General features: G+C 63.6%; 50 protein-coding genes and 1 tRNA gene (1 of these 51 running past the window's edge). 19 read left to right on the top strand and 32 right to left on the bottom strand.

The window, feature by feature from the left end; genetic code table 11:
• Window positions 1–3,830 (bottom strand): two-partner secretion domain-containing protein (locus tag FFS21_RS15055; RefSeq protein WP_137925653.1); only part of this gene is annotated, 3,830 nt, incomplete at its 3' end.
• 130 nt (window positions 3,831–3,960) lie between these two features.
• On the bottom strand, window positions 3,961–4,398 hold the full coding sequence (locus tag FFS21_RS15060; protein WP_137925597.1) for an Lrp/AsnC family transcriptional regulator: 438 nt from the start codon (window positions 4,396–4,398) through the stop codon (window positions 3,961–3,963).
• 130 nt (window positions 4,399–4,528) lie between these two features.
• On the opposite strand from FFS21_RS15060, the gene FFS21_RS15065 reads away from it, so the two are divergent.
• The 5 genes from FFS21_RS15065 to FFS21_RS15085 all read left to right on the top strand — a co-directional run bounded on the left by FFS21_RS15065 (window position 4,529) and on the right by FFS21_RS15085 (window position 9,742).
• The gene (locus FFS21_RS15065; protein ID WP_137925598.1) at window positions 4,529–5,428 is read left to right on the top strand and encodes a DMT family transporter; all 900 of its coding nucleotides are present in this window, start codon (window positions 4,529–4,531) and stop codon (window positions 5,426–5,428) included.
• A 51-nt stretch (window positions 5,429–5,479) separates the two neighbouring features.
• On the top strand, window positions 5,480–6,730 hold the full coding sequence (locus FFS21_RS15070; protein WP_137925599.1) for a serine hydrolase domain-containing protein: 1,251 nt from the start codon (window positions 5,480–5,482) through the stop codon (window positions 6,728–6,730).
• A gap of 77 nt (window positions 6,731–6,807) precedes the next feature.
• On the top strand, window positions 6,808–7,092 hold the full coding sequence (locus FFS21_RS15075) for a hypothetical protein (protein WP_137925600.1): 285 nt from the start codon (window positions 6,808–6,810) through the stop codon (window positions 7,090–7,092).
• A gap of 53 nt (window positions 7,093–7,145) precedes the next feature.
• Window positions 7,146–7,325 (top strand): hypothetical protein, encoded by a 180-nt coding sequence (locus FFS21_RS15080; RefSeq protein ID WP_137925601.1) that lies wholly within the window; start codon window positions 7,146–7,148, stop codon window positions 7,323–7,325.
• A 266-nt stretch (window positions 7,326–7,591) separates the two neighbouring features.
• Window positions 7,592–9,742 carry a PQQ-dependent dehydrogenase, methanol/ethanol family gene (locus FFS21_RS15085; protein WP_137925602.1) on the top strand — a complete coding sequence of 717 codons (2,151 nt, stop codon included), beginning with the start codon at window positions 7,592–7,594 and terminating at the stop codon, window positions 9,740–9,742.
• Window positions 9,743–9,756: 14 nt separating this feature from the next.
• On the opposite strand, the gene FFS21_RS15090 is transcribed toward FFS21_RS15085, so the two are convergent.
• The 5 genes from FFS21_RS15090 to FFS21_RS15110 form a co-directional block, all read right to left on the bottom strand.
• Window positions 9,757–10,677 (bottom strand): LysR substrate-binding domain-containing protein, encoded by a 921-nt coding sequence (locus tag FFS21_RS15090; RefSeq protein ID WP_137925603.1) that lies wholly within the window; start codon window positions 10,675–10,677, stop codon window positions 9,757–9,759.
• Between the two features lie 77 nt (window positions 10,678–10,754).
• Window positions 10,755–12,155, bottom strand: a complete 1,401-nt coding sequence (locus tag FFS21_RS15095; protein WP_137925604.1) for a M20 family metallopeptidase — start codon at window positions 12,153–12,155, stop codon at window positions 10,755–10,757.
• A gap of 13 nt (window positions 12,156–12,168) precedes the next feature.
• Window positions 12,169–13,143 carry a Bug family tripartite tricarboxylate transporter substrate binding protein gene (locus tag FFS21_RS15100; RefSeq protein WP_137925605.1) on the bottom strand — a complete coding sequence of 325 codons (975 nt, stop codon included), beginning with the start codon at window positions 13,141–13,143 and terminating at the stop codon, window positions 12,169–12,171.
• Between the two features lie 177 nt (window positions 13,144–13,320).
• Complete coding sequence (locus FFS21_RS15105; protein ID WP_137925606.1) at window positions 13,321–14,214, bottom strand: NAD(P)-dependent oxidoreductase; 894 nt, start codon at window positions 14,212–14,214, stop codon at window positions 13,321–13,323.
• Between the two features lie 42 nt (window positions 14,215–14,256).
• A complete protein-coding gene (locus tag FFS21_RS15110) occupies window positions 14,257–15,750 on the bottom strand; it encodes an aldehyde dehydrogenase family protein (protein ID WP_502705179.1) in 1,494 nt (497 codons plus the stop codon).
• A gap of 261 nt (window positions 15,751–16,011) precedes the next feature.
• Here FFS21_RS15110 and FFS21_RS15115 point away from each other — a divergent pair, with 261 nt between their 5' ends.
• The 5 genes from FFS21_RS15115 (at window position 16,012) to FFS21_RS15135 (ending at window position 21,450) form a co-directional block, all read left to right on the top strand.
• Window positions 16,012–16,392 carry a carboxymuconolactone decarboxylase family protein gene (locus FFS21_RS15115; RefSeq protein WP_137925608.1) on the top strand — a complete coding sequence of 127 codons (381 nt, stop codon included), beginning with the start codon at window positions 16,012–16,014 and terminating at the stop codon, window positions 16,390–16,392.
• 249 nt (window positions 16,393–16,641) lie between these two features.
• The gene (locus FFS21_RS15120) at window positions 16,642–17,349 is read left to right on the top strand and encodes a gluconate 2-dehydrogenase subunit 3 family protein (RefSeq protein ID WP_137925609.1); all 708 of its coding nucleotides are present in this window, start codon (window positions 16,642–16,644) and stop codon (window positions 17,347–17,349) included.
• 93 nt (window positions 17,350–17,442) lie between these two features.
• Window positions 17,443–19,212 carry a GMC family oxidoreductase gene (locus FFS21_RS15125; RefSeq protein ID WP_137925610.1) on the top strand — a complete coding sequence of 590 codons (1,770 nt, stop codon included), beginning with the start codon at window positions 17,443–17,445 and terminating at the stop codon, window positions 19,210–19,212.
• An 11-nt stretch (window positions 19,213–19,223) separates the two neighbouring features.
• A complete protein-coding gene (locus FFS21_RS15130) occupies window positions 19,224–20,495 on the top strand; it encodes a c-type cytochrome (protein WP_137925611.1) in 1,272 nt (423 codons plus the stop codon).
• A gap of 142 nt (window positions 20,496–20,637) precedes the next feature.
• A complete protein-coding gene (locus FFS21_RS15135) occupies window positions 20,638–21,450 on the top strand; it encodes a MipA/OmpV family protein (protein ID WP_249359412.1) in 813 nt (270 codons plus the stop codon).
• Window positions 21,451–21,466: 16 nt separating this feature from the next.
• Here the strand turns inward: FFS21_RS15135 and FFS21_RS15140 are convergent, their stop codons facing one another.
• Window positions 21,467–22,654 carry an FAD binding domain-containing protein gene (locus tag FFS21_RS15140; RefSeq protein WP_137925612.1) on the bottom strand — a complete coding sequence of 396 codons (1,188 nt, stop codon included), beginning with the start codon at window positions 22,652–22,654 and terminating at the stop codon, window positions 21,467–21,469.
• Between the two features lie 362 nt (window positions 22,655–23,016).
• Here FFS21_RS15140 and FFS21_RS15145 point away from each other — a divergent pair, with 362 nt between their 5' ends.
• From FFS21_RS15145 to FFS21_RS15155, 3 genes are all read left to right on the top strand, one after another.
• A complete protein-coding gene (locus tag FFS21_RS15145; protein WP_137925613.1) occupies window positions 23,017–23,724 on the top strand; it encodes a hydrolase in 708 nt (235 codons plus the stop codon).
• Between the two features lie 153 nt (window positions 23,725–23,877).
• Window positions 23,878–23,954 (top strand) — tRNA-Val (locus FFS21_RS15150).
• A 76-nt stretch (window positions 23,955–24,030) separates the two neighbouring features.
• Window positions 24,031–24,363, top strand: a complete 333-nt coding sequence (locus tag FFS21_RS15155) for a DUF2322 family protein (RefSeq protein WP_137925614.1) — start codon at window positions 24,031–24,033, stop codon at window positions 24,361–24,363.
• Between the two features lie 33 nt (window positions 24,364–24,396).
• On the opposite strand, the gene FFS21_RS15160 is transcribed toward FFS21_RS15155, so the two are convergent.
• The 9 genes from FFS21_RS15160 to FFS21_RS15195 all read right to left on the bottom strand — a co-directional run bounded on the left by FFS21_RS15160 (window position 24,397) and on the right by FFS21_RS15195 (window position 34,311).
• Window positions 24,397–24,690: a GYD domain-containing protein gene (locus FFS21_RS15160; protein WP_137925615.1), complete on the bottom strand. Its 294-nt coding sequence runs from the start codon at window positions 24,688–24,690 to the stop codon at window positions 24,397–24,399.
• A 310-nt stretch (window positions 24,691–25,000) separates the two neighbouring features.
• On the bottom strand, window positions 25,001–25,765 hold the full coding sequence (locus FFS21_RS15165) for a bestrophin-like domain (protein ID WP_137925616.1): 765 nt from the start codon (window positions 25,763–25,765) through the stop codon (window positions 25,001–25,003).
• Between the two features lie 23 nt (window positions 25,766–25,788).
• Complete coding sequence (gene aspT, locus FFS21_RS15170; protein WP_137925617.1) at window positions 25,789–27,486, bottom strand: aspartate-alanine antiporter; 1,698 nt, start codon at window positions 27,484–27,486, stop codon at window positions 25,789–25,791.
• Window positions 27,487–27,721: 235 nt separating this feature from the next.
• On the bottom strand, window positions 27,722–27,859 hold the full coding sequence (locus FFS21_RS32025; RefSeq protein WP_160473424.1) for a hypothetical protein: 138 nt from the start codon (window positions 27,857–27,859) through the stop codon (window positions 27,722–27,724).
• 66 nt (window positions 27,860–27,925) lie between these two features.
• Window positions 27,926–29,071: a hybrid sensor histidine kinase/response regulator gene (locus FFS21_RS15175; protein ID WP_237380434.1), complete on the bottom strand. Its 1,146-nt coding sequence runs from the start codon at window positions 29,069–29,071 to the stop codon at window positions 27,926–27,928.
• Window positions 29,068–29,667, bottom strand: coding sequence for a chemotaxis protein CheB (locus tag FFS21_RS15180; RefSeq protein ID WP_137925618.1), 600 nt, complete (start codon window positions 29,665–29,667; stop codon window positions 29,068–29,070). The genes FFS21_RS15175 and FFS21_RS15180 overlap by 4 nt, the downstream gene beginning before the upstream one ends.
• Window positions 29,668–29,675: 8 nt before the next feature.
• Window positions 29,676–30,521 (bottom strand): CheR family methyltransferase, encoded by an 846-nt coding sequence (locus FFS21_RS15185; RefSeq protein ID WP_137925656.1) that lies wholly within the window; start codon window positions 30,519–30,521, stop codon window positions 29,676–29,678.
• 38 nt (window positions 30,522–30,559) lie between these two features.
• Window positions 30,560–33,691, bottom strand: coding sequence for a hybrid sensor histidine kinase/response regulator (locus FFS21_RS15190; protein WP_137925619.1), 3,132 nt, complete (start codon window positions 33,689–33,691; stop codon window positions 30,560–30,562).
• Window positions 33,692–33,864: 173 nt separating this feature from the next.
• On the bottom strand, window positions 33,865–34,311 hold the full coding sequence (locus tag FFS21_RS15195) for an aminoacyl-tRNA deacylase (protein ID WP_137925620.1): 447 nt from the start codon (window positions 34,309–34,311) through the stop codon (window positions 33,865–33,867).
• A 268-nt stretch (window positions 34,312–34,579) separates the two neighbouring features.
• Here FFS21_RS15195 and katG point away from each other — a divergent pair, with 268 nt between their 5' ends.
• The gene (katG, locus tag FFS21_RS15200; RefSeq protein WP_137925621.1) at window positions 34,580–36,826 is read left to right on the top strand and encodes a catalase/peroxidase HPI; all 2,247 of its coding nucleotides are present in this window, start codon (window positions 34,580–34,582) and stop codon (window positions 36,824–36,826) included.
• Window positions 36,827–37,008: 182 nt separating this feature from the next.
• Here the strand turns inward: katG and FFS21_RS15205 are convergent, their stop codons facing one another.
• Window positions 37,009–38,397 carry an NHL repeat-containing protein gene (locus FFS21_RS15205; protein WP_137925622.1) on the bottom strand — a complete coding sequence of 463 codons (1,389 nt, stop codon included), beginning with the start codon at window positions 38,395–38,397 and terminating at the stop codon, window positions 37,009–37,011.
• 758 nt (window positions 38,398–39,155) lie between these two features.
• Here FFS21_RS15205 and FFS21_RS15210 point away from each other — a divergent pair.
• Entirely contained in the window at window positions 39,156–39,755 is a 600-nt protein-coding gene (locus FFS21_RS15210; protein WP_249359414.1) for a DUF4142 domain-containing protein, read from the top strand.
• A 177-nt stretch (window positions 39,756–39,932) separates the two neighbouring features.
• Here the strand turns inward: FFS21_RS15210 and FFS21_RS15215 are convergent, their stop codons facing one another.
• The 3 genes from FFS21_RS15215 to FFS21_RS15225 all read right to left on the bottom strand — a co-directional run bounded on the left by FFS21_RS15215 (window position 39,933) and on the right by FFS21_RS15225 (window position 42,622).
• A complete protein-coding gene (locus FFS21_RS15215; protein ID WP_137925623.1) occupies window positions 39,933–40,316 on the bottom strand; it encodes a DUF6697 family protein in 384 nt (127 codons plus the stop codon).
• A 182-nt stretch (window positions 40,317–40,498) separates the two neighbouring features.
• Window positions 40,499–41,443, bottom strand: a complete 945-nt coding sequence (locus FFS21_RS15220; protein ID WP_137925624.1) for a YihY/virulence factor BrkB family protein — start codon at window positions 41,441–41,443, stop codon at window positions 40,499–40,501.
• A gap of 90 nt (window positions 41,444–41,533) precedes the next feature.
• Window positions 41,534–42,622 (bottom strand): LysR family transcriptional regulator, encoded by a 1,089-nt coding sequence (locus FFS21_RS15225; protein WP_137925658.1) that lies wholly within the window; start codon window positions 42,620–42,622, stop codon window positions 41,534–41,536.
• A gap of 361 nt (window positions 42,623–42,983) precedes the next feature.
• Between FFS21_RS15225 and FFS21_RS15230 the strand changes: the two genes are divergently transcribed.
• Window positions 42,984–43,385: a response regulator transcription factor gene (locus FFS21_RS15230; RefSeq protein ID WP_283205143.1), complete on the top strand. Its 402-nt coding sequence runs from the start codon at window positions 42,984–42,986 to the stop codon at window positions 43,383–43,385.
• A gap of 50 nt (window positions 43,386–43,435) precedes the next feature.
• Here the strand turns inward: FFS21_RS15230 and FFS21_RS15235 are convergent, their stop codons facing one another.
• The 9 genes from FFS21_RS15235 to FFS21_RS15275 form a co-directional block, all read right to left on the bottom strand.
• On the bottom strand, window positions 43,436–44,128 hold the full coding sequence (locus FFS21_RS15235) for a response regulator transcription factor (protein WP_137925626.1): 693 nt from the start codon (window positions 44,126–44,128) through the stop codon (window positions 43,436–43,438).
• Window positions 44,129–44,276: 148 nt separating this feature from the next.
• Entirely contained in the window at window positions 44,277–44,681 is a 405-nt protein-coding gene (locus tag FFS21_RS15240) for a Na+/H+ antiporter subunit G (RefSeq protein ID WP_249359416.1), read from the bottom strand.
• A 4-nt stretch (window positions 44,682–44,685) separates the two neighbouring features.
• Window positions 44,686–44,961 carry a K+/H+ antiporter subunit F gene (locus tag FFS21_RS15245; RefSeq protein ID WP_137925627.1) on the bottom strand — a complete coding sequence of 92 codons (276 nt, stop codon included), beginning with the start codon at window positions 44,959–44,961 and terminating at the stop codon, window positions 44,686–44,688.
• On the bottom strand, window positions 44,946–45,449 hold the full coding sequence (locus FFS21_RS15250; RefSeq protein WP_137925628.1) for a Na+/H+ antiporter subunit E: 504 nt from the start codon (window positions 45,447–45,449) through the stop codon (window positions 44,946–44,948). Before FFS21_RS15250 ends, FFS21_RS15245 begins: the two co-directional genes overlap by 16 nt.
• Window positions 45,446–47,011: a monovalent cation/H+ antiporter subunit D gene (locus tag FFS21_RS15255; protein WP_137925629.1), complete on the bottom strand. Its 1,566-nt coding sequence runs from the start codon at window positions 47,009–47,011 to the stop codon at window positions 45,446–45,448. The genes FFS21_RS15250 and FFS21_RS15255 overlap by 4 nt, the downstream gene beginning before the upstream one ends.
• Window positions 47,008–47,334 carry a Na+/H+ antiporter subunit C gene (locus FFS21_RS15260; RefSeq protein ID WP_137925660.1) on the bottom strand — a complete coding sequence of 109 codons (327 nt, stop codon included), beginning with the start codon at window positions 47,332–47,334 and terminating at the stop codon, window positions 47,008–47,010. Before FFS21_RS15260 ends, FFS21_RS15255 begins: the two co-directional genes overlap by 4 nt.
• Window positions 47,334–50,201 carry a monovalent cation/H+ antiporter subunit A gene (locus FFS21_RS15265; RefSeq protein ID WP_137925630.1) on the bottom strand — a complete coding sequence of 956 codons (2,868 nt, stop codon included), beginning with the start codon at window positions 50,199–50,201 and terminating at the stop codon, window positions 47,334–47,336. Before FFS21_RS15265 ends, FFS21_RS15260 begins: the two co-directional genes overlap by 1 nt.
• A 370-nt stretch (window positions 50,202–50,571) precedes the next feature.
• Window positions 50,572–50,901 carry a hypothetical protein gene (locus FFS21_RS15270; protein ID WP_137925631.1) on the bottom strand — a complete coding sequence of 110 codons (330 nt, stop codon included), beginning with the start codon at window positions 50,899–50,901 and terminating at the stop codon, window positions 50,572–50,574.
• A gap of 185 nt (window positions 50,902–51,086) precedes the next feature.
• Window positions 51,087–51,473, bottom strand: coding sequence for a hypothetical protein (locus FFS21_RS15275; protein WP_137925632.1), 387 nt, complete (start codon window positions 51,471–51,473; stop codon window positions 51,087–51,089).
• A gap of 312 nt (window positions 51,474–51,785) precedes the next feature.
• Between FFS21_RS15275 and FFS21_RS15280 the strand changes: the two genes are divergently transcribed.
• Complete coding sequence (locus FFS21_RS15280; protein ID WP_137925633.1) at window positions 51,786–53,141, top strand: tetratricopeptide repeat protein; 1,356 nt, start codon at window positions 51,786–51,788, stop codon at window positions 53,139–53,141.
• Here the strand turns inward: FFS21_RS15280 and FFS21_RS15285 are convergent.
• Together FFS21_RS15285 and FFS21_RS32500 are read right to left on the bottom strand one after the other, a co-directional pair.
• Window positions 53,128–53,955, bottom strand: coding sequence for a class I SAM-dependent methyltransferase (locus FFS21_RS15285; protein WP_137925634.1), 828 nt, complete (start codon window positions 53,953–53,955; stop codon window positions 53,128–53,130). The genes FFS21_RS15280 and FFS21_RS15285 overlap by 14 nt on opposite strands.
• A 220-nt stretch (window positions 53,956–54,175) precedes the next feature.
• Entirely contained in the window at window positions 54,176–55,702 is a 1,527-nt protein-coding gene (locus FFS21_RS32500) for a BON domain-containing protein (protein WP_249359418.1), read from the bottom strand.
• Window positions 55,703–56,012: 310 nt separating this feature from the next.
• Here FFS21_RS32500 and FFS21_RS15295 point away from each other — a divergent pair, with 310 nt between their 5' ends.
• Window positions 56,013–56,579, top strand: coding sequence for a lipocalin family protein (locus FFS21_RS15295; protein ID WP_137925635.1), 567 nt, complete (start codon window positions 56,013–56,015; stop codon window positions 56,577–56,579).
• Between the two features lie 220 nt (window positions 56,580–56,799).
• Window positions 56,800–57,671: the start of a dihydroxy-acid dehydratase gene (gene ilvD / locus FFS21_RS15300; protein WP_137925636.1), read on the top strand. The gene runs 988 nt beyond the window's last position; 872 of the gene's 1,860 nt are visible here — the first part of the coding sequence; its start codon is at window positions 56,800–56,802; the stop codon falls past the right edge of the window.

Below are 57,671 nucleotides of genomic sequence, written 5' to 3' on the forward strand. Positions count from 1 at the left end.
GCCACCACCGTCGTACCCGTGCCACCGATCCGGCCACGATTGACGACGTTGTTGCCGATCACCTTCGTGGACTTATCGCCAACGATGGCGCCGCTGTTCGCGACATTGTCCGTTGCCTGAATCTCCACGCTGTTGCCGGCGACCAGTGCGCCCGTGGCGTTCAGGTTCACGCCATTGCCGTGCGCGAGATAGACCTTTGGCACCAGCACCGATTGCGTGGACCCATCGGGCAGGGTGACGTCCTGCGACACCATCCACACGATATCTGTCGTGAGTTGGCGCATCTGCTCGGCGGTCAGTCCGATACCGGGCATCAGGCCGAAGGCGCTGGCGACGGCTACGCCCTGGCTCATCAGCGTCTGGTATTCCTCCATCTGACTGGTGTGGCCAGCGAGGAACGTCCTGCCCGTCAGTTGGGTGATCTGGTCGCGGACCAGCTTCTGCTCGTAGAAGCCGTCACCGAGACGCTTCTGCGTCATCTGCGGATCGATGCCCAAGGCTCCAAGCATGTAGTCGCTGGAGATAAATCGCGAGTATTGCGTGAAGCGCGGGTCCGTGGCGACGAGGTAGGTGTCGCCCGGCGCCGAACGAATCGTGTACAGCCCGTTGGTCGGGAGGGTCAGGTTTGGAATGCCACCGGCGAGGGGCTGTCCGGGCAAGGTATCGGCGGCCAATCCCGTGCCGCCTTTGCCGCCGCGCGACATCCCGCTTCCTGTCAGCGTTGCCCCCACGGTATCCACCGACTTTACGGAGACCTTCCGCGCGTTGGTCTTGACTGCCTGATTCGCCGTGGCGATGGCGGCCAGCGCGGCGACGGTAGTCGGGGCTTGCGGTGCGCTGGGGTAGGCAACGACCTGTTGCTTCGTGCCAGGCCCGGTACGTCGGTGCCAGACAAACGTCGAGGTGTCCTGCGTGGTCACTCTCTGCTGCAACACCGTGCCGACATCCTCGACCTTCCCGGCAACACGCACGAGGTTCGCGCCCCCTGCCATGGTCGATGACTGGTTGAAGATGCTGCCGCCCTCGCTGTTGATGCGGATGTTGCCGCCAGCCTGGATCTTCGCGGCTTCGGTGGCGCTGATGAGCCGATCTGTCGCAGTCGTCGTGACGGTGGCGCGTGAGGTCTCGGTGTGGTCGGTGCCGAAGTTGGCGAGGCGGACATCGTCCGGTCGAATATGGATGTTCGGGTCCCAGTCGGGCCAGAAAGTGATGCGGTAGGTGTCGCCATTGTCCTGGATGGCTTCGTAGTATTGGGTGGCACGCGTGGCGATCGGGCGCGAACAGATGCCGGTTTCGGCATCGCAGTTGGTCCCGAAGCCTACGGAGAAAAATTCCTCGATTGGCGAATCCGTGAAGGACAGCGTCTTCTTGTCCGTGTCGAGTTTGGTGACCGTGGACTTGTTCACCGTCACCGTGATCGGCGCACGCAACGCATTGGCCTGGTCCGTGCTGATTGACGCATTCTCCGTGCCCCATTTCCAGCCAGGAAACGTGATGCTGGCGTGATAGTTCAACGCCCTGCCTGACAGACCCGCCTGCCAGAGCTTGAGCGTCTGCACGGCTGTCTGCACTGGCGTACCCGCTTCGGTCACGATGCGCGTGCGTGTATTGCGGACGTCCTTCGCTGCGATGTCGATGTCACCCTCGGCCTCGATTGCCGCGGAGCGGTTGATGAGCACATTCGTCTGCTCGGTGAGCAATCCCGTGGTGGCGTCGCGCGTGCCATCGCGGGCGATCTGCAGGTTTCCTGCGCTGTAGAGCGTGGCGCCATCGAGATTGCGCACAGAGCTGGTGGCGTACAGCTTCAAGTCCCGAACTGCTGCCATCAATGCCGATGTGCCATCGTTGGTGATGTCAGTGCCTTGCACCGTGACGTCCTCGCCAATCACGGTGCCTGTGTTGTCGATGGTCGGGGCGTTGACCTTGACTGTGGTGCCTTCGATGCGCCCCGCGTTCGAAACACTGGTGTCGGCAGTGACCGAGGTGCTCGATGCATTGATCTTTCCCACCGCTGCATTGACCACGTGCTTGCCGGCGACCGTCAGCGCACCCTTGGCGGCCAGGGCGCCGGTGTTGCTTAGTGTGCCGCTGGCCGATATTCGCATGTCGCCGTTGGCACCGAGCCGGTTCTTCGCGTCGTTGGTGTAGTCGCCGTCGACCGTCAGTCTCAGGTTGCGGCCCGCGATCATCGATCCGCTGCCCGATACGGCACCCGATACCGTAACGTCCCGATTCGCCTCGACGTCACCGCCCAGGTTCCACATCGACGCCACCTTGATGTCGATGTCCTGGCCACCCAGTATCCGGCCGCCCGAGTTGTCGAGCGTTGCCCCTACCTGATCGATGGTGACGCGCTGGCCGTAAAGCGTTCCGCCGCGATTGTCGAGCGCGCCGGCTGCCGAAACCGTCAGCGCAGCGCCTGCGGTGGTCGACGCGCCCCGCAGGTCCATATCTCCAGTCTTGGCGGAAATATCCAGATTGCCGCGTGCGGTGGTCTGGCTCCCCGCCAGGTTCACGCTGGCGCCGTGGAGCGTGGCATTGCCGCTCGCAATGTTCCGGCCTGTCGCGGCGAGGGCACCGCTTGCCTTGATCGTCAGGTCTGCTGCCTTGCCCGTCGCACCGTCTGCGTCGATGCCGGCCGCGAGCGTACCGGTCGACGCGATATCGCCGGCTTTGATGCCCAGCGATTGCTGCGCCGCCAGCATCCCGCTGTGCTTGAGCGTGTCATCGGTGCGTAGGTCGACGGCGCCCCGCGCATAGGTCGTGCCCCGATGAGAGATGCCGCCCCGGGCAGAGATGCCAAGGTTACCGCTCGCACTGCTCTGCCCGGACATGACGAGCTTGCCGTCCGACCTCAGCGTCATATTGCCCATCTGCGCGGCCATCACACCCGCCAGCGACACCCCCACACCGCGTTCGGTGGAGGCCAGCATGATCTTGTTGGCGTACATGCCGCCAAGCTGTGCCACGTCGATGCCGAAAGCCGGGGCCGGGCTGGCGCTGGCGATTGGCGTAGCGGCCAGCGTGTCATGGTTGACCTCGTTGGCCCCGGCGATCACATTGAGTCGATTGGCATACAGCGTGGCATTGGCTTTCACCGCACGCGCAATCAGATCGATCTGATCGACGTTTGCGGCATTCAGTCCCTTACCTTGAATCGTGATCTGACCACCGTTCACCCGGAAGGCATCCAGGCTGCCACTACCGCCGTACATCGGTGTGCCCGTGGTGAGCGTGGCGCGGCTGGTGTTGATGAAGCCGGCGCCATCGACGAAGATGCCGTTCGGATTGGCCACAATCACTTCGGCACGCGGCCCGGCCACTTCGAGATAGCCCTTCAACTGGCTCGGCTGGGCGCTGGTGACCTGATTGACGATGATCCGCGCAGAGCCGCCAGGCAGCAGATTGGGGTTGCCGTTGATGTACCCGGCTTGCTGCGTTGCGATCGCTGTCGGCGAGTTATTGAGGATGACACCCGCGTGGGGCACGTCGAAGCGCGTGTAGGCATTCGTCGAAACTCCCGCACGCGAAGGCCGCGTGATATCCACCTGCGACAGCCTATTCGCGGTCTGGCCGATGGTGGGACGATGCGCGCCCGCGTTCGGGTCCGCCACCACCTGGGCCCAGCCGTTGACCGGCAAACCCACCGCTATCCACGCCGCAAGCACCAGCGTCGGCAGGGCGAAGCGCACGGTGTCTGTCCTGGCATTTCCGGTTGTCGCCTTCCGACCTCCATTCGGACCTTTCCCCCGGCTCGCAGCAGACTCCTCGACGGCCATGAGCATGCCGCGATGCGGGTTGAAGACGAGACGGTAACAACTGCGGTTCATCAGTTCGGCCATGCGCGTAGTGCGGGATGGCGCGGACTGTAACCGTGGGGTTCACCTTCAGATCTTAAGGAGGATCAAGCCTTGGTGAATCGATCCATGGATTCAAATTTTCTGCGGCTTAACGACGCCCCTACAGCGGCGGCAATCGCCGCTTCACTGGCTGCGACTTGACGATGGACGAGCTGGTTTCGGCCAGCTCCGTGACCTGATCGAGGATGTGGTCCAGGTGTTCGATGGATCGCAGGTAGAGTCTGCCGAAAAAGCAGTCGTCGCCGGTCACCTTGTCGCACTCCGCAAACTCGGGAATACCTTCGATCAACTTCTGCACAGCCTGCAACTTGCCTGGCAATGGGCGGATGCGGACAATGGCCTGCATCGAGAAACCGAGCGTGCGCGGCTCCACGTCCACGGTGAAGCCACGGATCACGCCGCGATCCTCCAGCCGTTTCAACCGTTCCGAGGTGCCGGGCGCCGACAGTCCGATCTGTTCGGCCAGTGCCTTGATCGGCATGCGGCCGTCATGCTGCAGCAGCGCCAGGATGCGACGGTCGAGATCGTCGAGTGACATCGGTATTTTTCCGGTTTTGCCTGTTAAAGAACGGCGGAAACCGCCATTCACCTGCTTTTTCGCCTGTGCATTGTAGGCGGCCAGTCTTAAACTGCAACCCTCGTTTCAGGAACATTGCTGGAGACAGGTCATGGAAGACCGCACGCGGGGCATGCTGGAAATGGCGGCGGCCATGGTGATATCGGGCACCATCGGCTGGCTCGTGGTGATCTCTGGTCGCCCGGTCACGCAGGTGGTGTTCTGGCGCTGCGCGTTTGGCGCGCTGGTGCTGGTGCCGGTCTGCTTCGCGCGTGGATATCTAAAGCCCGGCAGCATCTCCCTGCGTCAGGTGCTGCTGGCCGTTGCGGGCGGCGTGGCGATTGTCGCCAACTGGCTGCTGCTGTTCTCGGCCTATGAAGGCGCATCGATTTCGATTGCCACCGCGGTCTATAACACGCAACCGTTCATGCTGGTGGCGCTCGGCGCGCTGTTCCTGGGAGAGCGCATCACCGTGACCAAGGTGGTGTGGCTGCTGCTGGCATTCGCTGGCATGCTGCTGATCGTGCAAGGCAAGCCGCACAGTGGACCTTCGCACGGCAACTACCTGACGGGCATTGCCTTGGCGCTTGGCGCGGCATTCTGCTACGCGCTGGCCGCGCTGATCGCCAAGCAGTTGAAGGGCGTGGCGCCGCACCTGATCGCCATGATCCATGTGCTGGTGGGCACCGTGATGCTGCTGCCGATGGCACTGCAGGCCGAACTGCCTGTCGGAACGTTGCCGTGGGCCACGCTGGCGACGATGGGGTTCATCCATACGGGCCTGATGTACATCCTGCTCTATGGCGCGATTCAGAAACTTCCGACCCACCTGACAGGCGCCCTGTCCTTCATTTATCCTGTCGTGGCTATTCTGGTGGATCGGCTTGCATTCGGACATCAGTTGCTGGCGTCGCAGATTGGCGGCGCGGTGCTGATCCTGCTGGCCGCCGCCGGCATGACACTCGGATGGTCAGGGCTGCTGGCATGGCGGGAACGCAAACCCTCCTCATGAATGCTGCTCCGGCCGCGCAGGCAAAAGCAGGCAACGCGGAGACGCACGACGATGCATGACACGCAGGGAATGTCCCGGGAACGGCTAGGCCGGATCGAAAAGTTTCTCGACGAGCAGTATGTTGCGCCCGGCAAGCTGCCCGGCGCACTGGTGCAGGTCTGGCGGCGCGGAGAACTCGCACTGAACACCGTGCTCGGCATGGCCGACCGCGAGCGGCAAGTGCCACTGGCCGAGGACTCCATCTTCCGCATCTACTCGATGACCAAGCCGATTACGTCGGTGGCCATCATGATGCTGGTGGAGGAATGCCGGATCGCACTCGATGACCCCGTCAGCAAGTACATCCCTGAATGGGCCAACCTCGGCGTGTTCGCGGGCGGCTTCATGGAGAGTTTCCAGACGCGTCCGCCTGCTCGACCGATGCTGGTCATCGATCTGCTGCGCCACACCTCGGGCCTGACCTACGGATTCCAGCAGAACAGCAATGTCGATGCCGCGTATCGCAAGCTCAAGCTGGGCGAACTGGCCACGGCCGGCACGCTCGACGACATGATCGAGAAGCTGGCCACCGTGCCGCTGGAGTTCTCGCCCGGCGAAGCGTGGAACTACTCGGTGGCCACCGATGTGCTCGGCTATCTCGTGGGCAAGATCAGCGGCATGCCCTTCGATGTCTTCCTGAAGCAGCGCATCTTCGATCCGCTCGGCATGGTCGATACGGGCTTTCATGTGCCCGAACACAAGGCCGACCGTTTCTGCGCGTGCTATGCGATCGGCGCGCTGGGGTCGAAGGTGATCTCGCCGCGCGGCCCGATGTTGCAGGACGATCCGCAGGCCAGCCCCTATCTGCAACCGCCCGGCTTCCTGTCCGGTGGCGGCGGACTGGTATCCACCGCTGCAGACTACATGCGTTTTGCACGGATGCTGCTGAACGGCGGCGAACTCGATGGCGTGCGGTTGCTGGGACCGAAGACGCTTGCGTTGATGACATCGAACCATCTGCCCGGCGGCGTGGACCTGCCGCGCCTGTCGCGCTCGATGTTCAGCGAGGCCACTTATGAAGGCGTGGGCTTCGGCCTCGGGTTCGCGACAACGATCAACCCGGTCAGCACGATGATTCCTGGCAGCGCTGGCGATTTCTTCTGGGGCGGTGCGGCCAGCACGTTCTTCTGGGTCGATCCGAAAGAAGACCTGATCGGATTGTTCCTGACACAGTTGCTGCCCTCATCGGCCTATCCGGTGCGGCGGCAGTTGCGAACGCTGGTCTACAGTGCGATCACGGAAAGCGGTGCGTTATCGCGCTGATCGCGCGAATCGTGGAAAGAGGCCGGCGCGCAGGCGCAGTAGAATGGTCGCCGGCCCCACCACATCGATCCCTTGTCATGACCTTCCGCATCACTTTCCGCACGGCCATCGTCGTCATGTCGATAGCGCTGGCGACGCCGCTGGCGCACGCCACCGTGGGCGAGGATGCCCGCGAATTCAAGAACAACTTCAAGGCAGACGTGAAGGAAGCGGGCCGCAAGACCGGGCACGCGTTTGCCGAGGCGGCGCGGGCGGTGGGGCATGGCGCAAAGGCTGCCGGCCATGCCGTGAAGGACACCACCAAGCGCGGCTATTACGCCACAAAGCAGGCAATCAAGGGCGACTCACGGGAAGGCAACTGATTGCCCGACCGATCCGCGTACAATCCCGCCCTTAACTCAATGGAACGACGTCCGTGAAGAAAACCGACCTCGAGAAGAACAAGGGCCTCAAGATCAACAACAGCCTCAAGCAGGCCGGGGCCAACCGGGCCGGATCGGCACCGAAAAACCAGCGCCAGCAAGCGGCCAGCAAGAACGGGCTGCTTGGCAAGCTGCTCGGCAAGGCTGTGCCGCCCGAGAAGACTGGCGAATAACGCCGGAATCGGCCGCCCGCGCTTACGCGAACACGGCGGCCGGCATCTGCTTTGCCACCGGGCAGGCCGGATCGATGGCCCGGCACAGCGCGTAAAGATCGCGCACAGTCATGAGGAGAGGGAGCGCATGTCAGGGAAAGCTCGCCGAATTTACCACTTCCTTTGGCAGCGACGATTCTGATCGACTAGGCTTGTATCTGCTTACCGCACGGTAAGCGTCCCGGCAGTACCGTAGCGCACAACAAAAAACCCGCAGAGGAGACAACATGACGCACGAGACGTGGCGCTTCCGGCGCCCGCATTGGCCCCGGCTTGCCGCGGCCTGCCTGCTGGCCCTGCCCCTGGCCATTCACGCCGCACCCGATTCATCCCCAATGTCCGCGACCAAGATACGCGCGGCCACGGCCAAGGTGGATGGCAACTACATCCGCGCCAATGCCAAGACCACACAGAACTGGCCCAGCTACGGACTCGACTACGCAGAAACCCGTTTCAGCCGCCTGACCCAGATCGACGCCAACAATGTGAAAGACCTGGGCCTCGTCTGGTCGTACGGACTCGAATCGACGCGCGGCGTGGAATCGACCCCGCTGGTTGTCGATGGCGTGATGTACGTGACCGCGTCATGGAGCGTGGTCCACGCCGTGGATGTGCGCACGGGCCGCCGGATCTGGACCTTCGATCCCAAGGTGAACCGCGCGCTCGGCTACCGTGGCTGCTGCGATGTGGTGAACCGGGGCGTCGCGTTGTATCAAGGCAAGGTGTTCGTGGCGTCCTATGACGGGCGACTCATTGCGCTCGACGCCGCCACGGGACGCAAGCTGTGGGACAAGGACACGATCATCGACCGCAAGTTCTCGTACACCATCACGGGCGCGCCGCGTGTGTTCAACGGCAAGGTCATCATCGGCAACGGCGGCGCGGAGTTTGGCGTGCGCGGCTACATCACCGCCTACGACGCCAACACCGGCGCGCAGAAATGGCGCTGGTTCACGGTGCCCGGCGATCCCTCGAAACCATTCGAGGATGCATCGATGGAGACAGCCGCCAAGACCTGGGACCCGGCCGGCAAGTGGTGGGAAGCGGGCGGCGGCGGCACGGCATGGGATTCGATGACCTTCGATCCCGACCTGAACCTGATGTATGTGGGCACGGGCAACGGCTCGCCATGGTCGCATCGCAAGCGCAGCCCCGCTGGTGGCGACAACCTCTATCTGGCATCGATCGTCGCGCTCGACCCTGACACGGGCCAGTACAAATGGCACTACCAGGAAACGCCGGGCGACAACTGGGACTACACGTCCACGCAGCCGATGATCCTGGCCGATCTCACCATCAACGGCCAGCCGCGCAAGGTCATCCTGCACGCGCCCAAGAACGGCTTCTTCTTCGTCATCGACCGCACCAACGGCCAGTTCATCTCGGCCAAGAATTTTGTCGATGTGAACTGGACCACGGGCTATGACGCCAAGGGACGGCCTGTCGATGTGGCCGAAGCCCGCGCCACGGACAAACCGTTCGATTCCGTCCCCGGTCCCTACGGTGCGCACAACTGGCACCCGATGTCGTTCAATCCGCAGACCGGACTCGTCTACCTGCCCGCGCAGAACGTGCCGGTCAACCTGCTCGACGACAAGAACTGGACCTTCAACGGCGCGCAACCGATGCAGCCCGGCGGCAATACCGGATGGAACACCGCCAAGTTCCTCAATGCGGAACCACCGAAGAGCAAGCCGTTCGGCCGATTGCTCGCGTGGGACCCCGTTCAGCAGAAGACGGTCTGGTCGCAGGAACACGTTTCACCGTGGAACGGCGGCACGCTGACCACCGCTGGCAACCTCGTTTTCCAGGGCACGGCAGATGGCCGATTTGTGGCCTACGACGCGAAGACCGGCAGCAAGCTCTGGGAAACGCCAACGGGTACAGGTGTCATCGCCGCGCCGGTCAGCTATGAAGTCGATGGCCGGCAGTTCATCTCCATCGCCGTGGGATGGGGCGGCGTGTACGGCCAGGCCCAACGCGCCACCGACCGCCAGGGCCCCGGCACCGTCTACACATTCGCGCTCGGCGGACAGGCCAAGCCACCGGCCTTTGCCAGCTACCGCACCGATGGTCTGCTCACCGGCGTGAAGTATGACGCGGCCAAGGTCAACGACGGCGCCGGACTCTACGTCAGCAGTTGCGTGATGTGCCACGGCGTACCGGGCGTGGATCGTGGCGGCAACATCCCCAACCTCGGCTTTGTCAGCGCCGAGTCGATCTCGCACCTCGATCGTATCGTCTTCAAGGGTCCGTTCATGGCACGCGGCATGCCTGATTTCACAGGCAAGCTGAACGCCGAGGATGTGGAGAAGATCAAGGCGTTCATTCAGGGGACGGTGGATTCGGTGAGGCCGAAGGCGGTGGCTGGGCAATAGCTATACGCTCACGCTCACGCAGTACCACCCTTGCGAAGCATCCTGCTGTAGGAGATCAGCATCTTCGCAAACTCTCCGGTGATAGGAGGAAGCGGTACCGCCGTACGCTGCACCAGACAAAGGTCAGCCGGCGGTATCGCTTCGCCGATGCGGATTTCCCTGAGCGCTCCCATGAACCCCTCCTGTTCGAGGGCGATTCTCGGGGAGAGAAACAGCAGGTCGGTCCTCGACACCAGATTGAGCGTGTCATAGAGGGATTCCACTGTCACCGCGATATTCGGTGTCTCCAATCCAGCGTTGTGAAACAGGTCCACAATCCGATTGGAAGGCAACCCCGCCTGGCCTGGCGGCCTCGTATTCACCCACTCGCAGTCGGCCAGCGCCTTGATGCTTCGCGCTTTCTCGTTGGGATGGCCGACCCTGCATACGATGACAGGGTCCGACTTGGTCAGCCGCGTGCTGGTGAGGTCTGTCATGTCCGTCTTGCGCGACACCAGTGTCAACGCGAAGTCGAGCCTTCCTTCACGGATGCCGGACAGCAGCGAACTTGATGGGCCACTCGCCAGATGGACGGAGAAACTTGGGAATCGTTGTCGGAATGCGCGCAGCACCGGCGGCACGACGCGAGCAAACGCCTCGGAAGAAACGCCGACGTTCATCGCGCCAACCGGATTTCCCTGGAAGCTCTGGAACTCCTGCTCCGTCCGCTCGCACTCGCCAAGGATGATGCGTGAGCGCGCCAGCAAGGTTTCTCCCGGGCCGGTCAGCACAATGCCCCGGTTCCCCCGTGCAAAGAGGCTGGCGCCCAGCGACGATTCCAGTCGCTTGATCTGCTGCGTCAGCCCGCTTTGCGCAAGGTCCAGGGACCTGGCTGCCGCGCGGATACTGCCATGTTCGACGACTGCAACGAAAGCGCGAAGCTGGTCCAACGTCATGACGGGAGATACCTCTGAGTGTTCAATGCGAGCCAGTGAACACCTTTCGCTATCCCCCTGTCAATCCTTCAATCCGGTCAGGCCGCGTTGGACACCGGGAGGCCAGCGTGCTCGCCAAGGTCCCAGTAGAGTCCCGCCATCATCTGCAGGCCCTCGCGGGTCACACTCGTCAGCATATGCTCGTCCGGCCCGTGCTGCGCGCAAGCCGGGTAAGAGTGAGGTACCCAGATAGTGGGAAGGCCGAGCACATCCGCAAAGACGTCATTCGGCAACGTGCCGGCCAGGTTCGGAAGAATCGCGGGCAACGTACCCGTGCTGGACTCAATCGAGCCAGCCACCCACTTCACCCACGGGTGTTCCACATCCAGCCGCGTAGCCGCACCGCTCATGGTCACCTTGATGGCAACCTCCGGGAAGCCGTTCGCATCGAGATGGCTGCGGAGAATCGCTTCGAGATCCTGCCACGGGGTGCCCACCACGAAGCGCAACTGGCAATGCGCTACCGCTGCGGAGGGAATCGCATTGACGGGGCGTTGCGCGGAACCGGCACCCAATGCAAGCACTTCGATGGTGTTCCACGCCACCAGCCGCTCCGCAGGGGACAGATCGGGCTCGCCCCACCCAGGCGTGAATTCGGGGTCATCCTTGCCACCACCCAATTCGATGTCGGCCAGTGCCGCTTTGACGACGGAGGAAATAGCGGGCGGAAACAGTTCGGGGACCAGCATCTGCCCGCGTGCATCGACGATAGTCGACAGCGCGTTGGCGAGAATGGTCGCCGGGTTCGAAATCACACCACCCCAGTTGCCCGAGTGATACGCGCGCTCCCGCGCCTGAACGGTGAGACTGAAATTCACCATGCCACGCGAACCGAGGAACAGCGTCGGTCGATCTGCCCTGACACGCGGACCATCGCAACCGATGAACAGATCCGCACGCAACTGCTCCGCATTGGCTTCGCAGAACTCGCGCAGTCCCGGCGAGCCGGCCTCCTCACCCATCTCCATCAGCACGATGACGTTGTAGCCAAGCTTGCCATCGCGCGCCGCCAGCGCGTATTCCAGCCCCGCAAGGTTGATGCTGTGCTGGCCCTTGTTGTCTGCGGTTCCGCGTCCGTACCATCGATCGCCATCGACCGCGAGCGTCCACGGACCAGCGCCCTTCCGCCAACCTGGTTCCTGACCGTTGACCACATCGCCATGGCCATAGGTCAGCACCGTGAGTTGCGCAGGATCTTCGATACGTCGCCCCACCAGCAAGGGGCCACCTTTGGGATCGGGGTTCGGCGAGACTTCCACCTCGAAACCCAGCCGCTGGAGCCACGGCACGATCTCGGAGTCGAAGTAGTGTCCCAGCGTGGCAGGGTCGGCGCCCATGTCACTCTCGGAACGAATGGCGACGCGCCGCGAGAGGTCGGCAAAAAGCTGGCCGGATTCCAGATGGTTGACCGCGAATTCAAGGGCGGCAGAACGGGACATATCGAACTCCGGATCAGTCCTGCATCATGTTGTTGGCTTTCGCCACGGGGGTCAGCGTCGCCGTATCCGCCTTGACGGATTCGGTGTACTTCGCCGGCGTGCCGTACTCCGGCTCGAAGCCCAGGTTCACCAGCTTCTCCTGCAAGCCAGGGTCCGCCATGGTCTTCGCCAGTTCCGTCACCAGCTTTTGTTTGACCGCAGCCGGGACACCCTTCGGTGCCACGATGGCGAACCACGAGTCCATGCGGAAACCGGGGAAACCGCTTTCTGCGATGGTCGGCACATTCGGCAGCATCGGATTGCGCTTGGGACCGGTGACAGCCAGCGCCCGGATCTTTCCGCTCTTCAAGGCGGCAACCGAGGCTGGCACCGCGTCGAAGCTCAACGGAATCTGCCCGCCCATGACGTCCGTCATCGCCGGCGCACTGCCCTTGTAGGGGACGTGAAGTACCTTCACACCCGCCGCATTCCACAGCATTTCACCGGCAAAATTCACCGTCGTACCCGTACCGTGCGAGCCATAGGAATAGGTGCCCGGCTTCGCCTTGATATCGGCCAGCAGTTGCGGCAGCGTCTGCGCTGCCACGCCATTGTTGGCCAGCAGTACCAGCGAATTGCTTCCCAGCACGCCGATGGGATCGAAGCTCGTGTCCGCGTTGTAGTTCAGCTTGCGATAGATGATGGGGTTCACCACAAAGGTGGTGGATGTTCCCAGCAGCAGCGTGTAGCCATCTGCAGGCGAGCGCGCCACGCCCTCTGCGCCAACAATCGTGGCCGCACCTGGCTTGTAGTCGATGACCACCTGCTGCTTGAGGCGCTCGCTCAGTTGCACCGAAACCAGTCGGGCGACGGAGTCGACACTACCGCCCGGAGGAAAGGGCACCACCAGGCGAATGGGGCGATCTGGAAACTCCGCCAGCGCAGCGCCGCTCGACAGCATCGCGATGGAAAGGCCAACACAGGAAACGAGAATCCGCGGGAACGACATCTTTCACTCCAATTTCAGTGGGATGGTGCTTGCATACGAGCTTCAGGGTTCTCCGGCTGGCTGAACCAGGCGGTGGTTGGCGGGAAGAGACGATTGGGAATCGACGCCGCACCTCCGGGTGGTTTCCACCTCTATACAGGTACGGCGCTCAAACAAAAAAGCAAGTTTCGGGCGCGGTCAGACCTTGGCAGGTGACTTGTCGCGTTCAAAGTTGACGATACGGTTGAAGTCTTCGCCATCGGCCAGCGCCGAGGCACTCGACTTCCAGATGTCTCCGATGACCGACACCGTCGGCAGGCTCAGGCCCAGGGCATCACCCAGCGACACGGCAAGATTCACGTCCTTGCGCATCAATTGCATCGTGAAGCCGGAGCTGTATGTGTTGTTCAGGATGCGCGTCGGATAGTTGAACAGCGTCACACCGCTGCGACCCGATCCCGCATTGACGGCCTCGATCAATTGTTCCGTCGAGATCCCCGCCGCGTTGGCCAGGCGAAAAGCTTCGCTGGCCGTGACCAGGTGCGAGGCTGTCAGCAGGTTGTTGATGAGCTTGGCAACGTGACCCGCGCTGACATCGCCGATATGAAAACGCTTGGTGCCCAGCGCCGACAGGATCGGATTGGCATAGGCCACGTCCTCTTCCGAACCGCCGATGAACATGGTCAGTTCGCCCTTCATTGCGCCCGTCGGACCGCCGCTGACCGGTGCGTCGACAAAGCGCAGGCCCTTCTCTTTCAGCACAGCAGCCAGTTCACGCGTGATTTGCGGATCGGCCGTCGTCGTATCGATCAGCAGCGTTCCCGACGCAGCATTGGCGAGCAGGCCGTCTGCGCCTTCCAGCACCGCGCGAACGATGGCCGAGGTCGGCAGCGAGAGCACGATGGCCGAGCAAGCGCGCGCCAGTTCCGGCAGGCTCGATGCCAGCGGAATGCCAGCCTCGCGTGCGACAGCAGCAACCTGCTCCGACTTGTCCAGGCCCAGCACTGCGTAGCCCGAACGTTGCAGCGTCAGGGCCATGCCACGGCCCATATTGCCCAGGCCAATCACGCCAACAGTCTTGAAGTTTTCCATGTTGAAACCTGAAGGAAGAATGAAAGAAGGAAGGGTCTGCGTTCAGCAGCCTTCGGCAATCGGCACCCAGACGCTTTTCGTCCGGGTGTATTCATGGAGGCATTCGGCGCCGCTGGAGCGGCCATAACCGCTGCTGTCGTTGCCACCGAATGGCGTGGCGACATGCATGTCGCGGTACATGTTGATCCACAGAAGGCCCGCATTCACTTTGGCGACCACGCGATGGGCGCGCGCCACATCGCGCGTCCAGACGGCGCCGGCCAGCGCGAACTCGCTGTCGTTGGCGATGGCCACCGCTTCCGCTTCCGTATCGAAAGGAATCGCCACCACCACGGGTCCGAAGACTTCTTCGCGCGCAATCCGCATGTCGTTGCTCACATGCTTGAACACCGTGGGCTTCACGTAGAAACCGTTGCCCGTGGCTTCGCTCACACCGCCGGTCACCAGTTCTGCCCCTTCGTCCAGGCCGATTTGGACCATGCGATTGATGCGCTCGAACTGCGCGCGATTGTTGATGGGGCCGCCTTCCACGGACTCATCCAACGGATGGCCAATGCGATAGTCGGCGATTGCCTTGCCGACTGCCGCGACGAACTCGTCGTAGATGCCGCGCTGCACGAGCAGGCGCGAGCCTGCGGCACAGTTCTGACCGGTATTGGCGCATGCTGCCGTGACGGCGGCGCGAGCAGCCTGCGCTAGATCTGCGTCGTCAAACACGATATTGGCCGATTTGCCGCCCAGCTCCAGCAAACACGAAATCGGGCGCTGTGCGGCAGCTGCGTTCACTGCACGCCCGGTCTGCGTCGAGCCGACAAAGACGACCTTCTTCACCAGCGGATTCGAGATGGCCGCATCGCCGATTGTCTTGCCGAGGCCATTGATGACGTTCAGCGTGCCCGAAGGCATGCCCGCCTCGCGAGCCAGCCTGGCCATGGCCAGTGCGGTCAGCGGTGTGAGTTCCGATGGCTTGAGCAGTACGCTGTTGCCCATGGCGAGCGCTGGCGCGACATTCCATGCAGCGAGGTAAATCGGCGAATTCCATGGGGTGATCGTCAGCACCACGCCCAGCGGCTCCCGTAACGTGTAGTTCAGTTGTCCGCCAGGTACGGGAATCACGTTACCCAGGAACTTGTCGGTCCAGCCGGCGTAGTAGCGGAAGATCTCGGCCACCGCTGCCACCTGTGCACGTGCTGCCTTGATGGCCTTGCCACTGGTAATCGCTTCGAGGCGGGCCAACGGCTCGGCATCGCGCTGGATCAGCTTGCCCAGTTGCGCCATGACTTCGCCCCGGCGTTGCGCAGAGAATGCGGCCCATTGCTTCTGGCCGGCGTGGCAACTGCGAACTGCGGCGCTCACCACGTCTGCGTTGGCATCGGCGAACACGAGCAGGGTCTGCTCGCTGGCCGGGTCAGTCAACGACAGTGTTGCGCCATCGCCGGACACCATCTCTCCGGCAATGTAGGAGCCAATCGCATCAGCCCCGATCAGCGACAGCACCAGCGCGTTGAATTCCGACGAAGCGTTTTGCATGCTCATGACCTTGCGAGGAAGGCAGCCGGTCAGTCCGGCCCGCCAATGTGAAGCCAGTCTATGAGCGGAACCGGACCTCGCAAAAGATGCGAACGCTGTTCTCGTGTTCACTTCTTGTTCTCACCGGGGTTGTCCCTACCCGGCAATCACTTTTGGTGAACATGAGAACTACGCAGGCATCTTTCCTTCTCCTGCGCACCGCTCCAGACTTTGCTGCATCGGCTGGCAACCGCCACCGGAATCCTTCAAACGCAAAGGGAGCGAAGCATGAGCCAGGAACTGTTCGACAAGGGTGAGCAGATTCGCCGCGAAGTACTGGGCGAGGAATACGTTGCGGCGTCGACCAAGGGCACCGACGCCTTCAGCGAACCCATGCGCGAATTCGCGATCAAGAACCTGTGGGGCGACATCTGGAACCGCCCCGGCCTGGACCGCCGCGCCCGCAGCATCGGCGTGCTGTCGATCCTGACCGCGCAGGGCCGCACCGGCGAACTGAAGACCCATATCCGGGCGGCGCTGAACAACGGCGTCACGCGCGCAGAAATCGGCGAGGTGTTCCTGCAGGCATCGATGTACTGCGGCATCCCCGCAGGGAGCGAAGCCACGCGCGTGGCGAAGCTGCTGTTTGCGGAGATGGATGCGGGTTGAGGGATGGGTTGCTTGACCCGAGTGCGCGCGGCACGCTGACGCGGCGGGGGAAGAAAAGAAAGAAAAGAAGCCCCAGCCGCCACTGTCCACCCACACGAACAATCAATTAGCAATCTAATCATTGCATTCCATAACAACTTAGAGGTACGATGACCGACCTTTTCCAGCGTGAGACGGATCCGGGGTAGGCGCGACGCCTGCCAATCAGAGATTCGCGTGGGGACGACGCCTGATAACAACGGACCTCACATGTCTACGCCCCCGTTCTCACGTCGCAACTTTCTCAAGGCAACCGCAGTTGCCGTGCCCGTCGCGGCCATTCCGCTTCACGAACTTCGCGCCAAGGGCCTGGAGGACGTGCATCTGCAGCACTACCAGCCCGTCTTCTTCAGCGCGCCCGAGTGGCAGTTCATCCTGGCCGCGTGCGACCGGCTGATTCCGGCCGAGGGCAAGGGTCCTGGCGCGCTGGAGACCAACGTCCCCGTCTTCATCGATCAGCAGCTCAAGGGCGGGCTTGGCAACGACATCTATCTGCAGGGCCCGCACAACATCACTGCGCCGAAGACGCTGGGTTTCCAGTTGCCGTACGCGCCGCAGGATGTGTATCGGCGCGGCATCGCGCTGGTGCAACAGGCCGCCAACGCGCGCCACGCAAAGCCGTTCCAGCAGCTTTCCGCCCAGGAGCAGGACGCCCTGCTGACGGCGCTGCAGAAGGACACCGTGGACTTTGCCGCGCTCGGCGAGCCCGCGTTGAAGGCTTCGCAGTTTTTCTCGCAACTGCTGGGCGACACCAAGAACGGCTATCTGGCCGATCCGATGTACGGTGGCAACAAGGACATGAAAGCCTGGGTCGCCATCGGCTTCCCCGGTGCGCGCGCGCAGTACATCGAATGGGTGGACCAGCACAACGTGCCCTACCCGCTCGGCCCCGTCAGCGTGAGCGGCAAGCGCGCCTGAGCGGCGCTTCTTCCTTTTTCGAATTTCAGGCGTGACGCGCGCCGTGCGACCTATCGCGCGGCTGGCCACTTCACGCCCACGACAAGCACACACATGCCCCAGATCACCAACGACGACGTCGATGTCGTCATCGTCGGCCTTGGATGGGCCGGATCGCTGATGGCCATCGAACTGGCCCAGGCCGGTCTCAAGGTGCGCGCGCTCGAACGCGGCCCGGATCGGCCGCCCGAGGATTTTGCGTATCCGAAGCCCGCCGACCAGTACGGCTATGCCACGCGCAACAAGGTCTTTGCCACGCCGCGAGATGCCGCGCTGACCGTACGCTACAAGCAGGATGAAACCGCGCTGCCCACGCGCAAGTGGGGCGCCTTTGCACCCGGCACGGGCGTCGGCGGCTCCGGCCTGCACTGGACCGGCGTGCTGATTCGTCCCACGCCCACCGATATCAAGCTCAAGACCTACGCGGACAAGGCGTACAAGCGCGGCACGCTCGATGCGGACATGCGCATCAAGGACTTCCCGTTCACATGGGACGAGATCGAGCCGTACTACGATTTCTTCGACAAGGTCTGCGGTCTCTCCGGCAACACCGGCAACCTGCGCGGCCAGGTGCAGCCCGGTGGCGATCCGTTCGAAGGTCCGCGCTCGAATCCGTATCCGCTGCCTGCGTTGCAGGACACGCTGAACTGCTCGATGTTCGCCGACACTGCGCGGAAGATGGGCTATCACCCGTTCCCGAATCCGTCGGCCAATGTGTCGCAGGCATGGACGAATCCGTACGGCGCGCAGTTGGCACCGTGCAACTACTGCGGATACTGCAGCAAGTACCCGTGCCTGAACTACTCGAAGGCATCGCCGCAAACGACCATTCTCGATGTGGTCAAGCGCATGCCGAACTTCTCGTATCGCGTGAATGCGAACGTGATTCGCGTGGATCTGCACAAGGATCGCAAGACCGCGCGCGGCGTGACCTATATCGACGCGCAAGGCAAAGAGGTGTTCCAGCCCGCGAAGATCGTGGTGCTGTCGAGTTTCCAGTTCGCCAACGTGCGATTGATGCTGCTGTCGGGCATCGGCAAGCCGTACGATCCGATCTCCGAGACCGGCACCGTGGGCCGCAACTATGCGTTCCTGAGCAATGGTGGCGCCACGCTGTTCTTCAAGGACAAGCACTTCAACCCGTTTGCCACGGCTGGCGCCACGGGTGAAATGTTCAACGACATCTCGCCGGGCAACTTCGATGGTCCGTCGCTGGGCTTTATCGGCGGCGCCAAGATCCATAGCTCGCAGGCAACCGGTGCGCCCATCGGCACCGCGCTGCCGCCCGGCACGCCAAGCTGGGGCAAGGGCTGGAAGGAAGGCATGGTGGACTGGTACGGTCGCTCGATGAAGATCAGCATCACCACCACGTGCATGTCGTATCGCGGCCACTACCTCGATCTCGATCCGCGCTACAAGGACCCGTGGGGCCAGCCGCTGCTGCGCATGACGTTCGACTGGCGCGAGAACGAGTTGAAGCTGCAACGCTACCTGCGCGAGATCGTGCTGAAGATCTCGAAGGAGATGAAGCCCGATGCGATGTCCGAGAGCTTCCTCGCGCTCGATTCGCACTGGGACATCACCAAGTACGTGTCCACCCACAACGTGGGCGGCGCGATCATGGGTACGTCGCCGCGTGACTCCGCGCTGAACCGCTACCTGCAATCGTGGGACGTGCACAACGTGTTCGTGCCGGGCGGCAACGCGTTCCCCCAGAACTTCCAGGCCAATCCCACCGCCACCATCGGCGCCATCACGCTGATGGCCGCGGACGCCATCAAGAAGCAGTACCTCAAGAACCCGGGACCGCTGGTGCAAGCCTGATCACGACGACCATGACATTCTTCCGTTCCTTCCTCATCGCCGCCACGCTCGGCACGGCAGCGGCATCGATGGCACCGTCGGCACTTGCCGCATCGGACCCCGCGCTCATCCAGCGCGGTGCCTACCTGGCCCGCGTGGGCGATTGCATGGCCTGCCACAGCGCAACGGGCAAGCCCGAGTACAGCGGCGGCCTGGCCATCGACAGCGGCCACGGCATCATCTATTCCACCAACATCACGCCGGACAAGCAGCACGGTATCGGCAAGTACACCGAGAAACAGTTCGCCGATGCGGTGCGCAAGGGTGTGCGGGCCGATGGCCAGCACCTGTATCCGGCCATGCCCTATCCGAACTACGGCAAGGTGACCGACGCGGACATCCATGCGCTCTACGCGTTCTTCATGGAAGGCGTGAAACCGAGCAACGCGCAGCCGCCCGAGACCAGCATGGATTTCCCGTTCAACCTGCGCTGGGGCATGCTGGCCTGGAACTACGTGTTCACCTCGGACAAGCCTTTCCAGCCGCGCCAGGCATGGACCGATCAGGTCAAGCTCGGCGCGTACCTGGTGGAAGGGCTCGGCCATTGCAGCAGTTGCCACACGCCGCGTGGTTTCGCGATGAACGAGAAAGCCGATTCGAGCGCCGATGCGCAGTACCTCGCAGGTGGGGATCTGAATGGCTGGCCCGTACCATCGCTGCGCGGCATGCCGCAGTGGACCAACCAGGACATCGTCGACTATCTGCAGACCGGACGTAACCGCACCGCTGCCGTGGCGGGCGAGATGACCGCCGTGGTCGAGCACAGCACGTCGCATATGCGCACCACCGATCTGTCTGCGATGGCGGCATATCTGAAGAGCCTGTCGCCGGTGCCGTCGCAAGCGGCTTCGATCAAGCCCCAAGGTTCAGACGCCACGATCCGCAAGCTGACGGCCGCCAAGAACCTGACGCTCGGCGAAAGGCTGTATCTCGATAACTGCGCGGCCTGCCACTTTGTCACCGGCAAGGGTGCGGAGCGCGTGTTCCCGCGCGTGGATGGGGCAACGGTCGTCAATGCCGACAGCCCGACCGCGCTGGTCAACGTGATATTGGCTGGTGCACGCACGCCATCCACGGCCAAGGCGCCGTCGATCCTGGTGATGCCCGGCTTTGCGCATCGCATGAACGACGCCGAAGTGGCCGAACTCGCCACGTTCCTGCGCCAGGGCTGGAACAACCGCGCCGCGCCGGTTTCCGAGCGCAATGTGAAGGCGGTCAGGGCATCGATGACGCCCGCGCACTGAGTTGTCAGCTTGCCTTCCCTGCCCGCACGCGCTGGCGGGGAAGGCGCATGCCGCTGCTTAACTCGGCGCACTAAAAGTCTCAATACCAATCGCGGGGCATCCGTCGCACACTCGTCCGATCCTGACGAATGCCGACATCGCCATGCGCCGATCCCGACTCACCGCCGCGACTTGTGCCCTGCTGCTGGGCGGGATCGCAGGTCACGCAGACGCCACGCCGTTCGACCTGCCCGGCGCGATCCCCAACATGGTCGGCCTCGGCATCGGTTCCACCACGGAATACGCAGGCGGCAACGAGCGCATGCTCGGCGTGTTGCCGGGCCTGCGCTACACCACCGACAGCGGACGCCTGCTCGAGTGGTATGGCCCCTACGCGCAATTCAACTTCGGCAACCTGACCGGCTGGCAATACGGCCCTGCCGTATCGCTGCGGCTCGGTCGCAAGGATGTCGACGATCCCGTGGTATCGCGCATCCACGAGATCGATACCACCGTAGAAGCCGGTGGCTACATCGGCTACGAATACATCGCGAGCGGCGCGATTCCGTACCGTCTGCGCGGCGGTGTCAACGTGATGACCAATGCCGGGATCGAATATGGCGGCGTGCGCGTGAACGCCACGGGCACGGCATGGTTGCCCGTCAGCCGCCGCGCATTCCTCGGCGCGGGTATCGGGCTGACATGGGTCAGCCGCAGCTTCAACCAGACCTATTTCGGTGTGACGCAAGCGGACAGCACCGCCAGCGGCTTGCCTATCTACAGTCCCGGTGGCGGGCTGGAGCAATACACGGGATGGCTGGCCGCGATCTACCAGATCGACAAGCACTGGTTTGCCGGCGCGATGATCTACATGCAGCGCATTGCCGGCGACGCCGCCGACAGTCCCATCGTCAGCCAGCGCGGCACGCGCAATCAAATCACGTATGGGGCGGGGATTGCGTATGCGTGGAAGTAGGTAGCGTTCAAACCCCTCACGCCAACTGCGCCACCGCCCCACCCATGATGCGGCGTCCCAGCGTGATGCCCCAGCGCACCAGTTGCCTGTCCGCAGGAAGCTGGCCCGCCTCGAACTCCGCAAGTCCCACGTCGATCCGGTTGGCGTTGCCGCCGGTGCGCAATGCCTCGGCCAGCGCCAGTGCATTGGCCGCTGCCTTGCCCGCACCGGCACCGGTGTGTGGACGCGCGACGAATGCAGCATCGCCGATCAGCACCACCCTGCCGAACACCATGCGTGGCGCCTCGTAGTCCTGAATCAGTTGAAGGAACGGTTCGGGCGTCGCGGTGACGAGGCTGGCGAGATGCGGCGCCAGCAGGTCACGTGCGTCGTGCTGCAGCGTCCGGACCTCGGCGTCGCGCATCGCGCCGGGAGGCAGCGAGTGCGTGTGCTGCTGGCCCTGCCGATCGCGCAGCACCGCATCGAGCATGGCGCCCTGGGCCACCGGGCGATACCAGACCCAGTTCTGGCGGCGCTCGCCAATGCGCACGCTGCCATCCTCGCCTGGAATCGCATAGGTCAGGAATTGATGACCACGCCCGTCCTGAAAGGCGAACGTGCCCTGCAACAGGTCATGCGCGCCTTCAGTAAGCGCCCGCTCCGGCAGCACGCCGCGCCACGCCGCGTATCCGGCATAGCGTGGCGCGGCGCCCGGCAACACCTGGCTGCGTACGGCCGACAACGGACCGTCCGCGGCCACCAGCAGATCGCCCCGTTCCTCGCGGCCCGATGCGAACCGCACGATGACATGGCGGCCCGCGCCGGACCCTTCCTCGCGGAACGACACGAACGTCTCGCCCGCGTGCAGCGTGGCGGGGTCCACGGCTTGCCGCAGCCGTTGATAGAGCCCGTTCCAAGCGATCTGTGTCTGCGGCATGTACATGCGGCGCACCGAGCCGTTGCGCGAGACGAAGGTGCGATCGCGCGACGGCACGCCGAAGTCCGATCCGGCATGGATGCCCGCGAACTCCAGCGCGGCTTCCACGGGCGGTTGCAGCACCAGTCCGCCGCCACGGCTGTCCAGTGCCTGGGGCGAGCGCTCGAAGACCTGCACGTCCCAGCCGGCCGCGCGCAGGCAGACCGCCGCAAGCAGGCCGCCCAGCGAACCACCAACGACGATGGCCTTCGGGGCTGGTGGAGTGTTGAACGAAAGCGACTGGGCCATGGCTGCAAGCTCCTTGCACGATGAGTGGGTTGGCGACCGTTGCCGCCAGAGTGATGTCATCGTAGGCGCCGTCGTAGGGTGGATACCATCGCGCACTCGTTGGCGCGGTCTCACACCTATGTATGACCCAATCCCCTTTTTCCCTGCTGCCCGGATGTCTTTTAGCCTTTCGCTATCGATTCAATAAATTTGAACAACTATGACAGCGAACCCCGGTTTTTCTCCGGCGGGGCCACCGCTATAGTTCAACCCATGGACGGCGCAGCCACGCAACGAAGCGAAACGAAGCCAACGAAGCGAAGCCAGCGCCGCCCGATAAAACCTCAAACTTATTGAACACCTTTTTATTCCGGAGAATCACCATGTCGAACGCCAACAACGCCAAGCTGGAAGTCCTGACCCCGCGCAATAGCCAACTGATCTTCATCGACCACCAGCCGCAAATGGCCTTCGGTGTGCAGTCGATGGACCGCCAGACCATGAAGAACAACGTGGTGGGCCTGGCCAAGGCAGCCAAGATCTTCGACGTGCCGACCACGATCACCACCGTCGAGAGCGAATCGTTCTCCGGCTATACCTACCCCGAACTGCTCGACGTGTTCCCCGGCAAGGAAACGCTCGAACGCACCTCGATGAATTCCTGGGACGACCAGAAGGTGCGCGACGCACTGGCCGCGAATGGCCGCAAGAAGATCGTCGTCGCCGGCCTCTGGACCGAAGTCTGCAACACCACGTTTGCCCTGTGCGCCATGCTCGAAGGCGACTACGAGATCTACATGGTGGCCGATGCCTCCGGCGGCACCACCAAGGAAGCGCACGACTATGCGATGCAACGCATGATCCAGGCTGGCGTGGTGCCGGTGACGTGGCAACAAGTGCTGCTCGAATGGCAGCGTGACTGGAAGAACAAGGAAACGTACGACGCCGTGACGAGCCTGGCCAAGGAACACTCGGGCGCCTACGGCATGGGCATCGACTACGCCTATACGATGGTCCACAAGGCCGCGCAGCGTACGCAGACGACGCACGAGTCGATCGCCCCGGTGCATGCGCCGGTGATCGAACGCTGACATGAAAAACGGCGCCCTTCTCCTGGGATGCTGGCTGGCAGTCAGCATGTCCAGCGCAGCCGCAGCGGCCCTCGTCGTCCAGACGCTGGCCGCGTGATGAAAAGAAATGCTTGCGCTCCGGCCAAGGTCTAGATAGAATTCGCGCCTTCTTACAGGCTCGTAGCTCAGCTGGTTAGAGCACCACCTTGACATGGTGGGGGTCGTTGGTTCGAGTCCAATCGAGCCTACCAACGCATCACGCAGACACGGACGGTCCATCGCGGACCGTCCGTTTTTGTTTGTCTTCTCGAAACACGGAGTGCTTCCATGATCCAGCCCGGCAACGTATTCAAGGACAACCTCGCGCAACTGCCCGCCATCGACGGCATTGCCCGGATCGACCTGGTGGACACCGCCGGCGCCGTCGTGGCCAGCATCGAGAATGTGCAGGGCAAGCAGGGTTCGCTCGCCGTGTACAACTATCTGCAGCAGGCGTTCGGCACGCTCGACGCACGCGCTGCAGAGCACGCCCTGGCCGTCTTCGCCGAACACACCGCCGATGCACGCAACCGTCCGGGTGCCCATCCCAATGTGGATCGCCTGCTGGCGATCGCCGGCGGTGCCGAAGCGCTGAAGATCGTCGTCATTCAGAAGGGCTGAGCCCCCTCTTCCCGCCCTTCTCTGCAGTACCGCTCAGCGCATCTTTCCAATGATGGCCTGCATTTCATCTGCATCGAATGCGCGCAGCGTCTGGGTATGCACGTTGCCCTGAGCGGCAATGGTCAGGCCGAAGGCGGTGACCGCGGCATCGTCGGGTCCTTCCATCGTCAGTACCACGTCATATTTGCCTAGCGTCCAGAGGACATCCGTGACCTTGACGCCAAATTGCCCGGCGGCTTCCCTGACGGCAGCCGCACGTTTGGTGGTCTCCTTGACCGTACGGACCCCCTGGTCCGTAAAGGTTGCGAGCACGATATAGCGGGACATGTTGAACCTCCGACAAAATGGAATCGGGCGCCGTTGGCCGGAGGCCAGCGGTGGTTCAGCGTTTCCGGGCGACCAAGGCACGCGAAGGCCGCGCGCAACGTTTCCCGGTTCGATATCGGCCAGATGTGCGCCTCGTGAAGACAGTCGCACGGGAACCCTGAGCAATCCCGTCACGATGCAATTTGCGCGCCACAGCGAGCAGGGCGCGGCCTGACGGCCGGACACGTCGCCATAGCCGCGCGCAGCGGCACGGGACGTTGCAGAAGTGAAACTGCGGAAATGCGGCGCAAGTGAGACGCGGATGCAGCGCTTACTTTTTCAGCGACGCCTCAAGACTCAGCAGGTTCAGCGGCGCCACGCGTATCAGTCCGCCGCGCGGACTGTCGATATCCGAGATCAGCGCCAGCGACAGCGACACCGTCAATGGCAGCACCACGATCAGCACCGCCTTGACGTGGCTGCCGCGCATGCCATAGCCCTGCATCATGTTGCTGAAGAACGCGATGGCGATCATCAGGCACCACGCGGCCACCGGAATCCGGTTGATCCACGCCGCCTCCGTATAGCCCTGCGAATTGATCACGTCATTCATGCCTGACACCACTAGCCCGGTGATCGGATTGGGCTTGTCGCGCGCCACGTCGCGCACCGTCTTCCACATCTCGTCTTCGATACGCGCCGTCGCCACCGCGATCTCGCTTAGTTCGTCCTTGTCGCGCGTGCGGTAATAGATGATGCGCTGGTCCAGGTACTGGATCAGCAGCGCCTTCACCTTGTCTGCCTCCGGTCCCTCGATCAGATCCGCGCGCAGATACTCGGTGCCAATCGCGTTGGCCTCCTCTTCCTCAAGGTTCTTGCGTTGGTCATAACGGCCCACTGCCATCGACAGCGTGAAGCCGATCAATAACGCCAGCAGCGTCAGCGTGGCGCCCTGCACCAGGTTGAAATCGTCGCGGTTGTCGCCAGGCACCGGATAGATCCGACGCAGCACCAGTGCGCCAAGCGCCGTGGCAATCGCCATCAGCACGATCAACACCACGAACAGGATGGCGGGATGCGCAATCAGTGGATTCATGAAGTCCTCGTACGTGCGACGCGTTACTGCATGCCGTGGGCCAACGCGATGATGATCGGCCCCAGCACCGGCAGCATGACGTTGGCGATGGCATAGGTCACCGTGTAGCCCAGCAGCGGCACCGAACTCTGGCTGGACGCCATGATCGCGCTGATGGCCGGCGTGCTCACATGCTGGCCGGCAATTGCACCCACCAGCAGCGGGCCCTCGATCTTGAGCACCTTGTGTCCGATCCACAGTGACAGGCAAGCCGGCCCCAGCGACACCGCCAGCCCGATCAGCGGCAGCACCAGACCATGCTCGCGGATCAACGAGATCGCAGCCGGGCCAGCAGAAAGCCCCACGCACGCCACGAATACCGCCAACCCCAGATCCTTCAGCAACTGCACGGCAGCCGCAGGCATATCGCCAATGGTAGGGCGCTTGAAGTGAATCCATCCGAAGACCAGCCCGCTTAGCAGCGCGCCGCCGCCACTGCCCAGCGTCAGCGGAATGCCGCCCACGTTGAGCGTCAGACTGCCCACGACCAGCCCGATCAAGATGCCCGCGCACAGGAAGACGAGGTCGGTGACATCGGTCGTGCGCACCTCGGTGCCGAGTTCCTGCCCGGCGGCCGACAACGCCGGCTCCACCCCGACCAGCGTCACGCGGTCACCATGCTGCAGCCGCGTGGCCCGCGTGATCGGCAGGCTCATGCCGGAGCGCACGATCTGCTGCACCCAGGCGGTACGGATATGACGCTGCGTGGCCGCGTGCGCCAGTTCGCCGAGCGTGCGGCCATTGACGGCAGGCTTGCGCACGATGATGTGTTGCTCGCCAAGTTGCAGGGCATCGGCATGGCCGGGCGGCAGCAACACTTCGGGACCGATCAGGTCGCCCGCTTTCAGCAGCCTGTCCCGCACACCGATCACGGCGGCGATGTCGCCGGCTTCGAGCACCTGCTCCGGCGTTGGCTCCACCTGCTCGCCATGCCGGAACACGCTGATCAGCAACGTGCGCCCGCCAATGCGGGTCTCCAGCCCGTTGATCGTCATCCCCGCCGCCTGCTCCACGCGGTACGAGCGCCCCACGAGGCGAGGCAACGCCGGATGCGTGGCCACATCGTCATCCGAGGCAGCTTCAAGCCGTGTGGCCAACTCCTTCGACGCTTCCTTGAGGTTGATGCGCAGCAGTGCCGGAGCGATCTGACTGGTGAAGAAGACGATGCTGATGAGCCCGACGAGATAGGTCAGCGTATAGGCCGTGGCGATATTGGCTTCCATGCGGCTCACCTCGGCAGGATCGAGGTTCAGGTGCCGCAGCGCCTCGGCTGCCGTGCCAACCACCGCCGATTCCGTGGCCGCGCCCGCCGCCAGCCCCGCCGCCGTGCCGGCGTCCAGCCCGAGCAACGGCACGGCGGCCAGTACCACGGTCAGCACCACCACGGCTTCGATCAGGGGCAGCGCCATGTAGCGCAGGCTCGAACGATTCAGGTTCGCAAAGAACTGCGGCCCGCCCGCGTAGCCCATCGCGAAGATGAACAGGGCAAACGACACTTCCTTGAGTTCGCCGTGCATCTGGCAGCCGGTCTGGCCCAGCAGCAGCGCCACGATCAGCGTGCCGCAGACCCCGCCCAGGCGGATAGGTCCGGCCCGCAGCATACCAATCAGGTAACCCAGCCCCACCGTGATGAACAGCACGGCCATGGGCACGGCGTTGAAAAATCCGACGGAACATTGCATGGCGGGGGCGCGCGGGGCGAACGACCGGTTTTTGGGCGCATGGGCGGCGAACTGACCAGCTATCGTGCCCCATTCGCCCCTGCGCGCGCCTGCGTCAAAGAAAATTTCATATCGGAGTCAGAAATCTTCAATACCGGCGAATTGTCCTTGTCCTTGCCCTTGGCCTTGCTCTTTCCCTTTGCCAATCCTCACCACACCGTGCAAACCTTACAGGCAGCGGATTTGCCGCCAATGGCTACCAGAACGTGGCCGCGTAGCCCACGACGATCAGTGCGATCGCGATCAGGAATATCGGATGCGTCCATGTATAGCGCCGGTTGCCGCGCAGGCGCTGCATTTTCTCTTCACGGTTCTGCACGTCGTCTTGTTGCATGCGATCTCCCGAAGTGGATGGTTTCCGGTTCAGGAGTGCAGGATGCGTGCCATGTCCCTTGCGCCGTCAGGCACGAATCGCGCGCTGCGCCGAGCAGCATTCGCGCGGCAGCGTTACCGTGAACGTGGTCAGGCCACGCTCGGGCGATGAAACGGCCTCCACCGTCCCGCCATGCAGCACCACAAGCTCGCGCGTGATATAGAGGCCGAGGCCGAGCCCTTCGGAGTTGCCGCTGGGTGCCGCACGTCCCGGCCCGGAGCGGAAGGCGTCGAAAATATGCGGCAGCGTGGCGGCATCGATCACGCCGCCGTTGGTCACCGACATCACCACGTGATCGCGCGCAGTGCCATCCACGCGCACGGCAATGGGCATCGAAGCATCGCCGTGCTGCATGGCGTTGCCCACCAGGTTCTGCAGCACCTGCGCGATCAGGCCGCCGTCCACACGCACCCGCGTATCGCCTGTGGTGTCCAGCGTCATGCAAGGCTGGCCGCGCGATGCCTCGCACTCGTCGACGATGGCCGCGCAGATGGCGCGCAGGTCTTCGTCCTGCGGCATCAGTTCCACACGGCCGCCATGCAGGCGCGCCACGTGCAGCAACTGATCCACCATGCGCGCCATGCGCTGGCCGCTTCGCGCAATGCGGTCCGTGGCGGGCCGGATCTTTTCCTCGCCGCCAAAGCGGCCCAGGAACGAGGCCGATGCGATGATGGCAGACAGTGGCGTGCGCAGGTCGTGCGCGAGCACTGCCATCAGCATCTCGTTGGTCTTCAGCAGTTGCTGCGCGGCTTCGAGTTGCTCGGCCAGTTGCAGCTTTTGCTGCGCGAGTTGCACGAATACATCCACCTTGGCCGACAGTACACGCGCGTCGATCGGCTTGAAGAGGAAATCCACCGCGCCCGTGGCATAGCCGCGAAACGCACGCTGGCTATCTTCCCCTGCAGCCGTCAGGAACAGGATGGGAATATGGCTGGTACGCTTGCTGCCGCGCATCAATTCGGCCAATTCGAAACCGTCCATCTCGGGCATGTGCACATCGAGGATGGCCAGCGCGAAGTCGTGATCGAGCAGTACTTCCAGCGCCTGCGCGCCGGAGTTGGCCTGCACGATCTCCACGCCTGGCTTGGCCAGCAGCGCTTCCAGTGCCGTCAGGTTGGCGGCGATGTCATCGACGGCGAGGATCTTGACGGGAGGTTGCATGGTAGGGGTCATTCAATAATGCTGGCCAGCCCGTGGCCAATTTCTTCCAGGTTCAATATGCGTTCCGCCGCGCCACGCGCGATGGCTTCCTGCGGCATGGTGTCCACCTTTGCGCTTTCGGGCGCCTGCACCCACGCCTGCCCGCCGGCTGCCCGGATTGCAGCAAGCCCGCGCGCACCGTCGTCGTTCGCACCGGACAGCAGCACGCCCAGCACCTGCGCGCGCCATGCGATGGCCGCCGATTCGAACAGCACATCGATGGATGGCCGCGAATACCGCACCGGCGGCTCCACTGACAATGCCAGCCGCATGCTGCCCGCTGCGTCGGGGTCGGCTTCCACAAGCAGGTGGTAGTCGGGCGGAGCGAAATAGACATGGCCTGGCAGCACCGCCATCTTGTCGTCGGCCTCGCTCACCGGCAGCGCGCACCGCGCCGTGAACAACTCGGGCAACAGGCTCGGCATGGACGGATGCTGATGCATCACGATGACAATCGGCACACCCAGCCGCGCCGGCAACATCGGCAGCAACGCGGTGAGCGCCTCGATACCACCGGCCGATCCGCCGATCACGACGGCGCTGCAGGGACGCAGGTCGGGGATTGCCATTGCGCGTCTCACACCTTGCGGTAGAGCCGCTCTTGCGCGGCCACCGCTTCGAACGCATCGCCGTGCGCGCTGAAATGCAGGCTCTCCTTGCTGCCCAGCCCGAGAAATCCGCGCCGTGCGAGCGCTTCGCCAAACAAACCGATCGCGCGATCCTGCAGCGGCCGGTCGAAATAGATCAGCACGTTGCGGCAGGAAATCAGGTGCGCTTCCTGGAACACGCTGTCCGTGGCCAGACTATGGTCCGCGAATACCGACTGCCGGATCAGCTGCGAACGGAACTTTGCCTTGCCATAGGCCGCGTGATAGTAGTCCGACAGCGAACGCTTGCCGCCCGCCGCCAGGTAGTTCTCTCCGAAACCACGCAGGCGGCCCGCATCATAGACGCCTGCCCTCGCAACCGCCAGCGCCTCCGGATTGATATCGGTCGCGTAGAACACCGTGCGCGATGCCAGCCCCTCTTCCTCGAACAGGATGGCGAGCGACCACAACTCCTCGCCACTGCTGCACCCGGCCACCCATACATTGACCGAAGGATAGGTCTGCAGCACTGGCACCACATGCTCGCGGATCGCGCGAAAGTAGCTGGGATCGCGGAACATCTCGCTGACCTGCACCGTCAGGTATTGCAGCAATCGGCCAAAGAGCGCGGTATCGCGCAGCATGCGGTCCTGCAGTTGCGATAGCGTAGTCAGATGAAAATCGCGCAACGCCTGCTGCAGCCGCCGACGCAGCGACGCCCGCGAATAGCGCCGGAAATCGTGCTGGTACTTGCGGAAGATCGCTTCGAGCAGCAGTTCCAGCTCGATCTCGAAGTTGGCGTCGGGCAGCAACGTCTCGCCCTCGCTCTCGCCCATGAGATCGGCAGAGGGCGCGGCGCCAGCGATACGCGACTTCAGTTTGCGTGTAGCCATACGCGGCAGAGCGAAAGCAGTTTGTCCACGTCGATGGGCTTGGCGATGTAGTCGTTCGCGCCTGCCTGCAGGCAGGCTTCACGGTCGGACTGCATGGCCTTGGCGGTCAGCGCGATGATGGGCAGGCGTCCGTAGCGCGGCATCTGGCGGATATGGCGCATGGCCGTGATGCCATCCATCTCCGGCATCATGATGTCCATCAGCACCAGGTCCACATCGTCGACCTTGTTCAGCATGTCCAGCGCCTCGCGGCCGCTGCGCGCGATTTCCACGGTGGCACCCAGTGGCTCGATGACCTTCGACAACGCGAAGATATTGCGCGCGTCGTCTTCCACCAGCAGCAGCTTGCGGCCATCGAACGCATCGTCGCGGCTGCGCGCCGCGCGCAGCATGCGCTGGTGCTCGGGCGGCAGCGACGACTCCACGCTATGCAGGAACAGCGTCACCTCATCCAGCAGCCGGTCCGGCGAGCGCGCGCCCTTGATGATGATCGATTTCGAATAGCGGCGCAGGCGCTGTTCGTCCTCCGCACTGAGCTGGCGCCCCGTGTAGATGATCACGGGCGGCATGGCGCCGGATTCGGCGTCGGCCATATGGGCCAGCAGATCATGCCCGGTGCCATCCGGCAGCACCATGTCCATCACCACGCAATCGAAGGGCGTGCCGTCCAGCGCGGTCTTTGCGCCGGCCACGCTGTCGGTGGTCACGATCTCGGCATCGAGCGATTTCAGCAGCGCGCGGATGCTCTCCCGCAGCGATGGATCGTCCTCGATCACCAACACGCGGCGCTTGCCCGCCGTCATGCGCGCTTCGAGCCCGCGAATCACCGCCGCGAGCTTGTCTCGCTCGCTGGGCTTGAACGTGTAGCCGATGGCGCCCAGGTGCAGCGCGGCCTCGGCATGGTCGCTGACGGAAACCAGATGTGTGGGAATGTGGCGCGTGGTCGGGTCGCGCTTGAGCCAGTCCAGCAGCGTCAGCCCCGATTGATCGGGTAGCGCCACGTCCAGCAGGATGCCGCATGGCTGATACTGCCGCGCGAGTTCCAGCCCATGCGCCGACGTGGTGGCGTGCAGGCAGTCGAAATCGAGTTCGTGCGCAAGGTCGTAGAGGATGCCCGCGAAATCGGTATCGTCCTCGACCACGAGAATCAGCCGGCTGCCGCGCGTGCGATGGTCGCGGTCATCGGGGATCGGCGCGGGATACCCAGGCTGCACGCGCTCCAGCGGTTCGGTAGCCGGCGCCGGTGCAGGCAGCACCGGACGCGGTGGCGCGGCAACCTGCAGCGGCGGCGCCTGCGTCAGCAAGCCGGCCTGCGTAGACGCATCGGCCATTAGCGTACGCGGCACGGTCAGCGCAAATACGCTGCCCTGCCCTGGCTCGCTGACCACGGTGATTGCACCGCCCAGCAGCCGCGCCAGTTCGCGCGAGATCGACAACCCCAGCCCCGTACCGCCGAATCGACGGCTTGTGGTGCCATCGGCCTGCTGGAATGCCTCGAAGATGACCTGCTGCTTGTCCTTGGCAATGCCGATGCCGGTGTCCCGCACCTCGAAGCGCACCGCATCCTCGCCCTGTGCCGCCAGGGCCAGCGTGACGCTGCCGGTTTCGGTGAACTTGAATGCGTTGGACAGCAGGTTCTTCAACACCTGTTGCAGCCGCTGGCTATCGCTGACGATGGCGTCCGGCACGCCCGGCATGAAATCAATCCTGAACGGCACGCCCTTGTGCTCGCCAATCGGGCCGAACATGTTGTCCAGCGTGCGCGCGAACATGGCCAGTTCCACCGGCTCCGGTTCGATCACCAGATGGCCGGCCTCGATCTTGGAGAGGTCGAGGATATCGTTGATCAGGTTGAGCAGATCGGTATTGGCGGCGTGGATCGTGGCGGCGTAGCGCACCTGTTCGTCGCTGAGCGTGCCCTCCTTGTTCTCCTGCAGCAGCTTGGCCAGGATCAGCGCACTGTTCAGTGGCGTGCGCAGTTCGTGCGACATATTGGCCAGGAACTCGCTCTTGTACTGGTTCGAGCGCTCCAGCGCGCGCGCATTGGCGGCGAGCTCGGCCTGGAAGGTCAGCATCTCGCGCTTCTGCGCTTCCAGCCGCTGCGCATGTTCTTCCAGTTGCACGTTGGTCTGTTCGAGTTCGGCCTGTTGCGCTTCGAGCCTTGCCTGCGAATCCATCAGTGCGCGGCCACGTTCTTCGAGTTCCTCGTTGGAAACACGCAGCTCCTCCTGCTGCACCTGCAATTCCTCGCTCTGGCGCTGTGTCTGGCCGAGCAGCGTTTCAAGCCGGCCACGATACGCCGCCGCGCGCAGCATCATGCCAACCGACTCGCCCATGCGCTCCAGCAGTTCGATCACGTCGGCCGTGTCCCGGCGCATCGATACGAAGCCGAGTTCGATCACGCCCACTACCTCGCCTTCAGCCGTCAGCGGCGCAGCCACGATCTCGTTGGGCGCGGTGCGGCCCAGTGCCGAGGAAATCTGCAGGTAGTCCGAAGGCAATCCGCCCAATGCAATCACGCGATTTTCGGCAACGGCCTGGCCCGCGAGGGTTTCGCCGGGCGACAGCGTTTGCGGCACCGTATCGGCATTGGCCAGCGCCCATGCGGCCACGCGCCGCAACTGATCGCCCTCGGCCAGATAGACCACGCCAACGTGCGCCTCCAGTGTCTGCGCGAGGGCGCGGATCAGCACGTCACCGACATTCCCCGTGGATTGCGCCGTGCGCACCGACTGCAGCACCCGCACCTGCGCGTCCTGCAGCCAGATCACGCGCCGCACTTCGATCTGGGCCACGATGTAGCGATACACCACCACGGCCAGAAACCACACGATGGCAACGCCCATCGTCCGATTGATGACCGAATACAGCACGTTCGACGTGCTGCCGGGCGACAGGTAATACCCGACCGGCACCAGCACGGTCACGGCGGCCGCCGCGATCAGCGGCAGGCGTGCGTTTTCGCCATAAAGCGCCAGGCAGACCGGCACCAGATACAGCACCCATACCGCAAGACCCAGCGGCGTGAGGACATCGATGCCGAACACGATCGCCACCGAGACGGGGACGATGATCGTGCCGAACAGAAAACGGTGCAGGGATGACGGTTGCATACCGACAGGGGCAGTGGATGGGGCGAAATGGGAGAGCGGCGGCCCGAATGACCGACGCTCGACACAGGAATGCGCCTCATCCTACCCTGCGGAGACTGACTTGGATGTCGGTGTCACGCCGACATTTGCTGCGCCGCAGCGACGGGATGCCTGCGGGCTGCGTGTGACGGCGGCTACATGACGCGATGCGAGAAATGCCCGCGCGGCGCATCGGCCATCAGCCGCGCGAACTCGTCCACGTCCATATGGACAAGCTCCCGGTGATCGCCCGCCTCGAAGTAGACATCGTCGTGGCCGAGCAGGCTGTCGTCCAGCCAGGTGAGTGTGCCGTAGGCCGATCCCACCGCAGGTAGCGCATCGGGGCGGCAATCGCGGAATACCTCGCGCACGCCTTCACTATGCGCCAGCGTCAGTTCGCGGCCGGTTTGCGCACGTAGCTCCGAGAGTTTCAGATGGTGCGATGCGGGAATGACGGCGGCGAGATAGCCGCGACTGTCTTCCAGCAACACCATGCGGGCGAGGCGGTCGCGTGGGATGGGCGCCGCCGGCCCCCGATCCACGACGTCATACCGGCTGTCGTTCCTGCCCAGGCACCGTGCCAGTCTGCCAGCGATTGCCATGATAAGAACCTCCGCGCGCTGAAACGCCGCTGTCGTATCGAGTATCGACACTATAGGACACGCATCGGGGCGCGCCCGGCCTGCACATGGTGGGACAAACCCCGAGCCAGGGCTTGTCATAGCGGCGCCCTATCGGGGCGATTACAAAGCTCACATTTGGTTGACGGAAGGTCTCAACTATATTTTTCGTGCGGCGGCCTGCCCGCGCGCGTGGCACCGCATACAGACGGCTGGAACCAGAGGTACATACCCCCCACAGGAGACCTGCATGTCCACAGAAAAGTGCCCGTTCAACCATGCCGCCGGAGGCGGCACCACCAACGAGGATTGGTGGCCCAAGCAGTTGCGGCTCGACCTGCTGAGCCAGCACTCGGACAAGACCAATCCCCTGGACAAGGAATTCGACTACGCCAAGGCGTTCAAAAGCCTTGACCTCGCGGCGGTGAAAAAAGACCTGACCGCCCTGATGACCGATTCGCAGGACTGGTGGCCGGCCGACTTCGGCCACTATGGCGGCCTGTTCATCCGCATGGCGTGGCACAGCGCCGGCACCTACCGTATCGGCGACGGACGCGGAGGCGGCGGACGTGGCCAGCAGCGCTTTGCACCGCTCAACAGTTGGCCGGACAACGTGAGCCTGGACAAGGCGCGCCGGCTGCTATGGCCGATCAAGCAGAAGTACGGCCAGAACATCTCGTGGGCCGACCTGCTGATCCTGAGCGGCAACGTGGCACTGGAATCCATGGGCTTCAAGACGTTCGGCTTTGCCGGCGGACGCGAGGACACGTGGGAGCCGGACCGCGACGTCTACTGGGGCAATGAAAAGACCTGGCTCGGCGGCGATGTGCGCTACGGCAAGGGCGCCGCCGGCAAGGACGACGACCAGGCCGTGCTGGTGGCGGACAAGGACATGCACGGCAAGGAAGTCAGCCGCACCGATCCGGGCCGGAACCTGGAGAATCCCCTGGGCGCGGTGCAGATGGGCCTGATCTATGTGAATCCGGAAGGTCCCGATGGCAATCCTGATCCGCTGGCAGCGGCCTATGACATCCGCGATACCTTCGGCCGCATGGCGATGGACGACGAGGAAACCGTGGCGCTGATTGCAGGCGGCCATACCTTCGGCAAGACGCACGGTGCCGGCACACCCGATCACGTCGGTAACGAACCCGAGGGCGCGGATCTCGAACTGCAGGGCTTCGGGTGGCACAGCACCTTCGGCACCGGCAAGGGCGCCGATACCATCACCAGCGGCCTGGAAGTCACGTGGAGCAACACCCCGACCAAATGGGGCAGCGGCTTCTGGGACAACCTGTTCGGCTTCGAGTACGAGTTGACCAAGAGCCCGGGCGGTGCCAACCAATGGGTGGCCAAGGACGCCCCCGAGACCGTACCGCACGCCTATGACCCGGCGAAGAAGCTCAAGCCGACAATGCTGACCACGGACCTGTCGCTGCGCTTCGATCCGATCTACGAAAAAATCTCGCGGCGCTTTGCAGCAAACCCCGCCGAGTTCGCCGACGCCTTCGCACGGGCATGGTTCAAGCTGACCCACCGTGACATGGGGCCCCGCGCGCGCTATCTCGGCCCGGAAGTCCCGAAGGAAGAACTGCTCTGGCAAGACCCGATCCCGGCCGTCGACCATCCGCTCGTCAACGACCAGGACGTGGCTGCGCTCAAGCAGAAGATCCTGGCGTCGGGCGTATCGCTCTCCGATCTCGTCAAGACCGCATGGGCGTCGGCCTCCACGTTCCGTGGCTCCGACAAGCGCGGCGGCGCCAACGGTGCACGTATCCGGCTGGCTCCGCAGAAGGACTGGACCGCGAACGATCCGGCGGAACTCGGCAAGGTGCTCGACAAGCTGACCGGCATCCAGGGCGAGTTCAATGCGGGAGGCAAGAAGATTTCGCTGGCAGACCTGATCGTGCTGGGCGGGAATGCCGCCATCGAGAAGGCCGCCGAGAAAGCCGGCAAGAAGGTCACGGTGCCCTTCTCGCCGGGCCGGATGGATGCCTCGCAGGAGAAGACCGATGTGCAGTCGATGGGCGCGCTCGAACCCGTGGCCGATGCGTTCCGCAACTACATCAACCCGCGCGTCCGTGTGCCGGCCGAGCACATGATGATCGACAAGGCGCAACTGCTGACCCTGACCGCCCCGGAGATGACCGTGCTGATCGGCGGCCTGCGTGTGCTGAACGTCCATAGTGGGCCGGATGCCCACGGCGTGCTCACCGACCGGCCCGAAACGCTGACCAACGACTTCTTCCGCAACCTGCTCGACATGAGCGTGGAGTGGAAACCGAAGTCACGCGATGTGTTCGAAGGCCGCGACCGCAAGACCGGCCAGGTCAAGTGGACCGGCTCGCGTGTGGATCTGGTGTTCGGATCGCACTCGCAGCTACGCGCGCTGAGCGAGGTCTATGCGAGCCAGGACGGCGAGGCGAAGTTCGTCAACGACTTTGTTGCCGCATGGGCAAAGGTGATGGATCTGGATCGGTTTGATTTGAGGGTGTGAGGGGCTGTTAGGAGCGTGATAGTCCTGCAGCTTTCGGTAGATGTGAGGGCCGGCCTCCCGTTGAGGGGGTCGGCTTCTTTTTTTGGAGATGTTGGCGTCGTTATGCGCTCCCCTCTCCCATGCAGTGGGAGAGGGGAGCAAACCGGAAGTTCTTCCCGATCTCCCGCTGCAGCCCGGCCATATCAAGGCAGCACGATCTTGCGGATGGTGTTGTTGCCCAGTTCGGCGGCGTACAGGTTCCGGGCGCTGTCGAGGGCCAGGCTCCATGGTGCCCAGAATGTTGCCGTGGGCCCCTCTCCATCGATGTTCCCGCTCAGTGCGCCGCCGGCGATCGTCGTGACCACGCCGGCGGGCGTGATCTTGCGGATCGTGTTGTTGCCCTTCTCGGCAACATAGACGTTGTTGTCGCTGTCCACCGCAATGCCCTGTGGATAGCTGAACTGCGCCGCGGTGCCGGTGCCGTCGGCACGTCCGGAGGTCGTCGAGCCTGCCAGCGTGGTGACCACGCCGGCGGGCGTGATCTTCCGGATCATGTGATTGTTCATGTCGGCCACGTAGAGGTTTCCGGCACCATCCACCGCAATGCCGGACGGGGTGTAGAACGATGCCGCATTGCCCGTGCCGTCGGCACTCCCGTTCAGGGTCGAACCGGCAACCGTCGTCACCACGCCGGCGGACGTGATCTTGCGGATCATGTTGTTGGCGCTGTCGGCGACGAAGAGGTTGCCTGCAGTGTCGATGCAGATGGCGAATGGTTCGCGGAAACCCGCCGCCGCACCCGTGCCGTCGGCGGCACCGAATGTGGTGGAGCCGGCAAACGTCGTGACCACGTTCGTGGTGTCGATCTTGCGGATCTGGTGGTTCAGTTGGTCCGCCACGTAGAGATTGCCAGCCACGTCGATGGCCATGCCGGACGGAAACCGGAATTGCGCTGCAGTGCCCGTTGCGTCGACAGATCCTTGGGTGGAACCAGCAATCGTCGTCACCACACCAGCAGCCGTGATCTTGCGAATACGGTGGTTCGCGTTGTCGGCCACGTAGACATTGCCCAGGGCATCGACCGCCATGCCGGCCGGCTGGCTGAAGCGCGCGGCGCTTCCCGTGGCATCGACGTAACCGTTGGTCCCGCCACCGGCCAGCGTTGATACCTGAGCGGCGGCCGGCGGATTGTTGATGCAGTCCACGCTCACGTCCGTCACATTGGCCGCCGTGGTGCCGCTGCCGTGGGTCACCGTGCAGGTCTGGCCAACCGGCTGCGTGCCGATGGTGACCGCGTAGACGCTCGTCACGGCAGTCGAGAATTTGAAGGCGCCATTGGCCGACAGCGTGAGCGCGTCGACGCCATTGTTCTGCAGTACCACCGAGGTGGCGGCAGCGAGTCCGGAGAGCGTGCCGCCCACGGTATAGGTGGCGGGAACAGGCACCACGGGGACCACCGGAGCTGGATCGGGTTGCGAGGCAGGTGTGCTGGCCGGCGGATTATCACCGCCGCCGCAACCGGACAGAACGGCGATACCGAGTAAGAGTGTCAATGCACGCGCGTGCTGCTTGAGGCGGCTGTTTGCTTCCATGATGTCGTTGTGCGAGATAGCTGAATGATCTTCTGGCCCCACTGGCCATCGCTCAAATATCGGCACAACGCTGGAGGATCTTGATGCGCTACGGCCGGGCGACGTTGGTCGTGCGCCCCGTGTAAAAAGTTCAATCGCCAGCCGCACTCCCCGCCAGGGAGGCCGGCTGCTGTTTGTTGGGCGTGAATGCGCGTATCGAGCGACAGCGCATGGGCAGCCTGCGATTCAACATTTCCTGCCGCAGTATTTATGTGTGACGACCAGACGAGACGCCGTCGCCAAATCTCCGCTATCCGGCCTCACCGAGCCGGTGGACAGCAGCTTCTCGATCCGCCACAGCGCAATTTTTTCTATGGAAGCTGCCTCGGGATTCAGAAGCTCCGCATAGACAGGGGAATCATCAAAGATGGATCGAACGATACGAAGACAGAACCCTTCGTGCAAGAGACGTACGATGCGCCTCTGTTGAACAGACATTGCCATGAAACGTGGAGACTCTCGAAACTTTAGACATGATGTGATGTTTTTATTGTTGGAAACCGAATGATTGCCATCAGGAAATCTCCCTCCCATTCCTCTTTGGTGGGGTTCCTTCGAGCCAGCGGCCGATCTGGGGACGGGATTCGCAAAGGCAAGGGGCCTTTTTGCGTGGCCGATGCAATAGTCGCCATGCGGTGCCGGATGCGCTACGTTTGGCGGGTCGAGCGCGATCAAACGGCTGCATTGTTCCGCTAGGCCATGCGCGAATTCCTCAGGGCATGCCGCTTGCATTGGCCCTTCAACACTTCGAGGAGTCAGCCATGCAACCGCTCCGTTTCTTGCCCGCGTTCGTCGGCCTCATGCTCGCGCTGATGTCGGTCGCCTTCCTGACGACACCCGACGCCGCACCGCTTTCCGACAAACCCGGCACCGCCCTCGCAGGCGATGCCGACGCCATGTTCTTGCGCAAAGCCGCCGAAGCCGGCACATTCGAAATGGAAGCGAGCCGCATCGCAGAAAAGAAAGCCAGCAGCGCAGCGGTCAAGCAGTTCGCGGCACAGATGATCAAGGATCACGGTGCTGCGTCGGCCAGGATGGAACCCATTGCAAAGCGACTCGGCATCCAGTTACCGGCCTCGCCGAACGCGGCGAAGAAAGAGGAAATTTTGCAACTGTCAGCGTTAAGCGGCGTCGCCTTCGACAAGGCCTACTCGCAGAAGGTTGGCGTGGACGCCCACCAAGACGCCGTCAAGCTGTTCCGCGAAGCAACGGACGACACCAAGGATCGCGACGTAAAAGCCTTCGCACGCAACACGCTGCCTACGCTGCAAAGCCATCTCGAGATGGCGAAGAAGGTGCTTGCGGAAGTCGACAAGTGAGGGCGCGGGAAATCGGCATGGCGTAGCTGCCGAATTTCTTGTTCTTTGCTACAACGCATAGAGCAAACCAAGCACGACGAGACACGCTGAAACCGTCACGTAGTAGCGGCAGCCATGCGGACGGATGGAAGACGCGGGCGGGACGGTTGCATCTGGTGGCTGTTTCGGCATGATGGCTCACTTCGAGACGGCAACGGACTTGAGCTTGATGACACGCGAGACTTGTGCAAGCTTGAAGCCGCTGTGCTCGACATACGGCGAGCATTCCATCGGCGTGGTGAGGGATTCCACGGCGGCAAAATGACCGATGTACCGGTACTTGTCCGTCTCGCTCCTGATGAACAGTGGAACGGCTTCCGACTGCGTCGCGAGTGTCCTGCCTGCCGCGCGAGTGGATGCGGCACTGCTGCAAAGGATCGCCTCGGGGGCATGCGGATTGAGATCGGGTCGCAGGCATATCGCCACCACCTTGCCATTCTTTGTCGGAAGGAACGCCTGCTTGCTACCGCCGCATACCGTGTGGATGAATTCGCGCGTGTATTCCTTGCTTTTTTCAAACATGAGTGATCTCCGAAACGATGCGCACCGAAGGCAGCCGCATCAGAACGGGACGATATCGAGTTTGATGTAAATGGCGCGAAGAAGCGGGGGCAAGGCAGATCAACGCGCCGTAAATGCGCATGCCGTGCAGTTGACCCTCACTGACACGGCGACAGGCGATTTTTTCTTCCCTGACGCAAGAATTACCGGTCTGAGCCCCCACTCGGCCGCGCGCCGCCGCGCCCCCGCAAGGACCCGAACCGGTTGGCATAGAGCCACGTGAACTCCGCACCCAGCAGGAAGATCTGTGCCGAGTAGTAGACCCATACCAGCACCACCACGAGCGAGCCTGCCGCGCCGTAGCCGGTGGCGACGCCTGTCTTGCCGATATACAGGCCGATCAACAACTTGCCGATGGTGAAGAGTACCGAGGTGACGATCGCACCGAGCCACACGTCGGGCCAGCGGACTGCCGCGTGCGGCATGATCTTGTAGATCATGGCGAACACCACGGTCACCATGCCGAAGCTGATGGCCATGTCGAGCAGGTGGCCGATCACCTCGTCCTCGCCCATCATCGGCATCCAGTACCGCCCGATCGCCGCGATTGCGGCGCTTGCCACCAACGATACGATCAACAGGAAGCCGATGCCGAGAATCATGCCGAACGACAGCACGCGCCCACGTAGCAGTTCCCAGATTCCAGAAGGCTTCTTGCGCTCCGGCACCTGCCAGATGCGGTCGAGCGCGGACTGCAATTCGGCGAAGACTGTGGTGGCGCCCACCAGCAGGGTAATGAAGCTCAACACCGCAGTCAGCGAACCCTTGGCCGGCTCACTGAGCGAAACCAGCATGCTCTCGATGGCCTTGGCGCCTTCCACGCCCACCAGTCCGCCGATCTGCTCCACCACCGCGCCGCGTGCGGCCTCGGCGCCGAATGCCATGCCGGCAATCGATATCACGATCAATAGCAGCGGTGCCACGGAGAACACCGTGTAGTAGGCCAGCGCGGCGCCCATGCTGGGCGCATAGTCGTCAATCCACGCGGATACCGTGTCTCTGAGCAGGATGGCAAGGTTCTTCGGCGTCCTGCGCAAGGCAGGACCTGGCGTTATCTGGGCGGCATGCCCGGCGGGAACGCGATCCATGATGTGGCTCCGGCACGGCGAATGCCGGTTTCCTTGCAATCGGCATGCCTGCGTGCCGCGGCATCCGGGCGCCAGGATATCGGCCGGATATCACGCCGCCATGGGTTCGGCATGCCGGGGCGCGATATGGCCGGCCACGCGTGTATTCGCCCGAGCCGTCGCGGTCACCGCACTTGCTGCACTTGCCGCGCTCATCGCGCTGGCCGATTCCGCTGCGCGAATCTCCTCCGTCATGAAATCGATAAACACACGGATGCGCGCTGGCAGGTGCTGGCGGCACAGGTAGCAGATGTAGTGCCCGCGATCCCCCGGGGCATGGCGGTCCAGCAGCGTCACCAGCGTGCCGCGCGCGAGGTCGTCGGCCACCTGATGAAGCGGTAGCTGTGCAATGCCCCGTCCATCGCGCACCGCATCGAGCACGAGATCGGCATCGTTGTACGTGAGCCTGGCGGTCGGCACATGCTTGCGCGGCTGCCCATCCACGCGGAACTCCCATTCCGCAACGCGGCCGCCCGAGAACCGGCGGTTGATGCAGTCGTGCTGCGCCAGCGCTTCGAGCGAGTCAGGCAGCCCGCGCCGCTCGGCATACGCACGCGAGGCGCACAGCACCATCTGCATCGGGATCAACTGCTTGGCGATGATGCTCGAATCCTCGATATAGCCATCACGAAACGCGACATCCACCTGATCACCCGCAAAGTCGGCGGGCCGGTCGTCGAGCACCAGTTCCACCGCGATGTCCGGATAGATCTCCGAGAACTGCAGCAGCAGCGGCGCCACCACCTTGCGTCCAAAGCCCATCGGCGCATTCACGCGCAGCATGCCGCGCGGCGGGCCCTGGCGCAGGTCCAGCATGTCGTTCATCGCGCCCATGATGTGCGTGACACCGAGGTTGCAGTTCTCGAAGAACCGCTCCCCTTCGCGCGTCAGGCTCGTGGTACGGGTGGTACGGAGGAACAGCCGCGTGCTGAGCTGCTCTTCCAGCTTCTGCACACTGCGCGAGACGGCGGAACGCCCAATCCCGAGCCGCTCGCCAGCGCGGGCGAAGCTGCCTTCGGTGGCCACGGCCATGAAGGCAATGATGCCCGTGTAGCTCGTGGCGAAGCAGTTCGACAGCGCGTCGGTGCGATTCGGCTGGACGGCGCAGGCGCCGCGTGGCGAGATGTCCGGGTAGTGCATGGCGTTCATGGAGGGCTCCCCAAAAGGGTCCGGTGTCAATCGCACCGGCAGTGCCTCAAGGTTAGTCGTGCTGTCTGGCAAATACGATTCTGCACACGGGTGGCGCAGCCTTGTCCATTCGCATTGGACATTAATACTCCTGTATGCCCGCCGTCCGCTCGGCCAGCGCGCGCGGGCCGCATCGGGCTTCGCACCAGGCCGGGACCGAACGTATGGGAAACGTTAATACATAGGTATGATTCCCCGGCGCCCTGCCCGGCCTTACGCTGGATACCGTTATGCACTGGCATGGCCGCCGTTGCAACGCATTGGCGTCACGGTGGCCTCCATGCTCCTCCCCAAGAGATCGAGGCAGGTCCTATTGAATTCCGCTCAGTCAGCCGCCCAGTCAGCCGCCCAGTCAGCCGCTCCACTGGTTGCGATCGTCGACGATGACGAGTCCATCCGCATGGCGACGGCAAGCCTTGTCCGCTCGCTCGGCCGTCGCACGGAGCAATTCGCATCCGCCGAGGCATTCCTCGCCTCGGACAAGATCGCTGCCATGGACTGCGTGGTGTCGGATTTCATGATGCCGGGCATGACCGGCGTGGCGATGCACGAGCAACTGCTGGCGCTGGGCTACCGGATGCCCATTGTCTTCATCACCGCCTTTCCTTCCGAGGAATTGAAAACGCGGGCGCTGGCCAACGGGGCGCTGGCCGTGCTTCTCAAGCCCGTGGACGCCAACGACGTGGCGCACTGGCTCGACGTGGCGCTGGGATAGCGGTGTTGCTGCAGCAGACGTGCCGGGAAAAACGCCGGGCGGTCGGAGCGTCAGTGCGGCTTGCGCGTCTGTGCTGACGCTGCAGATTCTGACGCGATGCCAAGCAGTTCGGACTTCCTGACGAGATCGGCCACCGAGCGGGCGCCCATCTTCTTCATGGCCTGCCCGCGATGAATCTTGACGGTGACCTCGCTGAGGCTCATCTCTCCGGCAATCTGCTTGTTCATCAGACCTGTCACCACAAACGCCATGACTTCGCGCTCGCGCGGGGTCAGCGACTCGTAGGCCGCGCGCAATCCCGCACTGGACTGCTCGGCGGCCAGCCGCTCACCATCGCGCGCCAGTGCATTGGCCACGGCATCGAGCATGTCCTGGTCGCGGAATGGCTTGGGCAGGAAATCCACCGCACCCGCTTTCATCGCCTTGACCGTCATGGCGATATCGCCGTGACCGGTCATGAACACGATGGGCATGCGCAGGCCGCTCTTGCCAATCTGCTCCTGGAAGGCCAGGCCACTCTCGCCGCGCAGCCGCACGTCGAGGATCAGGCAACTGGGCACGTCCGGCCTTGGGTAGCCCAGGAAATCCTGCGCCGACTCGAATGTCACCACCCGCAGGCCGATGGAGCGCAGCAGGCCATCGAGCGCGAGCCTGACGGATTCGTCGTCATCCACGACGTAGGCCATCCGTTCCTTGCCATCGCGCGGGCCCGTGGGCACCGTCGAACTCGACCACGCATTCATCAAACGCTCCCCCCGCCGAATGGCGATCCAATCGAGATGATAATCATTCTAGGAGATGGCGGAAACGCGCCATTATCGCCATCACATTGTTTCCAGAATGTCGACACTGGCCGCATTGCCAATCACTCGGCAAGGTGATACAGGCGCCTCATTTACCGGGCTTCCCCGCATCCGGATGCCCCTCCTCACCCGCATCCGCCACACTGCGCGCGGGGGACCACACGCGGCCCCGCGTCCGTTCGATCACCGGCAGCCGTTGCTGGATCGCCGCCTTGGCCAGCATGTGCGCGCTAATGGGTGCGGTCAGGAACAGGAAAGCCGAGACGAGCAATTCGTGCAGGCTCAGTCCATTGCCGCGCACGCTGAAATACACCACCGATGCCAGCACGACGCCGCCCACGCCCAGTGTGGTCGATTTAGTGGGGCCGTGCAGGCGCATATAGAAATCCGGCAGCCGGGCGAGTCCGATCGCACCGATCAGCATGAAGCCGCTGCCGATCAGCAACAGCACGCAGACGACGATTTCCGCGATGGGGTGCATGGTCGCGTGCATGGCGTTACCTCAATTCGATGATGTCGCCGCGCTGCAGGTATTTGGTCAGCGCAACAGTGCCGATAAACCCTGTCACCGCAATCAGCAGCGCGATCTCGAAAAACAGTGTCGAGTCGATGACCATGCCGTACAGCACCAGCAGCGCGATGGCATTGATACTCAAGGTGTCCAGCGCAATGATGCGGTCCGGCAGGCTCGGCCCGCGCAGCAGGCGGGCCACGGTCAGCAGGAATGCCACGCCCTGCAACGCCAGGGCAATCGGTATCACGATGGCAAGCATACGAAAATCTCCTTGAGGGGCGCCTCATAGCGAGACTTGATGGTATCGACGAGTCGAGCTTCGTCGCGCAGGTTCAGTACGTGGATCAGCAGTACGCGGCGGTCGTTGCTGAGTTCGGCACACAGCGTGCCGGGACTCAATGACACGATGCTGATGAGCGCGGTCAGCGCCATCTCGTGTTCCAGATCCAGCGGCACCTGGATGAAAGCCGGTTGCATGCGCCGCATCGGCCCCAGCACCAGCGCCGCCACTTCCACATTGGCGTGAACGATGTCGTAGAGCACGCGGCCCGCCAACTGCGCCACCAGGTCTGGCCGGCGCAGTTCCATCGGCCGCAACCACAGCCGCTCCCCGATCTTCAGCGACAGCAACCAACCCAGCAGCGCGCCCAGCAGGACCTGCCCTGGGGAAACATCGTTGACCAGCAACAGCCAGATGATGGCCAGCACCAGACTCAGCCAGGGATGCGGAAACAGCCGCTTGATCATCGGTCAGCCTCCTTTGCTGGCGGCGTGTGAAGCACCGCTTCACGATAGGCCGCTACATCGGACAACTGCCCCGCCGTGGCATCGACATAGCGCTCTACGGGCGCGGCGAACAGGACCAGCGCCACATTGCCCGCGAGCAGCAACATCGCGCATGTCAGCTTCCATCGACGCAGCACCACGCCGCGCCGTGGCGAGCGCACGCCGTGCCGCACATACGGTGCGCTCCACACTTGCCGGCTGCCGGTGCGGCTGGCTGCAATCAGCAGCAGCAGGCTGGACCCCAGGATCACCGACCACGCTGCGGCAGCCGATGGGCCCATCGTGGCGCGCAGCATCATCGCCTTGCCGAGGAAGCCGGACATCGGCGGCAGCCCGATGGCCGTCACGATGGCAACAAGAAACAACGCGCCTTCGAGCCGCATGCCAGGGCGCCGCACCACGCGTCCGCCCGCCTTGCCGACGGGCCGCTCCAGTGCGGGATCGACGGGATCGTGGCGCGTATCGAGCGCGCCGGCCAGCAGGAACAACGCTGCCGTGCATAGCGTCGTGCTCGGCAGGTAATACAGCACTGCGGCCCAGGCTTCGTACGTCTGCAGGCTCGTGCCGGCCAGCAGCAAACCCACCGAAGTCAGCACCAGATAGCCCGTCAGCACGCGCACCTCGTGCGCAGCCAGTGCACCGACGGCACCGATGACCATCGTCAGCAACGCGAGCCACCACAGCCAGTCATGCATGAAGCCCGCGAGCGGACCGGCATCGAGATTGAAGATCAGCGCCTGCGTGCGCAGCACGGCGTACACGCCCACCTTGGTCATGATCGCGAACAGCGCAGCCACCGATGGCGTGGCCCCGGCATAGGCACGCGGCAGCCAGAAGTACAGTGGAAACGCCGCGGCTTTCAGCAGGAATACAAGCTGCAGCATCGCACCGGCGGCGATGGCTAACGGTAGCGATGAGGCATCGAGTCCCTGCAATCGCACACCCATGTCGGCCATGTTCAGCGTACCCGTCAGACCGTAGAGAATGCCGATGGCAATCAGGAAGAAGCTCGAGCCGGCCAGGTTGATCAGCACATAGTGCAGGCCGGGCACGATACGTCGGGGTCCTCCGCCATGCACCAGCAATGCATACGAGGCGATCAACAGGATCTCGAAGAACACGAACAGGTTGAACAGGTCCCCCGCCAGGAACGCGCCATTCAGGCCCATCAACTGGAACTGGAACAGCGCGTCGAAATGCCGCCCGAGCCGGGCATCGCCGCAACTCGCATGCACCGATGCGGCCACCGCCAGCACGGCGGTCAACACCAGCATGAGCGCACCGAGCCGATCCAGTTGCAGGACAATGCCGAACGGCGCGGGCCAGTTGCCCATCGCCACCACGGGAATCGCGCCGGTATCGGCCACACACAACAACCCGACAGCTATCGGCAACAACGCGAGACTTGCGCCCACGGAAACACTGCGCTGCCAGCGCTGGCGGCGCGCGGGCATCATGGCGAGCCATGCGCCCGCGAACATCGGCACCAGCAGAGGCAGCAACAACGCATGCGTGACGGTCATGGTCGCTCCACGCCGTCTACGTGATCGGTGCCGGACAACCCAAGCGAACGCAGCGACAGCACAATCGCGAACGCAGTCATCGCAAAGCTGATGACGATGGCGGTCAGCACCAGCGCTTGCGGCACTGGGTCCGCATACTGCGCACCGTCCACAATGACCGGTGGCCGCCCGGTGACGAGCCGGCCCATCGAGAGCAGGAACAGCGTCACGGCATACGACAGCAGCGTCAGGCCGAGTACCACGGTGAAGGTGCGTGCGCGCAGCAGCAGGAACAGTCCGCAGGCGGTGAGTACGCCAATCGTCAACGCAAATGCGGCTTCCATCATCGCCCTCCTTTCGTCTGCGCCGAAGCGTGTGCCTGCTCATGCGTACTGGCGAGGATGCGCTTGTCGCGCACGCCGAGGTGCGACACGATCAGCAGTGTGGTCCCCACCACCGTCATATAGACGCCCACATCGAAAATCATCGCCGTGGCCAGTTCGATTTCGCCAATCAACGGAATGTGGAAGTGCCCGAAGGATGTGGTGAGAAACGGATAGCCGAAGAACCAGCTGCCCAGGCCCGTCAGTCCCGCCACCACGATGCCCGCGCCGGCCATCACGCGATAGTTGACGCCGATGCGCGACTCGGTCCACAACACGCCGCTGGCCACGTATTGCATCAGCAAGGCAATCGACGTGACCAGCGCGGCCACAAACCCGCCGCCCGGCAGGTTATGGCCGCGCAGCAGGATGAAGACCGCCACAAGCATGGTCAGCGGCAGCATCAGCCGCGCCAGGATCGACAGCAGCAACGGATGGCTTTGCCCTGCCCATGGCGCACCGTTGGGGTCGAACGCGGGAGCGGTGAGCCGCAGACCCTTGAGCATGGCCTGCACGCCCAGGCCCGCCACCAGCAGCACGCAGATCTCGCCAAAGGTATCGAAGCCCCGGAAATCCACCAGGATCACATTGACGATGTTGTGCCCGCCCCCACCGCTCACGCTGTTCCGGACGAAGTAGTCGCCAATCGAATCGTAGGGCCGCGTCATCACGGCAAAGGCCGCGGCACTGACGAACGCGCCGCCTGCCAGTGCCAGCACGCCATCGCGAATCCAGCGTGCAGGGCGGCTGGGCTGCCGCGCCTTGTCGCCATCGCCGGGCAGGAAATACAGCGCGAGCACCAGCAGCAGGATGGTCACCACCTCCACCGACACCTGCGTCAGCGCGAGATCCGGTGCGGAGAATCGCGCGAACAGCAGCGCCATCAACAAGCCGCACATACTCAGCATGGAAAGTGCCGCCACACGTTGGCGCCGGCAGGCCACCACCACGATCGCCCCCAATGCCATGATGGCCAGCCCCGCGCCGGTAATGGGATCGAGCGGCGCCTGGGGCAATGGCCCGGACAATGCGCGCATCGCATCCGGCAGCGGCATCGTCCCTGCGCCCAGCAGATACCAGCCGGGCAACAGCACCATGACGGCCACTAGCAGCGCGATATAGCGTTGCAGCGAGCCGTTCTCCAGCGCGGCGGTCAGCGTTCTTGCCGCCCATCCCAGCGCCTGCATCAGATCCTCGAAGCGATCGCGCGCATTGAGCAGCGCCAGCGTGGCGTGATGCCGGTGGAATGCCTCGCGCCGAAAGTAGAACAACAGCGTGCCGGCCACCAGCGAGATCAGGCTCATCATCAGCGGCACGTTGAAGCCATGCCACGGACTCAGGCTGTATTCGGGCGGCGCCTTGCCTAACGTGGCGTACGCCGTAATCTGCAGCAGCGCGCCCACCGTGATATTCGGCACGAGGCCCACCACCAGGCAGATCACGACGAGGATCTCGACGGGCACCTTCATCAGGCGGGGCGGTTCGTGCGGAGGATAGTTCGGCAGATCGTCGGGCTTGCCATCGAAGAACACGCCGTAGATGAAGCGCAGCGAATACGCCACGCTGAGCGCGCCGGCCAACGTGGCCGCCGCTGGCACGATCCAGTTGAAATAGCCGAACAGATCCTGCGCCAGCGTTTCACCAAAGAACATTTCCTTGCTCAGGAAGCCGTTCAGCAGCGGCACCCCCGCCATCGACAGCGATGCCACAATGGCCAGCGCCCCCGTATGCGGCATATAGCGCCACAGACCGCGCAACTTCGTCAGGTCGCGTGTGCCGGTCTCGTGGTCGATGATGCCCGCTGCCATGAACAGCGATGCCTTGAACACCGCGTGATTGATGATGTGGAACAGCGCGGCCACGGTGCTCAGTTCCGTATCGAGACCGAACAGCAGCGTGATCAGCCCCAGGTGGCTGATGGTGGAATAGGCCAGCAGCCCCTTCAGATCGCGCTGCAGCAACGCCATGGCCGCGCCACCGAGCAGCGTGACAAGGCCGCAGAGGCTCACGATATAGAACCACCATGGCGTGCCATCGAGCACCGGATACAGCCGCGCCAGCAGGAACACGCCCGCCTTGACCATCGTTGCCGAGTGCAGGTAGGCGGAAACCGGCGTGGGCGCCGACATCGCGTGCGGCAGCCAGAAGAAGAACGGGAATTGCGCTGACTTGGTGAACGCGCCGATCAACACCAGCACCAGCATCAGCGGATACAGCGGATGGCGCTGCACCATGCCGCCTTGCGCCAGCACATCGGCCAGCTCCAGGCTGCCGCAGATGCGGCCAAGCAGCAGCACCCCGGCGAGCAGTGCGAGACCGCCCGCACCAGTGACGGTCAACGCCATGCGCGCGCCTTTTCGCGCATCGGAGCGGTAGGACCAGAAACCGATCAGCAGGAACGAGACGATGCTGGTCATCTCCCAGAACACCAGCATCAGCAACAGGTTGCCTGAGAGCACCACGCCGAGCATCGCGCCCATGAACAGCAGCAGCAACGTGAAGAAACGCACCGTGGACGCCACACGCGGCAGGTAGTAGCGCGCGTAGATCACCACCAGCAGTCCGATACCCGCAATCAGCACGGCAAAGGTGAAAGCCAGGCCGTCGAGCCGCAGGGTCAGGTTCAGGCTGATCGACGCCAGCCAGTCATGACGCCACTTGAAAACCGTCCCGTCCTCGATGCCCGGCCACGCCATGGCCAGCACGCCAAGCGCGGCCAGTGCCGTGGCAGCGGCGATGGCGAACGCCGCAGTGGCGCCGCCGCGCTTGCAAAGTTGAACGATCAACGCGCCGGCAAAGGGCAGCGCAACCAGCGCGATCATCAGCATCGGTGTTGCTCCGGCGCTTTGTGCAGCGTCATTGAGGCTCCTTTGCGATGTTGGGTTTTTCTTTCCCCCTGTTTTATTCCCCTCTCCCGCTTGCGGGAGAGGGGTTAGGGGTGAGGGCAAGCAGTTCTATCTACGACAGGCCGCAATTTGTACCGCTGCGCCCTCACCCCCGGCCCCTCTCCCGCCTTGCGGGAGAGGGGAGCAAAACAAGAGAAGGAAACGGGGAAACCCCGAGACAACGAAAACTTCACATCGGCACATTCTGCCGCAGCATCCCCGTTCCGGCCAGTCGGTATTTTTCTGACGTGTCAGACGCTGAACGAAAAACGCCGGCCCGAAGGCCGGCGTTACGCATCGATCGAAAGCCGCATTACATCCGCACAGGACCGGGGCAGGCTTTCAGTCCCACCCACATGATCACGATGACCACGTTGACCGGCACGCTGAGCGCACCGGGCAAATAGAAGATCACGGACAGGCCCGGCTGGCGCATCAGCATTTCCACCGCGCAGCCCAGCCCGTACAGCAGCACGCCGCACCACAGCCATCGACGCATATACGTCAGCAGCCAGTGGGCACGCGACTGATTGAAGCGCCACGCTGCCGCACGCGCAAGCACATCGCCCCGACTCACATCCTTGAAGAGCCAGTCGAAGAAGAAGTACCGGTACAACAGCGTGCGGAAAGCGAGCTCTTGCATGATGCGTGGCGCGTGGCGCAAACCCTGTTCAGTGATGGAGTAACGCAATGCCCATGCCCGTGCCGCACCTGGCGCTGGCGCATGGACTAACTGTAGTCACTGAACTGCCACGCGGTAAGAATTTCACGCCGGCCCCACGAAACTGCCATGCCCCAATGTGGAACATGGCGCAGGACCGGCCGGCTTCAGGCGCCGTCGAGGTACGGATTGCGTTGGCCCAGTCGCGTACCCAGCGCATCGGGCGCCAGCGTCATGCTGGCCGGGTCCACCTGTGCAGGCGGCGGAGTCATGGCCGTCGATGCAGGCGGGGCAACGACGGCGCCCGGTGCGGGCGGCACACCGGTCTGCACGCCCTGCATCGAACCTTGCGCATAGGGGTTGGGCTGCTGCGCGGGTACGGCTTCCGGCGCTATCGGTGTCGCGCCGGCCGGTACAGCGGAAGGTGCGGCCTGGTATGGCTGTGCGGCTGGCATCGGCTGGCCCTGCTGGAATGGGTTCTGCTGCGCGAGCAGCGGATACGACGCCACCAGCGCGCCAGCCATCAACAGGGATTTCGCCAGATGTTGCTTCATTCAAGGTCCTCCGTATAAACGCCTACAGGCATTGGGAACGGCAACTGTAGCGGTGAGGCCCCTGACATTCTGTTCGATTTTGCAACTGACATTTACCAGCCTTGCGACGTCCGCGCATGCGCGATATTTACGCGCGCGTGTGCTCGACACGCCGCAGTGCGATGGGTTCCGACATTCCGCTTGTCCCGGTTGTGCCGCAACGTGGCATGCTGTCCGGGACGTGTGTCCCGATACATCGAGCACGCGGTTCCCTACGATGTCTGCCGATTCCGCGCCTCTCGGCGCGGACGCCACGCAAGCACGGAGTACGTCATGGCACATACGGATGCACGAGGACTCGCAGTCTCCACACAGCACGCGCGCTCGGTCGAGCGATACGAAGCGGCACTGGCGCTGCTGAACGGCTACTACGCCGATCCGCTGGCCGAAATCGACGCCGCACTGGAGGACGATCCTGCGTTCGCGATGGGTCATGCGTTCCGCGCCGGCCTGATGGTGACCGCAGGCGATGGCACGGCGGCACCGCTGCTTCGCCAGAGCGTGGAAGCGGGCGAGGCGCTTTATGCGCAAGCCAACGACCGGGAGCGCCGCCACATCGCCGCCGCGCGCGCATGGCTGGATGGCCGCTTCGACCAGGCGCTGCGCCAGTACGGCGACCTCGTGATGGATTACCCGCACGACCTGCTCGCCATCCAGGTAGCGCATCTCTGCGATTTCCTGCTGGGCCAGTCGTCGATGCTGCGCGACCGCATCGGCCAGGTGCTGCCGCATTGGGATACGCACACACCGGGCTACAGCTACCTGCTCGGCATGCAGGCGTTCGGATTCGAAGAGACGCAGCTCTACGACCGCGCCGAAGCGGCGGGACATCGCGCACTCGACATCAATCGGCGCGACCCGTGGGCCGTGCATGCCGTGGCGCATGTCATGGAGATGCAGGGCCGTACGGACGATGGCGTGGCGTGGCTCGACAGCCGACGCGACGACTGGGCCAGCGACAACATGTTCGCCGTGCACAACTGGTGGCACCTGGCGCTGTTCCACCTTGAGGCCGGCCATACGGAGGAAGTCCTGGCGCTCTTCGATCGATACATCGCACGACCCCTGCCTGCCATTGCCCTCGATCTGATCGACGCGTCGGCCATGCTGTGGCGCCTGCATCTGCGCGGTGTCGAGGTCGGCCAGCGCTGGCAGCCCGTGGCCGACGACTGGCTGGGGCGCGGCGCAGCCGGCTACTACGCGTTCAACGACGTGCACGCGATCATGGCGAGTCTGGGCGCCGGCCGGCCTGATGGCGCAGCGGCATTGCGCGCAGCACTGGATACGGCGGCGCAGGGTGAAGGCACCAATGCCGCCATGGCACGCGATGTCGGGTTGCCGGTGGCCGATGCGCTGATCGCATTCGAGCGCGGCGAGTTCGCGCAGACCATCGAACTGTTATTGCCCGTGCGACTCATTGCGCACCGGTTCGGCGGCAGCCACGCGCAGCGCGACATCATCGGCCTGACACTGATCGAGGCCGCGATACGCGATGGCCGTGCCAGTCTGGCGGGTGCGCTGACCGCCGAGCGTGCCGCACTCAAGCCGATGAGTCCGAGCCTGCAAATCCTTGTGCGGCGCGCCGACGCGTGCCGCACAAGTGACCAGCCGCAGGTCAGGGCCGCTTGACGGTCACGCGCAGGAAGGTCGCGGGAATCGACGTGGTGTCTGCATTCCCGCTTTTGTTCTGCGCGTTGAACAACGCCTCCAGTTCACGCTGCAAGTCGTCGGTACGTCCGTTGGCCTCCGCCGCGGCAAACGCGTTCATCGTCGGTCCGTAGTAGTTGCGGAATTCCGCGAGCAGTTTCGACGGCGAGCCTGCGAACTTGAAGTCGTAGGTTTCCTTCGAGAAGGAAATATTCCCAGGCGGCACGCCTGCCTTGCCGAAGCGCTCCGTCACCGCTGCCTCGCTGCCCCACAGCATCGGACTGATAAAGCCCTCGGGCGGCGGCGGCGAGTAGCTCATGCTGGTCTTGAGCACCTGCGCCACGAGCGTGGGATCGTTCGGAATCCAGTTGCCCATCACGATGCGGCCACCGGGCTTGGTCACGCGCACCATTTCTCGTGCCACGTCATCGGGCTTCGGCGCGAACATCGCACCGAACATGCTGACGACCAGGTCGAAGGTGGCGTCCGGCAGGTCCGTCAGCGCGCAGGCGTCGCCTTCCTGAAAGCGCAGATTGTCGAGTCCGGCTTCTTTCGCCCGCTTGTTGCCGGCCGCCACGAGGTTGCTGGCGATATCCACGCCCAGCACATCGGCCCCTCGCTTTGCGGAAGGCAGCGCCGTGGTGCCGTCGCCGCAGCCGAGATCCAGCACTTTCATGCCCGGCTTGACGCCAAGGCTCTCGATGATCTGATCGCCGCTATCGCGCATCGTCGCCGCCAGCCGCGTGAAGTCGCCCTTCTCCCACAACGCCTTGTTCGGATTCGGATTGGTATTCATGTGCAGTCCCCTACGATTGGCATTATTGCGGCGGCGCGCTGCAAGAGCAGCGTCGCTGCCGGCTCCCCCGGGGGTTCTGGTTTTGTAGACCATGCGCCCCGCGCAATCAATCCATAGTTGGCCGCTCGTCTCGAAGCCGACGCAAAAAGCCCCGCCAGCAAGACATGCCCGGCGGGGCGATACCAGGGACCGTCAGGTCCGATGTGGCGCTAACGATCTATCAAGTAGACGATTTCGTTGGCGTCGTGGTGCCGCCGTGGGGATCGGTCCCACCCGGCGTCGTGCCGCTGCGGCCTGCTTCCATGCCACCGCCATAGCTGCTGGCGGACGATCCGGTTGCGCTGCCGCTACTGCTGATGCCGCTGGTCTGCCCCGCCACGTTCTGGCTGGCCGTCTGGCCGGCCTGCCCCAACTGGCCGGTCAGGCCAGGCTGCGAGGATTGACGCGTCCACTGGCCGCCTTGCCCACCTTCCTGCCGTGTGACGCGAAGCTGATTGGTCACCTCCTTCACACCAAAGACCTCGTCGGCCATGTCCTCGATACGGTACTTCTGCTGGCGATCCTGCACCGAACCGCTCAGCGTCACCACCCCATCGGACACCTTCACTTCCACATCACGGACATCGAGCCGCCCGGAATGCGTGAGCCGTTCGCACAGGTCTTCACGAATACGATCGTCGGAACGCACGTAGCCCTTCGGACCGACGCGCTTGCGCGCCGGCATATCGCCGCTGCCGCCAAGGTCGTAGCCATAGCCACCCTGTCCACCGCCCTGGCCACGGCCTTGCCCATAGCCACTTTGTCCACCCATGCCACCCTGACCGCGCGTCATCCCCTGGCGCTCGTTGGCACCCGTGAACTGTTCGTAGCCGCGGCTCTCGCCACCGCCCGCACCCCGGTCGCCGCCATAGCCGCCGTAGCTGCGTTCGAGAGAGGTCTGGCCGCGTCCGCCGCGTGACCCTTCATAGCCGCCACCTTCATAGCCGCCGTAGCCGCTCTGGCCGATGCCACCGCTCTGCCCCCGCTGACCTTGCTGCCACGATTGACCCCGCCCCTGCCCGCCGCGCGTGCCTTGCTGTTCGTCGCCCCATGACTGCATGCCCTGCTGCTCGCTGCCGCGGTGCCATTGTTGCTGCCGATTCATGTCGCTACCGTAGGCATCTTCCTGATGCCAGTCGCCCCAACGCTCGCGATCTCCGCTGCCACCGCGTTGCTGGCCGAAGCGCTGGTTGCCGCCACCGCCGAACCGGCCTTCGCCGCGTTCGCCATAGCGTCCTTCGCCATAGCCTTGATCGCGGCGTCCGTAGCCTTCTTCGCCACGGCCATAGCGTTCCTCGCTGCGTCGTCCTTGCGAGCTCTGCAGATCGCGCTGATAGTCGCTGCGTTCATAGCCTTGCCCGCTGCCTGACTCGCGTCCCTGTCCCGCGCGCTGGTTCGCGCGCATGCCGGTGAAGCGTTCGTCTTCCATGCGGCGCTGGTCACCGCCGTAGTGGCTGGACGACGATGAAGAAGACAAATCGCGATCCGCATTCCAGTCGCTGCCTGCGCCCTGCTGGCGCGACGCTCCGCCCTGCCAATCCGAACCACCGCCCTGCTGTCGTTGCGACATCCATCCACCACTATCCGCCTGCTGCTGGCGTTGCGAACCTTGCGATTGCCAGCTATTGCGTTGTGTCTCGCCGCGATGGTCGTCGCTATCGCCATAGCGATTGTCCGTACCGCCGCGTCCGTTGTTTTCCTGAGCCATGATCGTCTCCGGTCAATGCGTCGATGAAAAGGTCCGCGCGGGTGGCTGTCGCCATCGCCACGCACTGGAACCCGATTGACGCAAATTCCATACCGCCTGAGCCGCGCGCCCCGAAGCGCCCCGCAAGGCACGCCAGCGCACCGTGGCGCGCGTAGCGCCCGGACGTTCTTGCACGCTCGTATAAATCCTGCGTGTGTGCTGGCCGGCAGTGCGGGCCGCGTGTCGGCGTTTGTCTGATTCGATGCGCGCAGCGTTGATCGCTTCGCCAGGATGCGCATAATCGACCCGACCATTCCATTCGGAGACCGCCGTGAAACGATCCGTCCTGCATCTCACTGCCGCCAGCGCCGTGCTGGTGGGTTGCGCGCTGCTCGTCCAGGCGTGCAGCACGTTCTCATCGGGCAAGCGCGGCAACATGGCAGTGCCCGAACCGGCCAGGCAAGTGGATCTCAAGCGCTACCTTGGCAAGTGGTACGAATACGCGCGCTATGAAAATGGCTTCGAGCGAGGCTGCGATGGCGTGACCGCCGAGTACGCCCTGCGCGAGGATGGCCTGGTCTCCGTGATCAATACCTGCGGCAACGGTGGCGACAAGGGCGGCGGCGCCCGCACCTCGGAAGGCCGCGCCAAGGTGGTGCCGGACAGCGGCAACGCCAAGCTCAAGGTGTCGTTCTTCGGTCCGTTCTATGTGGGCGACTACTGGGTGCTCGACCATGGGGACGACTACGAATGGTCGATCGTCGGCGAACCGTCCGGACGATACCTGTGGATTCTCACGCGGGACGCGCGTCCCGACGAATCGACAGGCCTGAAGTTGGTGGAACGCGCCCGATCACTGGGCTATGACACGGCGATGCTGAGGAAGACCGCGCATTGAGGGTGGGGCGAAGGGCGATTTCAGGCGGCAAACCGGGCATGGATGTATCCCATGCGCCACATCGACATGATGCGCCGTTCGTGCGTCATATGGGATAATCCTCGGCTTTGCCCCGGGCGCGACTCAAGAGGTTGTCTGCACGGACGAGCGATGGGCCCCAATCCCGCTGGCCCGCCTGATTTCACGCGATTTCCCCGCGAACCTTCATCAGCACCCACAAATGCCCGTATACCGTTCCAAAACCTCCACCGCCGGCCGCAACATGGCAGGGGCGCGCTCGCTGTGGCGCGCTACCGGCATGAAAGACGATGACTTCAACAAGCCGATCATCGCGGTGGTCAATTCGTTCACCCAGTTCGTTCCCGGCCACGTCCACCTGAAGGATCTGGGCCAGCTGGTCGCCCGCGAGATCGAAGCCGCTGGCGGCGTTGCCAAGGAATTCAACACCATCGCCGTGGATGACGGCATCGCCATGGGCCACGACGGCATGCTGTACTCGCTGCCGAGCCGCGACATCATCGCGGACTCCGTCGAGTACATGGTCAATGCCCACTGCGCCGACGCGATGGTCTGCATCTCGAACTGCGACAAGATCACCCCGGGCATGCTGATGGCCGCGATGCGCCTGAACATTCCCGTGATCTTCGTGTCGGGCGGCCCGATGGAAGCGGGCAAGACGCGCCTGGCCAACCCCGTTACCAAGCAGATCGAGTTCAAGAAGCTCGACCTCGTCGATGCGATGGTGATCGCCGCGGATTCGAACTACTCGGACGCCGACGTGGCCGAGGTAGAGCGCTCCGCCTGCCCCACCTGCGGTTCGTGCTCGGGCATGTTCACCGCCAACTCGATGAACTGCCTGACGGAAGCGCTGGGGCTCTCGCTGCCGGGCAACGGCACCGTGGTGGCCACGCACGCGGACCGCGAGCAACTGTTCAAGCGCGCCGGGCGCCGCATCGTGGAACTGGCCCGCATGTACTACGAGCAGGACGACGAACGCGTGCTGCCGCGCTCGGTGGGCTTCAAGGCGTTCGAAAACGCCATGACGCTGGACATCGCCATGGGCGGTTCCACCAACACCATCCTGCACTTGCT

The organism is Cupriavidus sp. 2SB (assembly GCF_005503625.1).
Lineage (GTDB): Bacteria > Pseudomonadota > Gammaproteobacteria > Burkholderiales > Burkholderiaceae > Cupriavidus.

Excerpts from the sequence above, each read along its gene's own strand:
- FFS21_RS15210 (WP_249359414.1), top strand. The coding sequence starts at position 39,156 with ATGCCGCTTGCATTGGCCCTTCAACACTTCGAGGAGTCAGCCATGCAA.
- FFS21_RS15225 (WP_137925658.1), bottom strand. The coding sequence starts at position 42,622 with ATGCACTACCCGGACATCTCGCCACGCGGCGCCTGCGCCGTCCAGCCG.
- FFS21_RS15160 (WP_137925615.1), bottom strand. The coding sequence starts at position 24,690 with ATGTCCCGCTATATCGTGCTCGCAACCTTTACGGACCAGGGGGTCCGT.
- FFS21_RS15090 (WP_137925603.1), bottom strand. The coding sequence starts at position 10,677 with ATGACGTTGGACCAGCTTCGCGCTTTCGTTGCAGTCGTCGAACATGGC.
- FFS21_RS15205 (WP_137925622.1), bottom strand. The coding sequence starts at position 38,397 with ATGGAAGCAAACAGCCGCCTCAAGCAGCACGCGCGTGCATTGACACTC.
- FFS21_RS15260 (WP_137925660.1), bottom strand. The coding sequence starts at position 47,334 with ATGGAAGCCGCATTTGCGTTGACGATTGGCGTACTCACCGCCTGCGGA.
- FFS21_RS15175 (WP_237380434.1), bottom strand. The coding sequence starts at position 29,071 with ATGACCCCTACCATGCAACCTCCCGTCAAGATCCTCGCCGTCGATGAC.
- FFS21_RS15125 (WP_137925610.1), top strand. The coding sequence starts at position 17,443 with ATGCCCCAGATCACCAACGACGACGTCGATGTCGTCATCGTCGGCCTT.
- FFS21_RS15245 (WP_137925627.1), bottom strand. The coding sequence starts at position 44,961 with ATGCTTGCCATCGTGATACCGATTGCCCTGGCGTTGCAGGGCGTGGCA.
- FFS21_RS15075 (WP_137925600.1), top strand. The coding sequence starts at position 6,808 with ATGACCTTCCGCATCACTTTCCGCACGGCCATCGTCGTCATGTCGATA.
- FFS21_RS15280 (WP_137925633.1), top strand. The coding sequence starts at position 51,786 with ATGGCACATACGGATGCACGAGGACTCGCAGTCTCCACACAGCACGCG.
- FFS21_RS32500 (WP_249359418.1), bottom strand. The coding sequence starts at position 55,702 with ATGGCTCAGGAAAACAACGGACGCGGCGGTACGGACAATCGCTATGGC.
- FFS21_RS15120 (WP_137925609.1), top strand. The coding sequence starts at position 16,642 with ATGTCTACGCCCCCGTTCTCACGTCGCAACTTTCTCAAGGCAACCGCA.
- FFS21_RS15110 (WP_502705179.1), bottom strand. The coding sequence starts at position 15,750 with ATGAGCATGCAAAACGCTTCGTCGGAATTCAACGCGCTGGTGCTGTCG.
- FFS21_RS15220 (WP_137925624.1), bottom strand. The coding sequence starts at position 41,443 with ATGGATCGCGTTCCCGCCGGGCATGCCGCCCAGATAACGCCAGGTCCT.
- FFS21_RS15235 (WP_137925626.1), bottom strand. The coding sequence starts at position 44,128 with ATGAATGCGTGGTCGAGTTCGACGGTGCCCACGGGCCCGCGCGATGGC.
- FFS21_RS15105 (WP_137925606.1), bottom strand. The coding sequence starts at position 14,214 with ATGGAAAACTTCAAGACTGTTGGCGTGATTGGCCTGGGCAATATGGGC.
- FFS21_RS15155 (WP_137925614.1), top strand. The coding sequence starts at position 24,031 with ATGATCCAGCCCGGCAACGTATTCAAGGACAACCTCGCGCAACTGCCC.
- FFS21_RS15085 (WP_137925602.1), top strand. The coding sequence starts at position 7,592 with ATGACGCACGAGACGTGGCGCTTCCGGCGCCCGCATTGGCCCCGGCTT.
- FFS21_RS15185 (WP_137925656.1), bottom strand. The coding sequence starts at position 30,521 with ATGGGCGAGAGCGAGGGCGAGACGTTGCTGCCCGACGCCAACTTCGAG.
- FFS21_RS15130 (WP_137925611.1), top strand. The coding sequence starts at position 19,224 with ATGACATTCTTCCGTTCCTTCCTCATCGCCGCCACGCTCGGCACGGCA.
- FFS21_RS15270 (WP_137925631.1), bottom strand. The coding sequence starts at position 50,901 with ATGCAAGAGCTCGCTTTCCGCACGCTGTTGTACCGGTACTTCTTCTTC.
- FFS21_RS15190 (WP_137925619.1), bottom strand. The coding sequence starts at position 33,691 with ATGCAACCGTCATCCCTGCACCGTTTTCTGTTCGGCACGATCATCGTC.
- FFS21_RS15255 (WP_137925629.1), bottom strand. The coding sequence starts at position 47,011 with ATGACCGTCACGCATGCGTTGTTGCTGCCTCTGCTGGTGCCGATGTTC.
- FFS21_RS15065 (WP_137925598.1), top strand. The coding sequence starts at position 4,529 with ATGGAAGACCGCACGCGGGGCATGCTGGAAATGGCGGCGGCCATGGTG.
- FFS21_RS15165 (WP_137925616.1), bottom strand. The coding sequence starts at position 25,765 with ATGAATCCACTGATTGCGCATCCCGCCATCCTGTTCGTGGTGTTGATC.
- FFS21_RS15145 (WP_137925613.1), top strand. The coding sequence starts at position 23,017 with ATGTCGAACGCCAACAACGCCAAGCTGGAAGTCCTGACCCCGCGCAAT.
- FFS21_RS15215 (WP_137925623.1), bottom strand. The coding sequence starts at position 40,316 with ATGTTTGAAAAAAGCAAGGAATACACGCGCGAATTCATCCACACGGTA.
- FFS21_RS32025 (WP_160473424.1), bottom strand. The coding sequence starts at position 27,859 with ATGCAACAAGACGACGTGCAGAACCGTGAAGAGAAAATGCAGCGCCTG.
- FFS21_RS15285 (WP_137925634.1), bottom strand. The coding sequence starts at position 53,955 with ATGAATACCAATCCGAATCCGAACAAGGCGTTGTGGGAGAAGGGCGAC.
- FFS21_RS15265 (WP_137925630.1), bottom strand. The coding sequence starts at position 50,201 with ATGCTGATGATCGCGCTGGTTGCGCTGCCCTTTGCCGGCGCGTTGATC.
- FFS21_RS15060 (WP_137925597.1), bottom strand. The coding sequence starts at position 4,398 with ATGTCACTCGACGATCTCGACCGTCGCATCCTGGCGCTGCTGCAGCAT.
- FFS21_RS15140 (WP_137925612.1), bottom strand. The coding sequence starts at position 22,654 with ATGGCCCAGTCGCTTTCGTTCAACACTCCACCAGCCCCGAAGGCCATC.
- FFS21_RS15195 (WP_137925620.1), bottom strand. The coding sequence starts at position 34,311 with ATGGCAATCGCTGGCAGACTGGCACGGTGCCTGGGCAGGAACGACAGC.
- FFS21_RS15095 (WP_137925604.1), bottom strand. The coding sequence starts at position 12,155 with ATGTCCCGTTCTGCCGCCCTTGAATTCGCGGTCAACCATCTGGAATCC.
- FFS21_RS15115 (WP_137925608.1), top strand. The coding sequence starts at position 16,012 with ATGAGCCAGGAACTGTTCGACAAGGGTGAGCAGATTCGCCGCGAAGTA.
- FFS21_RS15070 (WP_137925599.1), top strand. The coding sequence starts at position 5,480 with ATGCATGACACGCAGGGAATGTCCCGGGAACGGCTAGGCCGGATCGAA.
- aspT (WP_137925617.1), bottom strand. The coding sequence starts at position 27,486 with ATGCAATGTTCCGTCGGATTTTTCAACGCCGTGCCCATGGCCGTGCTG.
- FFS21_RS15240 (WP_249359416.1), bottom strand. The coding sequence starts at position 44,681 with ATGCACGCGACCATGCACCCCATCGCGGAAATCGTCGTCTGCGTGCTG.
- FFS21_RS15275 (WP_137925632.1), bottom strand. The coding sequence starts at position 51,473 with ATGAAGCAACATCTGGCGAAATCCCTGTTGATGGCTGGCGCGCTGGTG.
- katG (WP_137925621.1), top strand. The coding sequence starts at position 34,580 with ATGTCCACAGAAAAGTGCCCGTTCAACCATGCCGCCGGAGGCGGCACC.
- FFS21_RS15180 (WP_137925618.1), bottom strand. The coding sequence starts at position 29,667 with ATGGCAATCCCCGACCTGCGTCCCTGCAGCGCCGTCGTGATCGGCGGA.
- FFS21_RS15135 (WP_249359412.1), top strand. The coding sequence starts at position 20,638 with ATGCGCCGATCCCGACTCACCGCCGCGACTTGTGCCCTGCTGCTGGGC.
- FFS21_RS15100 (WP_137925605.1), bottom strand. The coding sequence starts at position 13,143 with ATGTCGTTCCCGCGGATTCTCGTTTCCTGTGTTGGCCTTTCCATCGCG.
- FFS21_RS15250 (WP_137925628.1), bottom strand. The coding sequence starts at position 45,449 with ATGATCAAGCGGCTGTTTCCGCATCCCTGGCTGAGTCTGGTGCTGGCC.